The organism is Ruegeria sp. AM4 (genome assembly GCF_056540665.1).
On the sequence record NZ_JBQFXD010000001.1, the window covers coordinates 1,066,448 to 1,117,614 of the forward strand.

A 51,167-nucleotide genomic window follows, 5' to 3' on the forward strand; every position below is an offset into this window, starting at 1 on the left:
AGCGATGTCCTGAACGCCAGGTTCCTGAAACAGGACCCGGTTCAGGCAGGCATTTTGGACCTCAACCGCTACAAAGACCCCAAACCTGGGGATGACATCAACTGACATCTTTGTAACCCAGGTTACATACAATTGAATGCAAACTCTTGGCCGCGCGCCTTGCCGAAACGTGGGTGGCGCAATAAATTATACATTAGGTTTGCAGGTTAAACGGTATGGTGTCATTTGCAGAAATGCGCCCGGCCTATAGCCGGGCTGAACGTGTCAGCGACGGGGTTGTGCACATTCTGGGCATAAGCTTGGCCGTCGTCGCGGTTCCTGCACTTATCATCATGACAGCCTATAACCGGACCGAACCCGAGGCCCTTCTTGGGGCTTCGGTCTATGGGATCACACTGATCCTGATGCTTGTTCTGTCAGCCCTGTACAATATGATCGAAAGCGACCGTTGGGCCGGGCTGTTACGTCGACTGGATCACTCGGGCATTTATGTCAAAATAGCTGGCACTTACACACCGTTCCTGCTGTTGTCCGCCGGGCAGACACCGGGCTTGCTTTTGGGTCTGTGGTCCTCGGCCACGCTGGGGTCATTTCTGAAAATGGTGGACCCCAACCGGTTTCGTTGGTTCGGACTGGGCCTGTACGTAATGATGGGTTGGGCGGTAATCTGGGCCGGACAACCGATGCTGTCCGAGCTTTCGACGACGGTTGTCGTCCTGATGATCGCCGGGGGGCTTGTCTATACAACCGGTATTACCTTTTACCTGCTTGATTGGATGCCGTTCCACAACACGATCTGGCACGTCTTTGTCCTGACCGGAAGCGTTCTGTTCTTCATCGCCGTTGCGGTGCGTATTTCTATCGGCCCGGAGATACATATCTGACGGAAGCAGTGAGGCTAGTCGTCGCGGACAGTCATCCAAATGCGTCTAAATGCAGGAAATTGAACGCTTAGATTCCGCTGACCTTTCGGCGCTTCGTATCGGCACCTACTGCGCCTAACGGCCCATGAGCGTCAAGTTAGACTTTTTCGCAAATTTGTGAAACACTTACCACGTTATTTTTTAAGTGGAGAGTTGGCGAATGGTCTCGTCGCGCCTGATTGTTCTGGCATTCATTGTAACATCTATTGGTGCGGTGGCCCCTGTCGCTTTGGCGCAAAACACCGCAGACTCTACGGCTGCGTCAGCCGAGTCACCGCAGACGGCGGCCTCACTTCGGAAAATCCTGGCTTTGTTACAGGAAGAAATCGACCGGGCGCGGACGACCAAAGACGGTTTGGTCGCAGATATCACGCAAGCTGAAAGCGATCTTTCCGATCTGCGCGCGCAAATTACAGCAGTTGATTCCGAACGGCTGGAAAATGCATCCCGGATCGCTGAACTGGAAGAGGCGCGCAGCCAATTGGCCTCGGAAACGCAGGCCAACGAAGACGCGATGGAAAAGCGCCGGACCGAGCTTGTGGAACTGGAAACCAGCGCCCAGGAAGCCAGCGTGAAACTGGCCGATCTGAACGTTCAGATCGAAACGGCAGCGGCTGAGGTAGGCAATCTTGAGCAGTTGAAACTGGAAATGCGCGATCTTGAAAACAAGATGGATGCCGATCGACTGCTGGCAGACCAGCTCAAATCCGAGGTCGAGGCATTGACTCGCAGTCAGGTCGAAGCAAGCACGCAGTTGGACAGCCTGAACGAAACGCTGACCGGTACACAGGCGAGTCTGAGCGCGGCGACCTCCGATCTGGGTGCCAAACAGAACGAGCTTGATCAACTCACATCGTCGGTTGGCAGCAAACAGACCGAACTGGATCAAACCCAATCTGAACTTACCAAGCGACAAGAAGAGCTTGTCGGTGTCACCGAAGATCTGAAACGGCTGCAACGGGTCGTAAATATGCGACGGCAGGAAGAAACCCAACTGCGGCAGGAACTGGAAACGCTGGGCGCTGAAAAGACCAAGCTGTCCGAAGACACCAATGGGTCTGCCGAACAGATTTCTGCGGCAGAGCAGACGCTTCGGTCGCTATTGAATCAACAAAGAGCAGCCCAAGCCGATCTGACCGGAATGCAACAGGAATTGACCGCAACTCGGTCTGATCTGGAAAAGGTTCAGGCCGAATTGGATGAGACCCGCGAAGCAGCCTCGGTTGAAATCGCGTCCCTGTCGGCCACCCGCTCGAGCGCGGAATCCGCAGCCCGCGCAGCGCAGGAGAAACAGCAAGAAGCCGAGTCTGCCCTGTCCGAAGTGCAGGCTGGATTGGCCTCGGCACAAGAGCAGCAGGAAATCTCGGATCAGTTGCTGGCCGATAGAAACAGCATTGAAGGTGAAATTGAAGATGCGCGCGCGCGGCTGACGGAATTGCAAGCTGAAATCGCTGACGACGAAACGCAGCGCGCGCTGGCTGCGACAGAGATGCAGGACCTGATTTCGCAATCAGATGCGGCACGCGAGGAAATCGCACAGAGTGATGAACGTTTGGCCGAGGTAGTTTATGAATTGCAAGTTGGCGATCAAGTGCGACTGGATTTGGTAGCCGCATTGGACGCACTGCAGCAGGATCGCGATCAACTGACCGGTGACATTGCGGCGTTGCGTGAAGAACTGACGCAGACGCAAAACGCGGCAGAACAGGCCAGAACCGAAGACGAACAGGCGAGGTCCGCGATCAGTCAGGAATTGGCCGATCTTCGCGACGAACGCGACCAGGCAGCCGCTGCCTTGCAAGAACTATCGGCCGACACTGCGACGGCGCAGGACGAATTGAACACGGTTGCCGGTGATCTGGAAGCACGCCGCGCAGAACTTGCCCAGATGACCGAGAACATCCAAGCAGCCGAGGATCAGGCAGCGCAGGCAACAGCGGCCGGCCAAACTTTGCAAGACATCACGGCACGGATCGCGGATGCGGAAAACAATCTGCAAACGGTGCAGGATGACATCGGCAACGCCAGGCAGGAGCTTGATAGCGCAAAGGCCGACGCTGCCGAGGCCGCATCGCTGCGCGACGCTGCATTGTCGCGTTTGGCAGAATTGGAAGCAGCCAAGACCGAGGCGATACAAGAGGCCGAGTTGGCCAAGCAAAGGCAATTGGACAGTCAGGCGGCGCTATCGGAAACAGAAACCAGCACCGAAACTGCAAAGCAGGAACTGGCCGCTTTGCGCCTGCAAACGGCGACATATCGTGAGGAACTGGCTGGTCTGGCCGCCAATCTGGCAGAATTGGAACGCCGAACGCTTGATGCTGAATCGCGGCTTGCGGCTGTGACGAACGCCGCGCCCGAGGCCACCGTGACACCCGACCCGCAAACCGAAACGGCCGCTCCGGTGGCGGCTGCGGTACCTGTCGCCACAGGCCCAAGCAGACCGATTGAAACGGTTCGCATCATTCTGAGCGGTGCGCCCGGGCTAACCGAACTGCCGCTGGAGGTCGTCGAGGCGCTGGCCACCGAACTGGCCAGCGGCACATGCGCTGTTGACGCGCTACAATCGGCCACCGGCGAGATCAACCGCCATACGCTGCTGCATTTGGTACGGTCCGGAGAATTCTGTTAAATTTTGTTGTTTAAAGGGAGGTAAAGATGGATTTTTTCAAACTGGTGAAGGTCTTCGCCAGAACCGCTGTTCTAGCGGCTGCGAGCGTTGTGTTGCCAAATTCCGCGTCCGCATTCGAGCGCAATATTCTGACCGGCGGTCCGACGGGGACATATATCCAGATCGGTGGCGATCTGAGTGGTCTGGCTGCGAACTGCGGGATCAATTTGAATGTGCGCGAAAGCGCCGGTTCGCTTGAAAACTTTCTGGGCGTGCGCAAACGCCGCCACACTCAGTTAGGCATCGTGCAAAGCGACGTGCTGGAATATCTCAAAACCTATTCAAGCGAGGATCCCGAGATTGCGCGGGCGATCTTTGGGGTGCGGATCGCCTTCCCGCTTTATAACGAAGAGGTTCACATCCTGGCCAAAAAAGACGTCAAGTCGCTGTCGGACCTGAATGGCCGTCGCGTCGGTGTTGGCGTTGAGGACAGCGGTACGTTTTTGACCTCGTCGCTGGTGCTTGATCTGGCCGGAGTAACCCCGTCGGAACGTCTGACGATCAATGCGGACACCTCTTTGCAGATGTTGCTGGACGGCAGTATCGATGCGTTTTTCTATGTCGCAGGGGCCCCCACCAAAATTTTCCAGACCGATCAGATCGACCCGGAAAAACTGCATCTTCTACCAGTCACAGACCCGACGCTTGCGGCGGTTTACACCCCGTCCAAAATCGAGGCAGGGATATATCCGTTCCAACAAGAGACGATCGACGTGGTGGCCGTGAAGGCAGTACTCATGACCTATGAATACACGCCGGCGCGCAATGCATACCACCGCGAAAGCTGTAAGGCGGTATCTGACGTGGCGCATCTGATCGCCAAAGAGTTTCAGACCCTCAAGCAATCAGGCCATCCGAAATGGAACGACGTTGATCTGAACGACATCCCGCCGGGTTGGAATATTTCGGAATGCGTGAATCTTGGGCTTGGCGAGGGCTATGAACTAAGTTGCGGGCCGATCGCGACCCCGGAACAGTCAAGCATCGAAAGCGAGGCAAACGCAGCCTACCGCAACAGAATCTGCGCCGTTATCGGCTGCTGATCAATGCGGCCCGTGGCGCCACCGTCACGGGCCGATCGAAACCCAGGGCGAGGCCGCTGCGTCTTGCCCTTCTGCCGTCAGCGCAATCACACGCCACTGCCCTACCGCATCAGGTGCGACCGCGCGAATGGCCGAGATCGTCATTTCCGGGATGTGATGCACCGGATCGCCCGAAAGGGGCGAAAGCTCGATGCGGTACGCAGACGGGTCCTGGCCTTGCGCGCTGGTCCAGATCAGGTCCAACTCACCATCCGGGGTTCTGTTCGCGTATAGCGGCACCGGCGCGCCCGGTGCACCATCGGTGCTTGCAGGCTGTATCTCGTCCAACCGGGCCGACGCTCCGTCGATCTTTGAGCTTGCCAATCTGTACCAGGCCCGCGCCAGGGTAAGGTCCACCGGAACGCCTTCGCCCGTTTCGTAAATCTGTCCCAGGTAGTAGGCGGACCGCGCATGGCCGGCCAGCGCCGCCCTCGCATACGCGACGACTGCCGCGTCCGGTGCCGCCTCGGCCAGATCCAGCGCGGCTAGGTACTGACCGGTTGCGGTTGGTTCGGTCCCCGCCAGACTGTCCGCGATTCGTGCCACGCGCGCGCTTGTTTCGGCAAGCAGGTCCGGTTCAGGGACAGGCTCGGGAACAGGTGCCGGGGCTGAACTTTCTGACGTTTCCGTCGCAACGTCTTGCGGAGCGGGGATTTGCCCTTGCAAGGCAGCCAGACGGTCTGCAAAGAATGCCTGCGAGCCCGGCAATAGCATCAGGCCGCCAGCGCCCAGGACAACAAACGCTCCGGCGACAATCCACGTTTTTCTCGCAAGGCCCTGCCCTGCCTCCACAGTCTCGTCGGGATGGGCATCCTGAACCGGACTGTCCCCGGCACCAGCACCGTCCCGCGCGTGGACAACGTCGTCCACAGAGGAAGACTGATCGTCCAAGCGCCCCTGATCGTGGGCCTGTTGGCCAAGCTCGTGGATTCGGACGAGCGCGCCGATCTTGCGCATCTGCGCCTTGTCGATCTCCCGCGTATCAACTTTGGTCGCGAACCGCGTGAGGGTCGCGTTTTGCTTTAGCCCCTCGCACAGAAGGTTGAGCCGCGCGGGGATGCCGCTGGTCAGGGCAAACGCTTCGGATATGGCGTTTTTGCTAAGCGCCCGGTCTGTCAGGCCAATCTCGTCAAGCCGCTCGCGCATAAAGCCCGCCACGTCATCTTTGCTCAGGCAGTCCAGGGTGAAGGCCGGGCCGGTCAGGTCGGGCCTGACGCCGGACAGGATATCGGTCGTTCCCGGACGTCCGACCAGAAGCAGCTTCAACAGGGGGCGCCCGTCGACACTTTGGGCGCAAAGTTCACATAGTTCGCCCAGATAAAGGTTCGACATCTGATCAGCATCGTCCACGACCAGCACCGGAAACCGTTCGGCCGCGTGCAGTGACTGCAACACGCTGAACAGTTCATTGCGATCATGTTCGACATCCTCGGAATAGCCGCGCTTGGGATTGAAGGCCGAGAGCACATCCGAGAACACCTCTCCGGCAGCCCCATCAGGGTTGTTCATCAACCGTATGACACAGTCCGATGTGTTGGTCGCAATCAATTCGCGCACCAGACGAGTTCGCCCGGTACCTTCGCGACCCACAAACACGGTCATCGGCGCGCCGCTGGTGACAGCAAACGTCAGCCGTTCAAACGCAAGCTTGTGCGCTTCGCTCCAAAATATCGAACCGGATTGCTCTGATCCGAAATTCGCCCCCGAGGAAACCTCCGGTTGCGCCATGGTGCCTTCCATTTCCCCCAACGCTCGCCCTACATAACAACCTACTTGCTACCCCCCTGCCCCGGACCTTGGCTGTGAATGCGTCGACCTGAAATACAGTGTGTCGATGCAATTGGGCGCAAACCCCGCCCGATCCGTTCAGGTGCGCGAAAGCCAAATTGCCTCCCCGCGTCAGGTATCTTGCCGGAAAACCGGCCAAAAATCTAGGCTCATGTCTCTTTGCGGGTTGGCAGGTGCCGGGCACCTCTCATGATCGTTCAGCTGATCCGATCATCATTTCCCCGACAGATGGGCGGTCGACGCTGTCCAGGCCGGTCAGCTGCGCAAATCTGAGAGCGTTCCCGGTTCCCAGCGGGCAAATCGCGAGGTTCATCGCCGCGCCCGCCAATTGGACAGTTTGGAATACGGCCCCGACCTCTTTCAGCACCAGCGAATAGGCCAAATCCCCGTAGCCTGCACGCATTTTTGGCATATCCGCTGACAGCAGCAAAAGGACTTGCGAAAGCGATTTGCAATCGGCCGCAGCGGCAGCATCCGCCAGAAGCGCGTCAAGAGAGCGATCCTTGTTCGTCAACAAGCTCAGGCCGTGATGCCGAGCGTCATAGCGATACAGTCCGGATTCCAAACCGTCACAGCGGTTCACGACAAGAAACGCAGTCAGCGGATGCAGTCCGCCCCCGCTGGGATATGGACGGCGGCCATTTTCATCGTAAAAACACCTGAACAGCAACGCTCCGAGTTGCGCGCAAGATATCGGATCGTGCGCCTGTGACCGTCGGCTTTTGCGGCGATGCGCGACAAGCGCGTAAGGCGCGTCCTGAGCGATGAGATCTGCCAGTTCCGGCTTTTCCAAAAGAATTTGCGGTTCGGGCGACGCTTTGCTTGTTGGTGCCGCGAAACCGGTCTTGCCAATCGGCGCCCGAGAGAATCCCATGCGCGTGCGGCTGTGAAATAGCGCCTCATGCACCGGCACCCGGTTTGCATCAGAGGTTTCCAGCAACTGGCACCAATCAAACAGGCGCAACAACGCATCCAGAACCTGCGGGTTCAGGTCATAGTGTTCCGCGTTGATCCGATCCGCCTCGATACCGTCCACCAAATCGAACAGCAGTTGTCCCAAACGCGCATCAGTAAGCTCGATCTCAGCCCACGCGCCCGGACGCTGCGCGCGAAAGCCAGCGCCGAAGGGCTGCAACAGCGTTTGGGATGACAGCTTGAGGATCCGTGCCGACAAACCTTCTGGCAGACCACCAGCAGGAGCGCGTCGCGGATTGCAGGTCGCAATGATTTTTTCGCCGACGATCAAAGACCGGCTTAGAAATCCGCGCTGATCCAGTCGAAAAAGAAACGCTGCATAAACGTCTCGGGTCCGGGGGTTTGAGGCCATCACAGCCTCGGCCACGGCGCCCTGCGCCAGCATTTTGGCCAGCTCTGCGTGATCTGCACCGGGAAACCGCAAGCCGCCAGCGGGGCTGCGCAATTGCACCTGATCATCGACCACTTCGCAAGAAACATCCGGTGCCAGACGATAGGACCAGAGATCGGGTTGAACCATTAATTCGCTCCGCGCAATGTGGTCGGATGACGGTTATTCAGACAGATTTGCCACCCGGACCGACCGGAGCGCAGAACGCACGGCTCAATGCCGGGTTCTTCAAACGGGATCCGTTGGGTTTTCTGGGTCAACTCTGGCGCAGTTTCGGTGATGTGGCCAGCTTTGATCTGGGGTCCGGGCCCGTAGTTCTGATCAACGATGCAGCCCTTGTGCGCGACCTTTTCCGCTTTCATGAGGCACATTTGTGCAAGCCCGGCTTCCTGCGCGACTCGAATCGTGGGTATTGGGGCGATGGGCTGACCACGCTGAATGATCCCACGATCTGGCGCGCGCGTCGGCATCAGTTGCTGCCGCTTTTCCGGGCGGCGATGCGGCAGCCACGGCTGCACATCGCTGCCGAGCTTGCGCGGGCCATGGCAGAGGATTGGACAGGTCGCACCGTCATCGATCTGCGCCACGAGATGAGGGTGCTGACAACGCGCATAGCGTTGCGCACCGTGCTTGACGCCGACCTCGATGGCTTTTCGGACGGTCGCGGACGCAGCGGACTGGTGCCCTTTTCCGAAGGCTTTGGCGAAGATTTCACCACTCCGGCAGAAACAACTCCCGGCGGCGCGCTGCGAATGACGCGCCCGCGTGCGCCCAAGGTGATGGACTCCGTTCAGGCCATCATCGACACACGGATCCGCAATTTCTCTGATCGTGGTGACGTCCTCTCGGCATTGGTTCAGGCTCATTTGACAGACCCGATGTCGCTGACGCGAGAGGAGATTGTTGGCGAGGTCATTCAGATGCTCTTTGCGGGACACCTGACGGTCCCCTTTGCCCTTACAGCCTTTTGGCGCGATGTCGACCGCCACAATCTGGATCGCCTTGTCGCTGAAGACGCCGCAACACTCAGCGCATTCGCCGAGCCGGACGTCCAGACGCTTGGAGCAAGCCAAACGTTGGCGTTTCTGCGCGAGTCCATGCGCTTGTCGCCACCGGCCCCGATCCTGTACCGAGTGGTGGCGCAAGGCTTCCAACTTTCCGGGTATATGTTTTCCAAAGGGCTGGGCGTCTGGGTAAGTCCGGTACTTCTGCATCGGGATTCTCGTTACTTTTTGCAACCGGACACATACCTGCCGGACCGCTTTGCCGCAGGCCGTCTGCCGCCGGAGTCGTCAAAAGCCTACATGCCCTTCGGGGCCGGACCAAGAGTGTGCATCGCCGCCGCGCAATCGCAGTTGCAGATGGCCACGATCATCGCGACACTTTCACACCGATGGATGCTGACACGGGTTCCAGAGACGTCTGAGACCTTTGAATTGAGCCGCCGGGCGTAGCCAATCAAAGACAAGTATGGTGAACAAAACGATTTTGTGTCGCCACGCATGACCCGAAGGTCAACATGCCGCTTGATTGAAGCTTGGGGCTATGAAAAGGTTAACGCAATGCGCGTGGCCGGTAGATCGCAGACTTTGCGGCGCGAAGAAGCCACATGCAGACGGCAACAATATACACAAGAGGGAGTGATTTTCGATGAGCGCACCAACCAATGAAGACTGGGGCAAGATGCACGCCAAAGCGTGGAAAGACCCCGAGTACCGGACCTTGCTCGAACAGGACCCGACGTCCGCCGTCAAGGCGTATGGTGACGAGATCGGCAAGACGTTCACGAAGATCGTCAATGTTGGCGACAAGCCCAGCGATGTCTCGGATGACGACCTTCACACGCATGATGACGCTGTCGCCCCACCCGCCTGCTGCTAGGGGCGCTGGCGCCCATGTATGACAGTGCCATTGCGGCACCGCGTTTCAAATCCAGCATCGAGCCTGTCGTCGACCCGGACGAAGGTTTGTTCCTGTTCAGCGAACGGGGGCATGTATGCCTGACCGGCAGGATTTATTGCGATCTGGCCCCTTTGCTGGATGGAACGCATCAGATCGAGGACATTTTTGACACCTTGTGCCGGCATCATGCCAGCGCGGATGTTTTTGCCGCCCTCGATCTGCTCAAACGGCATGGCTTTCTGGCCCACGAAACCTCGGCCATGCCGCGCGATCAACAGGCATTTTGGGAACTGGCCGGGACCAGCCCGGCGCAGGCCGCCCAGCGCATTGCGACCACGCCAGTCAACGTGATCAGCCTTGGCCAGACCTCCGCCCAAGAATTGCACGTGCTGTTAGAACGCAACGGGCTGAACGTGACCACAAGCGGTGCAATGACGATCGTCATCGCAGACAGCTACCTTGATGCTGAGTTGGCATCGTGGAACCAAAAAGCCAACGCAGAAGCGAAACCCTGGGTCTTGGCGAAACCCGACGGGCTGCAAAGTTGGTTGGGACCCGCCTTTGTACCGGGTGAAACTGCCTGCTGGGACTGTCTGGCCCATCGTCTGCAATGGCACAAGCGGGTCGAGGTGCATCTTGGTCAACACGCTCAGTCCATCGCCCCGCTTTCAGGTACAGGCGCGTCAACAATTTCCGCTCTAGCAGAGCTTGCGACCGAAGTGACACGTTGGATCGGCACGGGCGGCGCATCTATTCTCGCGGACCGGGTGATCAGCACGGATCGTCTGACCATGGATCGGCAAAGCCACGTCCTGACCCGCAGACCCCAATGCCCGGTCTGTGGAGATGCCAGTGGCCCGGTCACTAGCTCGAAGCCTATACTGAGATCCCAACCAAAGCTGGCCGGTACCGACGGCGGTCATCGCACCAGCGATGCCAAAGACATATTGCAAAGGCTGGATCGCCATGTCAGCCCGATCACCGGGATCATTGGCACCGTCACCCCTGGCAGCCGCAGCGGAAGGGTCGAAGGCGAAGACTGGATCACCCCTACCTTCTCTGCCGATCACAACTTTTCCGACATGCACGACAGCCGCTTTTTTCTACGTGAAGGCTTGCGGCGGCGATCCGGTGGCAAGGGCCGCACCCCCGAACAGGCGCGCCTCAGCGCGGTGGCCGAGTCGCTGGAACGGTATTGCGGTGTTTTCGACGGGACCGAGACACGCCGGCTGGCCCGGTTCACCGACCTTGGCGAAGCCGCCATCGCGCCGAATGACTGCATGGGGTACAGCGCGCGTCAATTCTCCGAGCGCGACGCGCATAATCGCAAAGATCACAAGGCCCACTGGGTGCCGGAACCCTTTGATCCGATGGTCGAGGTCGAATGGACACCGCTTTGGTCGATCAACACCGGGCACTGCCGTTATCTGCCAACTTCAATGTGCTATTTCGGGTATCAGGGGCCGGGCGCGGTTTTTGGGCGCGCGGATTCCAATGGCTGCGCTGCGGGTGCGACGATGGAAGAGGCGATCCTGCAAGGCTTGCTGGAACTGATCGAACGGGATGCGGTCGCGATCTGGTGGTACAACCGCCTGATCCGGCGCGGTGTTGATTTCAAGCGCTTGGGCGATGCCTATGCGACCCAGCTTGCCGCGCAATACCACCGGATGAACCGGACGCTCGACGTCATCGACGTGACCAGCGACATCGGTATTTCGACCTTTGCGGCGATCTCGGGCAGAACTGACAAGGCCGAACAGGACATCATATATGGCTTTGGGTGCCACCTCGACCCCCAGGTCGCCCTGTCGCGTGCATTGACCGAGGTCAATCAATCGCTCGAAGCTGTTCCGAAGGCCGGCGGAACATCGGATCAGACAACCTATCTGGGCGGCGCGGACGCCGTTGATTGGTGGCGCACCACCCGATTTGAGGATGCGGCATATCTCGTTCCTGACCCAGAAACCGCGCGTCTGGACGCTTGGGACTCGCTGGCCGGGGCCGATATTCTGACCGATATCGAAACCTGCCTGACACTGCTGAAGGCCCACGGGATCGATGTGCTGGTTCTGGATCAGACCCGCCCCGACATTGATTTCCCTGTCGTGCGTGTCGTCGCCCCTGGACTGAGGCATTTCTGGGCGCGGTTTGGACCCGGGCGGCTTTTTGACGTGCCCGTCAGTCAGGGCTGGTTGCCGAACCCAACGCCCGAGGCCAACCTGAACCCTCATATCATCCAATTTTAACGCAAATCACAAAGGACCCATCGCATGACGACCTCTGCAACAACATTCGATTACGCCATTCCTTTCGACATCATGATCGGCATGTGGACAGGTCATTCCATCATGTATGACCACAAGGGCAACTATTTGTACACGGGTCCCAGCATCCTGACGATCGACTGGAAAGAACCCGGCAAGATCATGCACTACCGGCAAGAGGATCTGGGCAATTTTGATGAGCTTGTCGCGGAACATGAGCATGGCGAGACCTTGAAGGATCTGTTCGTTCTGCGTGAATTCGACCTCGAGGTTGACGGCAAGGCGTGTGAGTCCACCACCGGAGATATCAAGGTGCATGGCGTCGAAAGCTCACCCAGTATCTATCTGTTTCACCTCAATTTTCCGAATGGCGACTATTACAACAACCAGTATTTCCTCAACCCGAACCAACGCCGCATCATCGGACCATTTGTGCCGCGCGACGCAGATGGCCGGACCGACGGCTTTCGCTATGTCGTGTCGCAGACCTTCGAGCGGATTTCCTACGACGTGCCAAAAAACGCGTTCTGAAACCGATGACCCAGCCAACCGATCCACCGCAAGCTGATCCCCAACGGACAAACGCACACGCGCTTGTTATCGGAGGTGGGGTCGCCGGGTTGCTGTCGGCCCTGATGCTGAAGGAACGGTTTGCCCGGGTTACCGTGCTGGAGCGGTCGGAATTCGCTGAATTGTCGCATGATGCCCCTTCCACCCGACCCTCGGTACCTCAAAGCCATTGCCTGCATATGCTTATGGGGGCGGGTGCAAAGGCGTTTGATGCCTTGGCGCCGGGGTGGCGCAAAGCGCTGCTGGATCGCGGTGCGATTGCCTATGATGCCGGGGCCGATGTTGCCCTTCGGGTGACCTCGGGCTGGCTGCCGCGCGTCCAGACCGGGATCACCCTCTACGGCGCGTCGCGATGTCTGATCGAGGCTGCACTGCTCGACCTATTGCGGGATACCGGATCGGTCGAAATCCGCACCGGCGCTTGGGTGTCCGGATTGGCTCTGTCGTCGGACGGCACACGGGTTCAAGGGGTTCAGGCCAAGCAGGAAAGCGGTCGCGCGCTAGTTCTGGAAACGCCCGACGTTATCGTAGACGCCAGCGGCGCGGCCTCGCGCCTTCCGCGCTGGCTGGCGCAGCATTTTTTCGACACGCCCGCAATCGCCAGAACCGAAGTCGCAACGGGTCGCCAATATGCCTCGTGCTGGGTGCGGTTTGCGCCCGCTCAGACGCCTGGATGGAATGGGCTTGCCATCGCGCCCTCACACGTGTCGAACGGCTATGCGGGTATGACGATGCGGGCTGAGAACGACCTCTGGGGGGTCGTCTTGCAGACACCTGAAAGCGCAGAGCTACCTAACGAAACCGATAAATTCATGGCCCTGTCGGCCAACTTGGCCGACTCTGAACTGTACAATGCCCTGAGACACGCATTACCGGCGAGTCCCGTTCATGTTTATGGCCGCATCGCCAACCGGCGGCGTCATTACGAGGACTTTCCCTCATGGCCGAGAAACCTGTTTGCAGTCGGAGACAGCGTTTGCGCGCTGGACCCATATGCGGGTCTCGGCATGACGGCGGCAGCCCGCGGGATTCAACTGCTGGGGCATTATCTTGATGAAAACCCGTCGGTTGAAGCGAAGAACCGGTTTCAATCCCGGCTTGCACGGCATAACATCTGGCCGTGGCGCATTGCCACCGGCGACTGGAACGGCCCAACGTCACCGCCCGGGTTGGCCAAACGGATAGACAGTCTTGTGCAGGCTGCCCCGTTTGACCCATCCCTGGCGCGCGAGTTGCTGGACATTCTGCATATGTTGCGCGAACCGGAAACGCTGACACAGGAGGCCGTCGCATGAAAATAGCCGTTTTGGGGGGCGGCACCGCAGGCTTCATCGCCGCCGCGCATGTGACGCGCTACTTTCCCGATGCCGCATTGTGGCACATCTACGACTCGCGCATTCCGACGATTGGCGTCGGCGAAGGGACCACTCCTCGGTTTCCGCTGTGGCTGAACGAAGTCTCGGGTGTTGGCCCGGACGAGATCGGCGAGCGCTGCGGCGCAACGGTCAAGATGGGATCGGTCTACGAAGGATGGGGCGCCGAGAACGCCAATTTCGTCAACCGGTTCCAGCCGCCGCGCCTTTATGGCTATCACTTTGACGCCGGTCGCGTTACCGGATTGATCAGCGACCATGTCCGCGCCACGCGGCTGGATGCAAAGATCGTATCGCTCGACGCTGGATCAGATGGCGTTCAGATCGGGTTCGAAGACGGTAGTCAGCTGGATTGCGATTACGTATTGGACGCGCGCGGCTTCCCAAAGGGGGCCTGGGCCGATGCGCCGGACGATCCCGATATCATACATATGGACTGGATACCAACCGGACGCGCGATGGTGCGCCGCCTGCCGCCCAGCGCCGATACCCGCATGTCTCGGTCGATTGCCCGGCCGCATGGCTGGGCGTTTCAGATACCTCTGCGCGACTGGACATCCTGTGGCTACGTCTTCAACCCATTGATCAGCAGCGATGAAGAAGTCCTCAAGGACTTTGACGAGTTTCTTACAAGCGAGAACGCGGAACCGACCGAAATCCGCGTGCGGGTGACCTTTCCGAACTTCATGCGCAAGAACTGGTTTGACGGTCGTATCTTCACCATTGGCAACGCCGCCTCGTTTGTTGAACCGCTCGAAGCAACAGCCATCGGTGCCACGATCATGCAAGTCCGCGCGGCACAACGCTGGATAACGGAACACGGGACCCAGAGCCCGCCGGACAGCCCGGCCATAGATCATGCCAATCAGACGATGCGATCTTATGTCCTGCGGAATTCGTTGTTCATCGCATGGCATTATGCCTGCGGGTCGCAGTGGGACTCGCCTTTCTGGACGCAGGCCGCCAATTGCCTGGATCGCGCCGAAGAACACACGTACCTAGCCCGCCACATGAGGGCGATGAAGGACTTTCTGGATGTTGGGCGTGATCTGCCCGGTGCCCGGATCGGGGCCTGCACGGACCCGCAAAAATGGGAGAATGACGTTTTGCCGATGTTGACCAAATACATCCCGTTCGGCAACTTTTCCGAATTGAATTTCGCTCAGGTTGGCCACGGGATCGGCTACTATGGCGCAAACAATCGGTCTGCAGGTGACACCACCCATGGCTAATATAAACATGTCCTTCGTCCCCGGGTTTCGACTGTCAGAACGGCTTTACGAAAGCAGCAATTCGTTCCTGTTCCGCGCCACGCGTGAATCTGACGGCGCGCGCGTCGTAATCAAGATCCTCAAAAGCGACTTCCCAAGCGCCAAAAAACTGGCCCGCTATCGCAGTGAATTCGATATCACCAGCGGTCTGGACTTGTCTGGTGTGATCCACGCACTGGAATTGCGCCGTCACGACAAGTCGCTGATGATGGTTCTGGAAGATTTCGACGGGATCTCAATCGCGGATCTTCTGGCATCCCGTGCGATGTCGCCCGAAGAGTTTCTGGACACCGCCCTGCAAATGGCCCGCGCGGTCGACGGCATCCACAAGGCGCATGTCATCCACAAGGACATCTCGCCCCAGAACGTTCTGATCAATCCCGGCACGGGCGAGGTCAAGCTGATCGATTTCGGCATCGCGACTCGGTTCTCGACCGAACGCCCGGTACTGAAAAGCCCCGAGGTGCTGGAAGGCACCCTGCCCTATATTTCGCCCGAACAGACAGGGCGCATGAACCGAACGCTGGACCACCGCACCGACTTCTATTCGATGGGCGCGACCTTCTACGAAATGTTGACGGGCGTTCCGCCATTCGACGCCGAGGACAAGCTGGAACTCGTGCATTGTCACGTCGCGCGCGAACCGATGCCAGCCCATCGGCGCAACCCTGACATACCGCTGGCCCTGTCCAAGATCGTCGGACGCATGATGGCCAAAAAGGCCGAGGACCGCTATCAAAGCGCCGCCGGCATCGTCGCCGACCTCGAAACCGTACGCATGGGCGCAGGTCTGGACCGGTTCGAACCCGGGCGCCTGGACAGGACCGAACGGTTCAACGTCCCCGAACGACTTTACGGGCGCGAGCGCGAGTTGCGGACGCTGCTCGAGGCGTTTGAACGAGTGCGACAGGGCCCGGCTGAGATGATGCTGGTTTCTGGCTATTCCGGGGTGGGCAAAACCGCGCTGGTCAACGAGGTTCAGAAACCGATCACACGCGCGCGCGGCTATTTCATCAAGGGCAAGTTCGACCAGTTCAAGAAGAACGATCCCTATTTCGGCCTGACGGTCGCTCTGCAGGATCTGGTGCGGCAATTGCTGACGGAAAGCGAAACCCGGTTGGCCCGCTGGCGCGAGGAACTCAATCAGGCGCTGGCCCCGAACGCCTCGGTCATCCTGGACGTTCTGCCTGAGCTTGAGTTGATCATCGGCCCACAGCAGGCCGCGCCCGAACTTGATCCAGCCGAGTCAACGAACCGTTTCAACCAGACCGTCCGCAGGTTCCTGCGCGCCTTGTGTGCCCATGACCGGGTGCTGGTTCTGTTTCTGGATGACTTGCAATGGGCCGACAGCGCGACGCTTGGGCTGCTGAAGGTTGTCCTGACCGATGAACAGATCGGACGGCTGCTGCTGATTGGGGCCTATCGCAGCAACGAAGTGGACGCGATGCACCCGATGACGCGCGCCCTGGAATCGGTGCGCGAAGCCGGGGGGCGCGTGTCGAGCCTGGCGCTTGCACCGCTTGGCATGTCCGATATCGCGAACCTGATTGCCGACACGCTGCAATCCGACGCCTCGCAATTATTCGAGCTTGCGCAGCTTGTGGTGCAAAAGACCCAAGGCAATCCGTTCTTTGCCCGGCAGTTCCTGATGGATCTGCACCACGAAGGATTGATTTCCCAAACTACCAGCGGCCCCGATAATGCGCTGCGCTGGACATGGGACATTCAGGCCATCCGCGCGGCCAAAATTACAGACAATGTCGTCGATCTGTTGCTGGAAGGTCTGCGCCGACTCGAGCCTGACACCCAGTCAGCGCTTCAGCTTGCGGCTTGTATCGGCAACCGGTTCGACATCGACACGCTTGCGCTGATCCAAAAGATCGAACCGCAGGTCGCATTCGAGTGTCTTCTGCCTGCCATTCAGGACGATCTGATACGGCCCCTGTCCGATCTGATTGTGACCGAGGATGACAACGCCCTTTCCCCATTGGTCGTTCGCGATTTCGCGTTCCAGCACGACCGGGTGCAGCAGGCAGCCTATAGTCTGATCGATATCGAGGACCAGAACGGTGTACATCTGGCGATTGGCCGCCAACTTCGGTCGCGTCTGTCGGCTGACGAGCTGAACGAGCGGATTTTTGAGGTTGTCGATCAGCTAAACATCGGGCGCGAAGGGATCAGCGACAGGGCCGAGCAGATCGACCTTGCGCAGCTTGATCTAACCGCTGCGCGCAAAGCCTATGACTCGGCGGCATACAGCGCCGCGCTGTCTTTTGTGAATGTGGCGTTGGAGTTGCTGGGGCCAGACGGATGGAACGAAAATTACGACCTGATGTTCGAGGCACATCGCCAGTCAGCCGCGCTTGAGTATCTAACCGGCAATTTCGAACGGTGCACCGAAATCGTCTCGACCACGCTGGACCACGCGCGTACCGATCTGGAAAAGGCCGAGATCTACTTTACCCGGATTGCCCAGCACACGCTGCTGATGGAATTCGATCAGGCGATCGACGCAGGCATCAAGGCGCTGGGGCTTGTTGGCGTGCAGATGAGCCTGGAAAACCTTGAGGAAGCAGGCCAGAACGCCATTGGAATGGCAGCTGGCATGCTGGGTGAGGGAAATCCGGCAGACCTGTTCGACAATCCGGATGTGGACAGCCCTGAAATCGCACTGGCCCAGCGCAGTCTGCGTCACCTGACAATCGCTGCGTTCCTCAACAACCAGCAACTGTTCCCGCTGATCGTGGGAACGTCGGTGCAATTGTCCCTGAAACACGGCAATGCGCCGGAATCCGCGCTGTTCTTTGCCAATTTCGGCCTGATTCTCGGGGCCTTCATGGGCAAGTTCCGCGAGGGTCTGGCCTTTGGTGAACTGGCGCTGCGTCTGTGCGACAAGTTTGGCGCCAAGGCGCCGACAGCGACGGTCTGTCTGGTAACCGGTGTCGAGCTTATTCCCTGGGTCCACCATATCCGCAACGCCATTCCGGTGATCGAACGCGGCTATCGCGAGGGCATGAATTCAGGCGATATTCTGTGGGCCGGATATCTGGTCATGTACCGCGTCGTTGTTGACAGCTTTGCCGGCAAACCGATTGATGAAGTTCTGGACGCAATGCCCGATCAGCTTGACGCTTTGCTGAAGGCCCAAAACCACGGCGCGGTTGCGGGCATCCACGCGCATCAACTGGTGCTGTCGACCCTGGCCGGACGGTCGCATTCCAGCACCGATTTCTCGACCGAGTCGCTGGATGAGGCCACGTTCCTGGCGGCTTGTGAAGAAAACAAGATGTCGATGGCGATCTGTTTCTATCGCATCCTCAAAGCGCAGGCTCTTTATGTCTTTGGTCGCCCGCACGAGGCACTGACCGAGACCCGGCTGGTCGAGCCGATGCTGAGCTTCATCGTTAACCACCCCAACTTGGCCGATCACATTCTGTACCAGTCGCTTTCGATCGCTGCGCTGCTGTCCGAGGGCAACCCGGACACAGAATTGCGCACTCAGCTTGAGGCCAACCATCAAAAACTGAGCCAGTGGGCCGACTCCGGGCCCGACAACTTCCGCGCCAAACAGTTGATCGTTGCTGCGGCGATCGCACGTTTGGACGGCAAGGACGCCGAAGTGCTCGATCTGTTTGATGCGGCCATCGTGGCCGCCCAAAAAGGTCGTTTCGTGCAGGACGAAGCCATCGCTTGTGAGCTTGCCGCACGCTATGTCATGCAGCGCCGTCCCAATGCGCGGATCGGGACGATGTACCTGCGCGATGCACGATATGCCTATCAGCTATGGGGCGCTCAGCGCAAAGTCGAAGAACTGGAGTTGGAATTCCCTCAGCTTTTGACCGAACACCGCGAAGGTCGCACCACCGTTCAGACGTTGAGTGAAAGCACGCAGGGCACAACCGGCACTACGACGAACCAATATCTGAAGGGTGATCTGGACCTTAATACGTTGCTCAAGGCCGCGCAGACCATATCGGCCGAGGTTGTGCTGGGGCAGCTTCTTGACCGGTTGCTGGGCATCCTGATCGAGAACGCCGGAGCGCAGCGGGGCGTACTTCTTCTGACACGCGGTGACGAGATCACGATCGAAACCGAAGCCAGTGTAATCTCGGACGAATCCGCAGCGCAGATGCCGGTGCCCTTGAATTCCGGAGACGGGGCAAAAATCCTTCCCGCAAGCGTCATCAACTATACGGCGCGCACGCATGAGGTTGTCGTTGTCGACGACGCACAGATCGACGAGCGGTTCATGGTGGATCGCTATGTTCAGGACAACGGCACCCGGTCGGTGCTGTGCCAACCCATCCTGCATCAGGGTGAGTTGATCGGTCTTGTATATCTTGAAAACAATCTGGTCAGCTCGGCCTTCAAGCCGGAACGCGCGCGGCTGCTGTCGCTGCTGTCGGGGCAAATCGCTGTATCCATCCGCAATGCCGAACTGGTTGAGAACCTGGAAGACAAGGTGCGCGAGCGGACCGAGCAGCTGGAAATGCACGCCAGTTTCATCGAACAGACATTCGGCCGCTATCTGGCCAGTGAAGTTGTCGACCAGTTGCTGAAATCCGCCGACGGTCTTGATTTCAGTGGCAGGAAAACAACCGTGACGGTGATGATGTCGGATCTGCGCGGGTTCTCGACTCTGTCGGACACGCTGCCGCCCGAGAATATCGTGACGATGCTGAACAACTATCTCAGCGAAATGACGACGGTTATCCAAAAGTACAACGGGACCATTGATGCCTTTGTAGGCGACGCGATCCTGGTAGTCTTTGGCGCGCCCTTGCAACGACCCGACGACGCTGAACGCGCCCTCGCCTGTGCGCTTGAAATGCAGCAACGAATGGCGCGGGTCAACGACTGGAATACAAGCCACGGCCTGCCAGAAATCGAAATGGGCATCGGCGTAAACACCGGCGAAGTTGTTGTCGGCAACGTCGGCTCGGACAAGCGCGCGAAATACAGCGTTGTTGGCAGTACCACGAACTTGGCAGCCCGGATCGAAGGTTTCACAGTCGGCGGACAGATCCTGATCGCCGAGGAAACCCGAAACGCGGTCAAGGCTCCGTTGGACATACGCGACTTTCTGACAGTCGAACCCAAAGGGGCGGGCAAGCCGCTAAAACTGTTCGAACTGATCGGGCTTGGCGGCACGCATGCGATCAGCTTGTCTGCTCAAACTGTGGAAATGGCCGACCTTGACTCGCCGATCAGTCTCAGCTTCCGGTCCGTCGTGGAAAAACAGATTGTGGGTGACGCGATCGAAGGCCGGATCACGCGTCTTTCGACTACCGAAGCGCACATCAAAAGCAATGTCGCCCCGCAACCACTGACCGACCTGCAGCTGCAGGTAGATTGGCCAGATGGCACTGATCCTAGCATGAGCCTTTATGCCAAGGTATTGGACAAGATCAGGGATGATGACTGTTTTGTTGTGCGCTTCACCGCAATTCCACCGGATGCGCGCAAGAGTTTGGCCAAGTTGGTTCAGCAAAGCGCAGCGCAGGCGCCAACCTAGGCGCGGCCATTGCCGATGTGCCAATCGCGTTGCGAACCACCGGTGGCGGGCCGTTGAACCAAGTAAGCGCAAGCTTTGCGTAAAGGGATACGATGAAAGCGGAAGAAGCAAACAAGATTGTCGGCGCTCTTAAAAACAAGAAGGCGAAGGTGAAACCCGTCAGCGCCGAGGCGACTGGCACCAAGGCGACAAAACTGGACAAAAAACTGCGCGATGGGCTGGAAAACGCATTGGGTGCAGACCTGTCCAAAGTTCGCATCCACACTGGTGGAAACGCGGCAGACATTTGCAAAGATCTAAAGGCCAAGGCATTTACCAACGGGAACGACATCTTCTTCGCCAAGTCTACAGACGCGAAGAACAAAAAGCTCATCGCGCATGAGCTCACTCACGTAGTGCAACAGGCCAATGGCCGCATGCCCAAGCCGCGCAAGGGCAAAGTGCTGGTATCCAAATAACCGGCTCGAACCGAAATCCTCGGTAGTCCAAAGCGGTACATTTTGGGCGTCCCGTCAATCGCTTCGTTCATGACACGGGCTGCAAAATCTGAGCGCTACGCGCTAGGTTTGGCGCAAGTACATGCAATACTTGCTGCTTTGTGCGATCACAGTTGAGTGTGTTTCTGTTTGTCGCACCTTTGTTGGTGGGCGTCACCTTTGCCGTCGTCGCCAGATTGCCTAGAATCTGGTGCGCAGCGCCTGTACCAATCAGGATTGATCGTTAGCCCTGTCGCGTTCCTGCAACGCCCGAATACGCATCCGTTGAGCGGCTTGGATATGCCTGCGCATCTCTGCCTCGGCCGTCGCACCGTCGCGGGACTTTAGGGCGGCCATAACGTGCCGGTGTTCTGCGACCGCAGCCTCAGCCCGCGTGCTGTCCAGTAGTTGCGACGGCCCCAGGATCAGCAGCGCCTTTTGCAGAGACAACATGGATTTCGCCAGAAACCGGTTCTTCGCCGCGTCAAGAAGCGTGGCGTGAAAAATTCGGTTGATCCGCGCAGCGTCTGGCCCGGTGCCTGAATCGGCGAGGCGATCATTCAATGCCTCAAGCTCTTCCAGTTCCAGATCTGACGCCGCGCGCGCCGCCAATCGGGCAGCCGTGCCCTCAAGCACTGCGCGCATCTCATAAAGTTCCATGACCTCAGCATAATTCAGGCTGCGTATGGTCGCGCCTTGCCGTGGGACATGGGTGACCAGGCCGTCAGCTTCCAACTGCCGGATCGCCTCGCGCACCGGAGTTCGACTGACACCCAATCGTTCGGACAATTCAATCTCTCGCAGACGTTCACCGGGGGCCAAAGATCCTGCGCGGATTTCGTCCAGCAGGCGTTGATATGCGGAGTTGCCCTGTGGTCCGGGCTGTAGCGGGTCATCCTGGATGGTCATCGTGCGTTGGCTTGCCTTGTTGCGTTCATATGTATACACTTGGATACAATTTTCGTCAACTACGCCGGATTCCCTTACTTGCCTGCACCTGAGAACCAGCATTCGCGATTGACGAAAAGGTCAATGACATTTGGCCTTGCGATGTTTGGCACCTTGATTTTCTGGGCGCTGGACCTGCCGTTGCCGTTCCTGTTCGGCCCCATGACGGCCTGCCTGATCGCAGCACTGGCCCATGCGCCGATGGAAGGGTTTGGGCAGGTTTCGGTCGCCGCCCGGACAATACTCGGCGTCGCGGTTGGTGCGTCTATCACGCCTGCACTGTTTGCGGAATTGCCCAAGATGGCCGCATCGATCATGCTGGTCCCTTTTTTCATCGTCCTGATCGCGCTGGTCGGGGTGCCGTTCTTTCGCAAGGTTTGGGGGTTCGACACCACAACCGCCTTCTACGCGGCCATGCCGGGCGGATTGCAGGACATGATCATCTTTGGAACCGAGGCCGGTGCCAACCCGCGCACCTTGTCGCTTATCCACGGTACGCGCGTGCTGATCATCGTGACACTGGCCCCGCTGTTCCTGACGGTGTTTTACGACGCCGAACTGACCAATCCCATCGGGCAGCCTGCAAGTGAATTGCCGGTGCACGAACTGTTGCTGATGGTTTTGGCGGCTTGGGTGGGTTGGAAGGGCGGCGAGCGCATTGGATTGTTCGGCGCATCCATCCTCGGACCGATGATCCTGACCGCCGTGCTGTCGCTTGGGGATTTCATCCATACGCGCCCGCCGCGCGAGGCGGTGCTGGCCGCCCAGTTCTTCATCGGTTGCACCATCGGTGTGAAATTCATCGGCGTCACCTGGAACGAGCTGCGCAAAGTCGTCGCGGCGGGCTGCGCTTACGTGGTCGTGCTGGCTGTTTTGGCGGCTGCCTTCACCGCCGTTGTTACCACACTGGGGTTTGGCCAACCGATCGAGGCATTCCTGGCCTTTGCCCCTGGCGGACAGGCCGAAATGACTGTGCTGGCGATCGTTTCTGGTGCAGATCTCGGTTTCGTCATCACCCACCATCTGACGCGGATCGTGCTGGTGATCATTGGTGCGCCCATCGCCGCAAATCTGGTCCTGCGATGGTCGAGACCCCCGGATTGAGCTTATGTCCGGTACCTCGCGGGGAACCGCCCGAGACGATCCGAAACCTTGAATTGGCTCCGTCCCTACAGCCTATTCCGTGAGCGTCGGGAATACCCGACGACAGTCGTCGCCCACGCAGGTCATGTGCCCTTCTTCATCCAGATATATGCGCCTGAGCGGGGCAAAATAGTGGCGGATTCCCTGCGGAAGCTGCGCCTTGGGCACAGGGTCCTCGCCGGGACTCTTTTCCTGCGGCCAGAGGATATCCGCAATCGCCTCGCGCGCTGGGATTTGCCAATAATCGCCAGTCTTGTAATCGCCCTCGCCTTCAAACCAAACCTGAATGCCGTCTTCGAGTTCGATCCAGGTCTTTTCCTGCACAGGGATTGCATCACATTCCTGATCCCAGCGTCGCAAGATCGGATGCGTGTCTGCGTCTTCGGGAAGACCGGGCAAAGCTTCTCCTTCTGGCAAATGCAAGGTCACCTTGGTGTTGGCACGGTCAACCGACGCGATTGCCCTCAATGGGCGTGGCCGTGCGGTCAGTTCCGAGACATCATCGACAATTTCGACCCAATCGCCTTCCTCCAGGTCATGCTGGGCATCCGCTCCAAGGCTGTCCAACGTAACAGTCGCCCCTTGCAAACTGCGAATTTTGAATGCCACCGAACCGTTGTCTCGCGACCATTTAAATGTGGCCTTCCCTGCGGCAGCCCCGGCAGTTCCCGCATCATGGATTTCGATGCGATAGAGCCGGTTCTCAGAGCCGCGATACTGCCGAGTTGAAGAGTCCGAGCCGGTTTCCTTCACCAGCACCTCAGTTCTGGCCCGGGCCCGCAACCGGCGTGGCAGGTTCATTGGATCGCGGACCAGCACGTTCAGCAGTTCCTCGCATCCCAGATCTATCTCATCCGCCTTTTGAATGGGCGCGGCCTTAACCTGACAGATAATTTTGGCGCGTGTGGCTGTATCTGACCCACCCAAAGCAGGGTCGTGAATTGCGTCATCCTGAAGCCGGTTGATGTGCCTTTCCCAAACGTCCAGGTAAACCAGATAGCGTCCACCCGCGCGCAGTTCATCACAATCGCCCGCGATCACCGGAAAATCGGATTGCGTCGTGTAGCGGATCGGGACAGGTTCGTCCTGCCCCGTGTCATCAGACATTGGTGTCAGTTCGCAGGCAATGCCCTCGACATAATAACGCCCCCGGCCGATCTCGAAATCACACGGCAGGTCATCGGACGCGGTGATCTTGAACCCGTCACCCGGCCCTCCGTGCGGACCGATCAGGTCTGCCGCCAGCGTTCGGGTCATCTCGAACAGGATCGCGGCCTGCTCATTCCAGTCGGCATCCAGCAGCACGCGTCCCTGCTGCATCAGGACCCGCGTATATCGGTGCTGTCGGCGAGAACTGTCGCGGCTGAGGTCGGCTTTCATGTATCCACCCTCCTGTATGGCAAATGTTACCTGGCTGGGCTTTGCTGTTCGACGGCGGTTAATTCGTATTGCAGGCCAAAGCCCCGATCTTAGATCGATTGTGCCGCCAGAGGCGCTGCTCTTTAGGCCAGTACGCAACACAGAAACAGACATCTAAAGGGTACCAGATCACCGTTTTCTGACAAGCCCGCGTGAACAGGCCGAAACCCGCGCATGAAGGCCAAAAAACTGTTGAGAATCACGCGTGGTTGGGCAGTGATGGCGAAATCCACTGAGTAAGACGAGAAACCCGATGCGATATCCGATCCTTGTTGCAATGCTGTCTCTTGCTGCATGTGGTAGCGCACCGGACGAGCCTTTGACCCGGCTGTATCCCGGTGAAACGCCCGAGTTGCGTGTGATGATCAACGAAACTGCAGATGCGTATGACGTTCCCCGCAGCCTCGTGCATCGTGTGATCCAGCGCGAAAGCGATTACCGCCCTCATGCGCGAAACGGCCCCTACTATGGGCTGATGCAGATCCTGCCTGCAACGGCGCGACAGATGGGGTTCCGGGGCGAGGCCAATGACCTTCTGGACGCGCAGACCAACCTGACCTACGCGGTCAAATACCTGCGCGGGGCGTGGCTAGTCTCGGACGAAAATGAGCCAGAAGCGGTGATGTGGTACGCCCGCGGCTACTACTACGAAGCGCGGAATCGCTGCATGCTGGTTGAGACGGGTCTCAGGGACACCGAAGTACGTAAATACTGCGGCTGAGCGTGTTCCAAAGTGGCGTGGTCAATCCATGGCCTATGCCTTTGTTTCCTGCATGTCGTCGCTTCTGGGCGGTTCTGGACCGGACGCATTATCGTTCCGCTCTTGTTCTCGGGGCAACAGGAAGCCGATGCCTGCAACGAGCGTGCTGCCCCTGCCCTCGCTTTGCCCCGCCCGGTCCGAAATTTTGAGCATGGCACCAACTGTGCTAGACTGACGCCGTTTCAATCAGTCCATTTCCGGGGTTTCCCATGTTCAACTATTCCGACCCGTCCGGGTCTGACCATCTTTCCCGTTTTCGTGCGCTCAGCGAGTGGCGCGGCCTAGTCGAGGCGTCTTACAGAGACGCGGCCAAACAGCCAAACAGCGCGTTCACCTGGATCGATGCACTGCTGGATGTTGATGAAGCAAGACGCGAAGAAGCCACCATCCCCTGGCAGGCCTTTCCCATTCGCGTCGGTGGGACCGCCGCGCAGATAGACGCCGACCGCCGATTGCAAGAGGAATATGTGGAATGGGCCGTCTTCCGTAACCCGGGTGGCGGTATCAACCGCATTACCTTCACCACCGAGTTTCGCGAATATTTTGGTGTCCTTGCCGGGGTCTCGCCGACCGGGATCAAGACCGCCGTAGCATCGATGAACCCTGGCGCAAACCCCAGCAATCTGGAGCTATACGGGCGCAGCAACCTTACAGGAACAACCACGCGCCAGCGCGAGATCCTGTTTCTGAACCATTTGCGCGACAACCCCTGGAACAATGGCGAGAAGGGCATTCTGGCGCTCACTACTCCGGTGAATTCCATTCCCGCGCTCTTTGGCCTAGCAGCCTTTTGCGGCATCGAAAGGGCCGGTCTGCCAGCGTCCGAGGTTTGCGCAAATGTCGGTGGCGCATGCGTGCCGGGACGGCAATCCGACCCGCAGATTTGCACCGCCTGCCAACAACAGGTGCGCGCGTCCCGGTCTTTTTCGCTGATCGATCCCATCGGCATATTCATTCAGAGCCTGTCCGGAAACTGGACGGTCAACGGCAACCAGATTGATATTAACGATCAGACCGTTGCCAGCCCTCGCTGGTTGGTCAGCCGCAACGGTCGGCGCGGTACACTTCTGGTCGACGGAGCAGGAGAACTGCAGCTTGACGGCGATCCCGTAACGAGCGGCTCGCAGGTGGCCACCAAACTGTTTGTCGCGGCAACAGTTGCGATTGCAGCCGATGTGGACCTGCCCGAATGGGCGCGCACCGGCAAGGAAAACCTGCAGCGCCCAGACGCGCGCACCGGATAACGGAGGTCACGATGCAATTCAAACTGACCGCACTCGCGCTTGCTATCGCCGCGCCCCTGCACGCACAGCAACTGTTGCACCAGCCAACAAACACTGGACCGCTGTCGCCCATGCCTGCCGGATTGCTCGATCAGATCGACGATCCATTCTTCAACATCGCCATTCAGGCTAACCCGCAACCCAGGTCGCTGGACGCGCTCATCGGCGTTTTGCTCGACGGTGGGCGGTCGGATTTCCGCAGCTTTGTGGTTGGCGAGCAGATCGGGCGCAGCGCCTTGACGACCGAATGCGGCCCGTCGAACCGTCGCATGGTGATTTCCTTCATCGGCACTCACGCGCCCAGCGGTACCGTTCTGGACAACAACATCTTTTTCTCGGTTTTCATGACCCCAAACAGCCCGGTCGGGGCAATTGAGGTCGTTGCCTGGGATGCCACTCACGACACCTACAACTATTACAAGCTGGAAGGCGGCAGCTGGCGGTTCCGAAACACGTCCAGCGAGCTTGACACAGCGTCGCCCAGCGCCCTTTCTCAGGGGTGCCTGTCCTGCCATGTCAACGGCGGTCCGGTGATGAAAGAGCTGACCTTTCCCTGGAACCACTGGCACAGCCTGCCCAACACGTTCGAGGCGCTGTACCTCTTTCCCGGCGCGCAAAGCTGGCCGATCGCCAACACAGGATTTATGGGAGGTCGTCTGGCTGGTGCCCAGACTCTCGAAAGCTCGGTGCAATCCTCGTTGCAGCGTTTCATCGACGCGGATATTCGCAACCATGTCAGTACGGCTGCGGATGGCAGTGTCGAGGTTTCAAACCTGCCAAATCTGCTCGACAGTCTGTTTCAAACGACCGAGCTGAATCTGGGCAGTGCCAACAACACGTCGGGTTTGGACGAAGGTGGTATTACCGAACGCGCGACAAGGCGGCTCAATATTCCGGACAGCTTCTTCGTGAATATCTTTCAGATGCGCGATATAGACCTGCCAGTGTTCAACGGCCTTAGTCTGGTCACTTCTGTCTTCACGCCCGGCAATCTGGGCTTGTCGGTCGACGAATATGAGGCATTGCTGACCAACAGCGACATCGGCACCGCATGTATGCCCGGCCGGGATACGCTGTTCCCGTGGTTTGGACCAGAACCTTCTGAATTCGACCGCCGTATGGTCGAACGGCTTAACAGGCGGGGTGTGATAGACGACGACTTTGTGGCCGCGGTGTTGGCCATTGACGTCGAAACGCCCCTGTTCTCGGCGCCGCGCGCGTTGCTGCTGCGCCATGTTCCCCAAGATGTGAGTGCGGCGTCGCTGCCGCAATTGCCAGATGCGGTGCGTGCTGCAGTCATCGCCAGCCTTGAAGCCGAGGCCAGTCGTTCAGAAGCCGAAGAGGATTTTCTGGCACTTCTGAACAGCGCGGATCCGGTATCCCAACTTGACCAACGGGTCAGAGACTTCCTGTCGCGCACTCAGAATCAGCTTGCCAATACAGCGACCCGGCAATCTCATCTGGAGACGTTGTTTTCGCAATTGCTGGAAAACCGCGAGGCCTTTCAGGCAAATCCGGTCAGCGCGCCATTGAACGAATTTCCGGGCCTTCTGCCAAACCCGTCCAATTAGCGCCAGCCGCGTTGATCCCCAACGGATGTGCGTGACACCTAGCGTCGCACAGGCGCGGGTCACGGCAACATGTCTGGGACTGACCGGACGCGATTCAGATTTCACCAACATTCCGATCATAGGGTTTTTTTGATAACTTGACCGTGCCGGCGACGTTTCCTGCCTGAATAGAAAGGATTGTGCGAGCAACTATGCGAGTTTTTCTTGCGGTTTTAACATGCTTCCTCGGGCTCATAGCACCTCGTGCGTCGCTCGCATGTGCGGTTTGCATCGAACTGCCCAAAGCATCCATCGCAGATCACATATTGTCCGCGGACGTCATCGTTCTGGCAGGTCCGGCATCGGAAAACCCGTTCAGGTTCGCGGTGCGGGACGTTCTCAAAGGGGATGCTCAAAGGCTCGAATCCGCGCCCGAAATCCCATTCCTGATCGACAGCGTTACCCGCCGGGCGTTACGCGCTGATCCGGCGCGGATGGTGCTGTTCACCTACGGGCCAAAGTACAAGGATAGCGCCGGTCGTGGTTCTTCGCGAGGTTGGAAGCGAATTTTCACCATGACCCCGGAAAGACGCGCGTTTCTTGAAAACCTGCGCGCCTCGGGCCAGCCTTGGACCTACGGAGGAACGGACAGCCCTGATCGGGTCATGTTCTTTGCGAACTACTTGTGGCACACCGATCAATTGCTTCACGACCTGGCGCTGGTTGAAATTGGCCGGGCACCTTACGAATTTGTACGCCCGCTCGGTGACAGGTTTTCGACTGACCAGATTTTGCGGGAATTCGATATCCTGAACCGCTTTGCATACAGATCGGTCGCTATCCGATTGCTTGGGTTGCAAACTGACTCGCAAGCGCGTTCGATTGTGCGCTCGCGCTATGTACGTTCATTAGATTCAGGCGGCCTTCATTCTTTCGAATGGTCAGTTGCTGGGATTGAAGCGGATCGCGGAATGGCGATCCGGGCAATTGGTGAGGCGCTTCAAAATCCTCGGCGAACAGATACGGACAAAGAACCTCTGATCCGTGCTTTAGCCGAAGTCGGGTCGTCGCGCGAAAACCTGAGAACCGAGATCGTCCAGGTACTTTCCAATGTCTTGGAGAACGACCCCCAAATGGCCCTTCCCGTCGCGATTGCCACGCGAAGCTGGGGCAAATCAGCGTTGCACCAACAGTTTGGATCTTTGGCGGCGCTCGAAGAAACAGACGCTGCAACGCAATTCATACTCAACTTGGTTCTGAACGGGCCTGTCGCTTCTGATTGACCTGATCTTGCTGAAGCGCCTAGTGCTTCGTCTGTTTCGACAGGTCAGGACGTGTCAGTTCATCCGGTCCAATTGGCCAGATCAAACACGCAAAACACCTGAGGCGAGCGTTCGAACGATCCCCCGGGGCTTGGAACCGCTTGGCTCTTGTCCCATCATAAAAACCCGGACCCAAAAAATCGCTCACAGAAACCGGCGCAGCATGATATAAGAAAAATCGAATATAAAAGAGCAACAAAAGCTCTTCAATTCCATTGAGTATCGTCGATTTAGGGGAGATCACAATGTTCCGAAAAACCGTTTGCTTCGCGTCGCTATTGCTCGCGCCAACAAGCCTTCTTTCTGACGCCATACCAAGCGAAGAAGCGGCCGAAGGCTTGTTTCTAGAGCGGCCATATTCCCCCTACGCCCAACGTTCATTCCCCGAACGTCCGCTGTGGGGGGACTCGCACTTGCACACGGGTCTTTCGTTGGATGCGGGCGCTTTTGGGAACACTCTGTTACCTGACGAAGCGTGGCGTTTTGCCAAGGGTGAACAGGTCATTTCCTCCACCGGCCAGCCAGTAAGACTGGCGCGACCACTCGATTGGATGGTTCTGACGGACCACACCGATCTGATGGGGTTTGCACCGGACCTTCAGGCCGGCAAGCCCGGCGTTCTGGCTGATCCGAAGGGTTTGGAATGGTACGAAGGTTATAAAGCGGGCGGTGAAGAGGCCGGGAAAACCGCCTTTGATATCATTACCAATTTCTCGCAAATGACCCTGCCAGAGGTTTTACTTGAGTCCTACAGCCCCGGTGCCGACGCTTTTGCCTTTACGTGGGAACAGATTGTTCTGGCGGCCGAGCGGCATAACGACCCCGGCAATTTTACCGCTTTCATCGGGTTCGAGTGGACCTCGGTCCCCAAGGGCTTCAATCTGCACCGAAACGTCATGTTACGCGACGGGCCGATCCGCGCCTTGCAGATGGTACCACCGGTGACACAACCGCCCTTCGGCGATACGGATCCAAAGGCGCTCTATGCCTGGCTCGAAGAGTATCAGGAAACAACGGGTGGTCGCGCAGTTGCCTTTGCGCATAACGGCAATCTTTCGAATGGATGGATGTTCCCGACCGAGGACACGTATCACGGCGGCAAGGTCGATCCTGAATATGTGGCGGCCCGCGCCAAATGGGAACCTCACTATGAGGTCACACAGATCAAAGGCGACGGCGAAGCGCATCCGTTCCTGAGCCCGGATGACGAGTTTGCCGACTATGAAAACTGGGATGTCGGTAATCTCGACATAACCGAGCTGAAGACCGACGATATGCTGGCCGGTGAATACGCCCGTGAGGCCCTGAAACGCGGTCTGATGCTGGAGGAAAAGTTCGGCGTGAACCCCTATAAGTTCGGGATGGGTGGCGCCACAGACAGCCATACTTCTTTGGCCACTGCCGAAGAGGACAACTTTTTTGGAAAATCCGTGAGCGTTGAGCCTTCGGCCACGCGGATCAAGCACCCGTTCATTGCGAACGACCTGGGCGAAATACCTGGCGACCTGCTAGTCGCATCCGGTTACACGGCCGTTTGGGCAACCGAGAATACCCGTGCGGCGATTTTCGATGCATTCAAGCGACGCGAAACATATGCGACCACAGGGCCTCGGATCGGTCTGCGGTTCTTTGGTGGATGGGATTTCGATGAGGCGGATATGGAAACCCGATTTATTGCGGATGTCGGCTATACCAAAGGTGTTCCAATGGGTTCCGACCTGCGCCCGCGCGAAGGTGATGGTGCCCCCTCTTTCCTGATAGCAGCACTGCGTGACCCTGTCGGTGCCAATCTGGATCGTGTGCAAGTGGTCAAGGGGTGGCTGGGCTCCGACGGTGCCTTGCAGGAAAAGGTGTATGACGTCGCGTGGTCGGATAACCGCGCCGCTGATGACAATGGCAAGATCCCTGCGGTCGGAAATACCGTGGATGTCGAGACCGCCAGTTGGACCAACACGATCGGAACCGCCGAACTTGTGACAGTTTGGTCCGATCCTGACTTCGACCCGAATGCGCGCGCATTCTATTACGTCCGCGCCATCGAAATCCCGACCCCGCGCTGGATATTGTACGACAAGCTGAGGTTCGGTGCCGAATTGCCCGACGATGCAGTCCTTACCCATCAGGAACGCGCATATTCGTCACCGATCTGGTACACTCCCGCAGAGTGACCTGGTCGCAACCAAAGTTGACCCCGAGGGCGCGGTTGCTGCCTCGGGGCATCCACAATTCTTCGGTAACGCGATACGCGTTCATTTCCTTGCAAAATCAAATCCGCTGATGCCCGCATTGGCAGATAGAATCTGACCGCGTTTCACGCAGGAGCCTTCATGCGACTACTGAAAGAACCTCTGCTCCACTTTTTCTTGATCGGAGCAGCTATTTTCGTTTGGTTTCATATCGTTGCGCCAGACAATGAAACCACTGAAAACCCGGCGACAATAGCGATCAACGAAGATGATATTGCGCTCTTGTCCACGCGGTTCGAAGCCCGGTGGAAACGCCCCCCAAGCGGCACTGAGCTGCAAGCCCTCGTCAATGCATCAATCCGCGAAGAGGTTTTGGTCAGGGAAGCGCGGAAGCTTGGACTGGATCGGGGGGATACCGTGATCAGGTCTCGGCTGAGCCAAAAGATGGATTTTCTAACCGAAGCGATAGCCTCATCAGTCGTTCCGGAAGACGAAGATCTGGAAGTGTTTCTTCAACAAAATGCGGAACGCTACGCAACACCAGACAAGGTCGCCTTCACACAGGTCTTTCTGGGTGAAGAGCCCAGAAAAGCCGAAATTGAGGGCGCGCTTGCGGCGTTGCGCGCCGAGGATGAGCTTTCAGAGTTTGGCGGTTCGACACTGTTGCCAGCCTCGATGCCCCTGTCTGCGACGCGCGTAATCGACTCGGTGTTTGGAACAGGGTTTTCCAAGGACCTTACACAGCTTGAGCTAGGTTCTTGGACCGGTCCTGTCCGGTCGGGCTATGGGGTGCATTTGGTACAGATTCTGGAGACCGAGCCGAGCCAAGTGCCCCCGCTAGACGAAATTCGCGACGAAGTAATGCGGGATTGGCGTCGCACTGTGGGTGAGGATCTGGCGCAGGCGCAATATGAAACTCTGGCCGAAAACTACCAGATTTTGACACCCGATCTTACGGACCCGACCAGATGAGAGCTTTGATCGGCCTGCTGTTTCCCCTGCTGTTCACGTGGTCCGCAGGCAACGCCACTGCTCATGCCCTTGATCCCGGGTATCTGGAGATGCGACAAATCACGCCCGATACCTGGAGCGTTCATTGGCGCAAACCGGATGTGAACGGTCAGCCGATGGCAATCGACGCGGTATTGCCAGCAGGCTGCACCCCGACGCGCGGCCCTGAGCCAATTCGTGAAAACCGAGCCTGGGTGTCATCCTGGATTGCCGAGTGCGCGGACATTGCCGGGCAACCTGTCGCGATTGCGGGTCTGGAGGCGCAACAGAACGATGTCTTAGTGCGATTGCACCCCATTTCTGCCGCCCCTGCCACGCTTCGCTTCACCCCCGATGCGGCGGTCCAAAACATACCATCTGAGCAGACAACATGGGCGGTTTTCATCGCCTATTTCCAGCTGGGATTTGAACACATACTGGAAGGTTGGGACCACCTGCTGTTTGTGTTTGCATTGTTCATTCTGGTTCGCGATCCCCGGCGACTTGTCGGGGCGGTAACAGCTTTTACGCTAGCCCATTCGATCACTCTGGCTCTGGCAACATTTGGAGTTTTGAACGTTCCCGGTCCGCCTGTTGAAGCCGTTATCGCGCTGTCCATCGTTTTTCTTGCGATGGAGATTGTCAAAAGCGGTGAAGGTCGGTTCCGGCTGTCGAAACAGAAACCCTGGATCGTGTGTTTCGGATTTGGGCTTTTGCATGGGCTTGGCTTTGCAGGGGCTTTGGCCGACATTGGGTTGCCGGCGAACGATATTCCTGCGGCCTTGCTGGCCTTCAACCTCGGGGTCGAAGCCGGCCAGCTATGTTTTATCGGCGCATTGGCGCTTCTCATAGCGATCTGGCGGGTGATTGCCCTTCCGATAAGCCAAAGGGCGACAGTGTTTGCCGCCTACGGCATCGGTTCGGTGTCGATGTACTGGCTTATTGAGCGTATAAGCGGGTTTTAAAGGCACGGTCAGGCGCGTCCGAACAGTTTCAACCGAAATGCTGAGGTTGCAGTTTGGGCGGTGCCAAGTTGGCTCAATTTGGCTGAAAGAATAGCCGGGTGTTTCCCGACCGGGCCCATGTGGAAATCGCAGCGCCAGATTATTGCAGATCGAACTGGTTGGCAGCGCCCCGTGTTTCGTTGCGCCCGTCCGGGAATTGCAGGAAAAGCCCGCCATTATTCAGGAAGTTGAGGTCACCGGTGATGGAAATCGCCGGTGGATCGATCCAGACCGCAGCGTGGCGATGGTTTGAGGCACCGTCCATCCCGGCCACGCTTCGTGTTCGGAAGCCTTCGAACACGTTGTTTTCGATCAGGCTGTCCATATTTTCGGTCGACCGGTTGTGGCGCGCGCGTCCTGCACCAGGCCGCTCGGCGACGATCGAGGCGAAATGTTGCACGCCGTCATGCACATAAGCTGATACGTAGACCGGCTTTCTGAACTCGGCAAAAGCCTGGTCCAAGAAAGCCTCGTATTGGTCGTTGTTTGCGGTACGGCGCAGCTGGGTGGCGATGGTCCAATCGCCAATGTCAATTGGATGATAGACGACAGCGAGGACAAGCTCTCCGTTGACCGAGGCCACGGAAACCGAGATTGGAGCCATGTTCGAGGCCCGCATCTGAGCGGCAAGCGTGTCGTGCTGTGCCGCGGTCAGCGATGAGCGAACCACAGGTGCGCCGTCAACCTGGCGGAAAATGGCGGTATAGCGCGGGCCGTTGGGCGAGGCACAAATATCCAGGTAGTCAACGTCAAGACCGCTCGCTTGAAGCGCGGCACTCAGAAACCCCATTTCGTCCACGCCCACAACCGCTGACCACGGGCCTTGTGCAGCGGTCCAGACCATATTGAAAAACATCTCGCCATTGACGTGATAACAGTCGAGGATTTCGGGCATGAAACCGGAATCTGCCAGATGATCGAAAACGCGGCCAAAGTCGGATATCGGCATGGCGACGCGGTGTACCTCGCGCGACAAGGTTGTCGGCGGCCAGATCAGCGTGGTGGAATCTGCTGGCACCGGCCCTCCGTTCAATGGCACCCAATTGTCGATATCCGCCTCATGCAGGAAGTTACCCAAGCTCACGCGCAAACCAAACATGCCGCGTTCATAGCGCATCGGGACCGGAGCGGACGGAGTGCTGCCAAAGCCGGTTTCGACATGTACGTGCAGGTGGGGCCTCCTGGATGCCCCCGTATTCCCGATAAGACCCAGAACCTCGCCCTGACGTACCCGGGGGCGCCGGACCTCTTGTCCGTTGAAGATCGTGCCCGTTGCTGTGGCAGGCGGAACCCCTTCCGGCACGAAGGTGGCCGGGTCAACATCCGGATTGCTCACAAACGGAGAGGCAGGTGCCGACGCTGGTAGCAACGCGGCGTTTTTGCCGGGACACAGCTGCGCAGGGATGGTGTCGGGTATCGCATGGGCATAAAGGGCCACCGTGCCGTCGTCATGTCTGATCCATAGGTGATTGCCGCCTGGAATAATCACTTTCGGAGGCACATTGTTGCCCGGTTGCCCCAACACGCGCGGGTCAATAACCCCCGGTCGCGGGTTGTCTGGAGCAAGTCGCCAGCAGCCGATGACCTCGCCCGAGGCCATTGCGTAAAACGGTTTCCCGTAAATGCGCATATCGTCGTTTTCGGCATCCTGAAGATCGGCCGGTGGATCGCCTTCGAACTCATGCCAGATGTTGTCGCCGACATGCCCCATCACGAGCGGGTCGATCGCCAGGTCCTGAATGCCCAGATTGCCACCGGCATGTGGGCCGACGCTCACACGCTCACCCGGGACCAGGTCGTTGGCACGCATTGGGAACTCAAAGGTCTGGGCGGTAACGATCCCGCACAATGATGAAAAACAGAAGCAGTATAACGAAAACCCAATGACTCTCATGAGCGTAACTCCTCGAGGCAAAATTGGCAGGCGGCTGAACCGCAGAGGTGCTAAATCGCTTCTTAAATTGTAGCATATTTTCGCCAGCGCGCCCATACGCGCGAGGTTTCGGTTGAAGCGGTTGACTGCAAATCCGCTTGCGTACGCCGAGGCCCGCCGACACTCGTCATCCTGACCTGACGTGTCGTTTTGCCAGGCCTTTCAAGCTTGAAATTTCACACAAAAATTGGCGCGTTGGCGGCTGCCCGTTCAGCCTGCATCTACAATGCCAAACGGGCAGCCTGCGCAGCTCCGCGCTAGGCGATCAGGTTATGGTCGATCACCTCAAAGGCGAATTCGTCAACCGTGAACATAGTGTCACCGCTTGCAGACAGTTCCACCGTGTCAAAACTCGTGCGACCCAACGAGCCCTGGAAATCGCCATCATCGGCGTCTGCCACAAGCGTTCCTACAAGTTCACCGTCATCGTAGAAGGCAACCTCGACCTCGCCGTTGCCATGGCTTTCGCCAAAGCTGAAGATGAACTCCACCGCCTCGAAATCGGTGTCCTCAAGAGCAATCTTCAGGCTTTCGTCCCCGTCAACCATTCTGGCCGCCCGCCCAAACAGAGGATCGTCAAACGAATAGACGCCAATCGCGCCGTGTTTGATGGCGACAAGTTCGAAATTGTTGGGGTCTTTTGCATCGACCTTGATGCCTACGTCCGAGAATTTGAGGCTTTTGCGCACGGGGCCAAGCCGGTCGACATCCACAACCTCGCCATCGATGCTTTCAAACGCCTTGGTTCTGAACCACCGCCCCGCTTCGAACTCGACCGCCAAAGTCTGCGTGTCCGGCAGGAACAGGCTTGTCAGCATCGGGTCATGGTCCGAGGCCCGCGAACTGGTTGCGGCGAACTCAGAATTGACATGGACGATGTCCACCAACGCGCTCGAATACAAATCCTCAGACACCAGAATGTGGTCAAGCGACTGACTGTTTCCCTGAAACTCAAAGCTATAGCGCTCGTCTTCTGGAATATCGTTTGTCAGGTTGACGAGGCTGGTGTTGCCTTCAAGATCGGCTACGGGCGAGACAAATTCGAACTCGTTGAAGTCCCCCAACACAACTGCATTGGCGCCATCGCCCAGACCGTTGACGAAATCCTGTACGGCCTGGCTTTGGGCTTGCCGCTCATCCAGGCTGCCGTTCACCGTGACATCTTCCTGCCGGGCGGTGAAATCCTGTTCTGTTCCCAGAATGGGCGCAGACCCGCCTTTCGAGGAAAAGTGGTTGTTGACCACCGTCACGGTCTCGCCGTTGAAAACAAAATCAGCGACCAGCGGCAGGCGCGCGCCCTCGAACGCTTCACCCGGGCCTTGCCCGCTGATGGTTTGCACCGATCCCTCAACCAGCGTCACGCGGTCGGGGTTATACAGGAACGCCGTGCGGATGTTGCCGCCCGGTTGGCCGCCCGAGGTTCCATCGCCGATGAATGTGTTGTCGATTACCTCATAGGCCGGGCCACCTGCAGCAAGGATGGCTGCCGCCAGTTCCGCCAAAGTTTCAGATGCCGAAACGGTTCCATCATCGTCGGATCCTGAATTATCCTGCACCTCTTGCAGGCCAATGATGTCCGGGCTGCCCAGGTTGTTGGTGATATGCGCGGCTATGGCGTCGAACCGGCCATCGGCCACATCCTGATCGCCGTCGTCATCGTTTGGATCGAGGTTGAGAACGTTATAGGTGGCAATGGTCAACTCGTTGGCTGACCCGGCAAGATCGGTCGATTCCGGTTCCAACCCGGCGGACACGATGTTTGGCGTAAAATCCTCGGTCGGAAGGATTTCATAGTTGCCAAAGCTGTACCCTACAACGCCTGTAACGTCGCCAAGCTGATCACCGACATTCACCGTCGGGAAGTCAAAGTTGAAAATTCCGCTGTCTTCATCGATCTGGATTTTCTCGGGGTTGAAATCATCGGGTGAGATGTTCAGCGTGCCGCGCTCTGAAAGACCCGTTGCGCCGCTGCCCTGATCAGCGACCGCAAAGATCTCGCCAAACCGGCTCGTCCCGCTGACGGCCTGCAAATCGGTTGCGGTCACGCGCATCCCTTCGAGGCTCTCAAAGAAATCAATGCCGTCTTGTGTCGGATCGAATGAGGCAAAGGCATCGTCGTCGATGCTCTGGTTCGGAACCGCCCGTTCGCCTGGATCATTGCCGATCAGAACCGCGTCGGGCAGGTCGTTGCCCGATGACTGGACCTCAAGATCGAAGATGTTGGTCAGCTGAGTGGTGGGCAGGTTCCGACTGCCCGTTCCGCCTGGGAAGAATTCGGCGACCGTTCCACCGACTGTAATCGCATCCCCGACCGCAACAGTCGGGTTGGACCCGGTGAACACGAATATTGCGTCCGAGGTGGCATCATCACCGTCCCCGTCAGGGTCCTGCAGATAGAATCCGTTGGAATCCACCGCCGTTACGATGCCGCTGGTCGAAACCATAGCACCGAGGATGCTCGACGGGCCTGCGGGCAGGTCGTCAAAGAACTCTGCAACGGTTTGCCCCTCAGGCAACACGAATTCCGACATATGGCCCGCGCCCTGAATCTCGTAGATCGCGACGATTTCGATGTCGCTGGCCGAGATCGAGACCTCGACCACGGGGGCGAGGATGCCGTCATATGACGGGTCATCGGAGGTGACGGAATGTTCGACATCCACGACCTCTGCCCCCTCTGGCAGATCGTCATCTACGGCAGTCACCGCGACCTGCTGCGGCTGATCAAAGTTGGTTTCGTCAAACACCAGTTCGGCAGGCACGACGTCCAGATCGGGTCCTGCGGCGATGGTGATCGTAACCGGTTGTGTGGGTGCGATAGAAAGGGTGACCTCGTACGCATCCGCCATTCCGCCTTCGTCGGCAGCGAGATCCAAGTCATTTATGATGACCGAGGGTGACGGTGTGGCGTCGGTGACTGTGAAACCCGAAGGTTCGATATCGTCAATCCGCCCATTGTCGGTCTGCCAGTTGTCTGGATCGTTAATGGCCGCTTGCAGCTCGGCCTTGGTGCCACTGAGCGGGCCTGTATAGACGCCATTGTCCGCCTCGGGAACCGCGACCGCGCTTGTCCCCACGGTCAGACCAGCCGGAAGCGCCGAAGTGTTCGACGAGGTCGCGTCAGCCTCGTAACCCGTGCCGTTGAAATGAACAGACGCGACAAAAGTTGGCGCGGCCTCATCGCCCTGATAGGCATGTATCTGATCGCCACTGGCCGAGAAAGACGGCCCTGAGAATGCTGGATTGATCACTGTACCCGCCGCGATATTTGCAGGCGCTGTCCAGACAAAAATACCCTCGGTATTGCGGAACCCACCCGCTGCGAGCCAGCCGTTATCAGTGAATCTAATCTCGGTCCCGGCCTCGATATCGGTCAGGGCAACAAAGGTGAACTCGTCGGGATTGTCAGAATTGAATCCGGTAAACGCAATATCACCCGCAGCTAAAGTGGTCGGCATATCAGTCTCTCTTTTTGATCAGTGAATGGGCAGCAGGCCGAAATGCGACTCGCCGCGACACAACCCACGGTAGCTCAATCCGGCGAGCTTAGTTAAATGGTTGTACGTAACAGCGTTATTACGGCGGAGCTTTGCCGTCAGGCGTGCCGCATATTCTTCTGATCGACAGATAACTGCAGCAGAAATAGTAGATTTAAGGTTGCACCAATCAGTCGTTCCAAAGCCCATCGGCCCAGCGCAACTCGGTTGCGCAGAACCAAATCTATTCGACTACGCTAACGGCGCTGTACAGCCTTCGGAACCGCATCAACCGTTCGGATAGCACCTCCCTATCTTTTGGATCGAATCTATCCGTTGTTGGCGGCTGACAAGCGAGATCGTCTTCGTCCAATGCGCCCGCGCCACAGGCTGCCAAACGCGCCGCACCATAGGCGGGGCCGGAATCCGACCCATCCGATCGCACGATAGGTTTGCCGGTTACGGTTGCAATCAGACCCAAAAGAAGATCCGATTGACTGCCGCCTCCAATCGCAGCCAGTTCCGGCAAACTGTCTATGGTGTCGCCGAAACTCTGCGCCGCATCAGCAAAGCAAAAGGCGATTGCCTCGACCACGGAACGGCAAATATCAGCGCGCGTCGTCGAATCCTCGAGACCAAAGAAGCAGGCACGAATATGCGGGTCTCCTAGCGGGCTGCGCTCGCCCGTCAGATATGGCAAAAATATCGGAACGCGATCACCACTGACGGTTTCCGCAAGCCCAACGACTTCGGCGGCAGACAGTCCCAATTGACTTCCAATCCATGAAATCGGCCGCGCACCGTTCAGCATCGCTGCCATTTGATACCAACGATCGGGCAACGTGTGCGCAAACGCATGCACATAGCGTTCAGGGTTGGGCTTGTACCTACGATCCGCCACAAAAAGCTGACCGGACGTCCCCAATGAGATGAACCCGCGCCCCGGCTCAGTTGCACCCAAGGACACGGCTCCGGTTGCCGCGTCGCCTCCCCCGGCCACGACAGGGATGCCGGGACGCAACCCGGTCTCAGTCGCTGCCTGTTTCGTCACTGTCCCGACCACAGTGGTGCCAGCAAATACCGGTGGCAGCCAGTCGATCGCCACATCGGTTGCTTTGGCAATACCAGCGTGCCAATTGCGTGACACTTGGTCCAGCCAGAGCGTTCCTGCGGCGTCGGACGTGTCGGTTGCCAATTCCCCGTGCAGACACAGGCCGATATAGTCCTTGGGCAGCAGGATATGCGCAAGACTGCCATAGGAGGCCGGTTCATGTCGTTTCAGCCATGCAACCTTGGGCGCGGTAAAGCCCGGCAAGGGCAGGACGCCCGCGATCTGTCCAATTTGCGGCTCGGCGGCGCGCAGTTCATCGCACTCACGCGTCGCCCTGCTGTCGTTCCACAAGATCGCCGGGCGGATCGGGCGCAGATCGCGGCCCGACAAAACCGCCCCATGCATTTGGCCGGACAATCCGATTGCCCTGATGTCGGACAATTTGATTTGCGCAGCAAGCTGGATCAGCGCATCGCAAGTCGCCTTCCACCAAATGTCCGGGTGCTGCTCTGACCACCCGGGTTGTGGCGATGATGTCTGAATCTCGACAGAAGTCGTCGCTAGAATTTGGTCGTCATCCGCGCAGACAAGCTTGACCGCTGATGTTCCGATATCGATCCCGAGATACATTCAAACCCCTTGCCCAGCACAACGGACTGGAACTTGCCTGACTATTGATTTTTTAGCGCGCGCAAAGAATATGTAAAAACATGATAAGATCAAGACGACTAAGATCCGCAGGCAGATTGGCATGACTAAAATAAAGAATATGGAAGAGTTCGCGGCCCTCAGCGGTATTTCGCGCCCCACCGTATCCAAATACTTCCAAGATCCCGACAGCGTTCGGCCGACAACGCGCGCGCGTATCGAAGAAGCGCTTGAGCGGTTCGACTACCGCCCCAATATCTACGCGGTGAACCAGAACCGGAAACTGACCAAGAATGTCGGCATCGTAGTACCCTATTTGTCCGATCCGTTCTTTGCCGAAATCGCGCGCTATCTTGAGCAAAGTTGTATCACCGCCGGTTATCGACCCACCCTCTTCAGCGCTCATGGCGAACAAAAGCTGGAAAACGAAATTCTTGACGGCTTGCAAGCAATGAAGCCCGCCGGGGTTCTTTTGGCACCGTTGGGGCGTATTTCAGACCGATCCGCAATCGAAAAATTCTGCGCCAACGTACCCACGGTTTTGTTCGACAGCAACCTGGAAGGATTGGGGGCGGCCTTTGTTGGCTCGGACAATTTCAGCTTTGTGTCGCAGACCGTGGAATACATGACCCGGACGGGCCAGCCGCCGTCTTTCTTCGAGATGCGTACTCCTGCGAATCCGAACGCAAACAAACGCAGAATTGCCTATGTCGAAATGATGGAGCGTCTGGGGTTCGAGCCCGATATCATCAAGGTTGATGGCAAGGGGTGGGCATTTGAAGAAATTGGCCACAGGGGCGCGCTGAAAATTCTGGAAGAGCGCCGCCTAAAAACGGATTCAGTGCTGTGCAGCAATGACCGGCTTGCCATCGGCTTTCTTGCTGCCTGTTACGAACAGGGGATTCGGGTTGGTCGCAAGGATAGCTGCACGCTTCGCGTGGCCTCGAATGACGACCATCCGTTCGCAAAATTCACATGCCCATCCCTGACAACTGCGGCGCATGACTATGACAATGTAGCGGCACGCAGCGTCGAAACCCTGTTTGAACTCATTGAAAATGGGGGAAAATTCGACTCGCGGACCGAAACGCTTTTCCCTGCGCGGCTTGTTCTAAGGGACTCGGCATAACGTCTAAATTTTAACGCGCGTAAAGTTTTTATTGACGTCGCGATAACTTTTACCCTACGCTCCCTGCACGACATCCAAGCTCAGGGAGGACAGGGATGTATCTGAAACACGCACTACGTGCGGCGACAGCGTTGACTTTCGTCGCCACGGCAGCGGCCCACGCGCAAACGATTACAATCGCCACTGTGAACAACGGCGACATGATCCGGATGCAGGGCTATACCGACAAATTCACCGAAGCGACCGGCGTCGATGTCGAATGGGTAACGCTGGAAGAAAACGTGCTGCGTCAGCGCGTCACCACCGACATCACGACAAAGGGTGGCCAGTTCGACATTATGACCATCGGCATGTACGAAACGCCGATCTGGGGCGCGAATGGCTGGCTGGTGCCGCTTGAAGGCATGTCGGCCGAATATGACGTTGACGATATTCTGCCAGCAATGCGCAACGGTCTAAGCCACGAAGGAACGCTCTACGCGGCTCCGTTCTATGGTGAAAGCTCGATGGTCATGTACCGCACCGACCTGATGGAAAAGGCCGGGCTGGAAATGCCGGACGCGCCGACCTGGCAATTCATCCGCGACGCCGCCGCCGCGATGACCGACCGTGACAACGATATCAACGGCATCTGCCTGCGCGGTAAGGCAGGCTGGGGCGAAGGTGGTGCCTTCATCACCGTGACAGGAAACTCGTTTGGCGCACGCTGGTTTGATGAGGACTGGAAACCGCAATTCGATCAACCTGAATGGAACGAGGCGCTGACATTCTTCGTCGACATGATGAGTGAATCCGGCCCTGCAGGTTATGCTACAAACGGGTTCAACGAGAACTTGTCGCTGTTCCAGCAAGGCAAGTGCGGAATGTGGATCGATGCAACCGTTGCTGCATCTTTTGTAACCAATCCGGACGACTCGACGGTGGCTGACAAAGTTGGTTTCGCATTGGCCCCCAACTCGGAAGGTGTTGACAAGCGGTCCAACTGGCTCTGGGCCTGGGCGCTGGCAATTCCGGCAGGTACGGAACAGGCCGATGCCGCAAAACAGTTCATCGAATGGGCCACCTCGAAGGACTACATAGAACTGGTGGCGGAAAACGAAGGCTGGGCCAATGTCCCACCGGGTGCGCGTACATCACTTTACGAAAACCCCGAGTATCAAAAAGTTCCGTTTGCCAAGATGACGCTGGATTCGATCCTGTCGGCCGATCCGAATGATCCGACGGTCAAACCTGTGCCCTATGTCGGCATCCAATTCGCGGCGATCCCGGAATTTGCAGGCATTGCCACGCAGGTCAGCCAGGAATTCTCGGCCGTCTATGCGGGGCAACAAACCGTGGAAGAGGCGCTTGAGAAAGCACAGGCCTTTACTGCTGAAGAAATGGAAGCCGCAGGCTACTGAGGCATTCTCCCCGCGGGTGGGCAGAGGTCTGCCCCCCGCCCTACCCTTCCACAATTCACGTTTTTCTCGCAGGCTAAGGCACGCCTGAACAGAGAGGGTTTGCGTCATGGCAACTCAACATTCCCGATCCGTCGCGCGCCTGATGATGGCACCCGCAGTGGTCCTGCTACTTGGCTGGATGCTCGTGCCTCTGACGATGACGCTTTATTTTTCTTTCAAGAAATACCTGCCGCTGCGCGGAGGTGACCTGGGCTGGGTCGGGTTCGACAACTATGTCCGGTTCGTATCGTCCAGTTCTTTCTGGCCCGCCGTGCAAGCCACGCTTGTGATTGTGGGCGGTGTTCTGGTGATCACGGTTGTTCTGGGCATCCTGCTGGCGATGTTGTTGGATCAGCCGATGTGGGGCCAAGGCGTTGTCCGCATCCTTGTGATTGCACCATTCTTCGTCATGCCCACCGTATCCGCGCTGGTCTGGAAAAACATGTTCATGGACCCGGTGAACGGCTTGCTGGCGCATCTATGGCGTTTTTTCGGGGCCGAGCCGATCTCGTGGCTGTCCGAGGCGTCGATGACCTCGATCATCATGATCGTCTCGTGGCAATGGCTGCCCTTTGCGACGCTGATCCTGCTGACCGCAATCCAGTCGCTGGACAGCGAACAGTTGGAAGCGGCTGAAATGGATGGCGCGCCGGTGCTGAAGCGGTTCTACCACATCATCCTGCCGCATCTGAGCCGCGCGATCACCATCGTGATCCTGATCCAGACGATCTTTCTTTTGTCGATCTTCGCCGAGATCTTCGTGACCACCGGCGGTGCATTCGGCACCCGCACCCTCACCTACCTGATCTTCCAGCGCGTGTTGGAAAGCCAGAACGTTGGCCTTGGATCAGCCGGAGGTGTCTACGCCATCATCCTTGCCAATATCGTTGCGATCTTCCTGATGCGCATCGTCGGCAAGAACCTGGACGCGTGAGGAGGTAAGATCATGGCCCGTGCCGTTACACCCCGTCGCAAATCGCTGAACACCGCCCTGGCCTGGGCCATTGGATTGCTGATCTTTTTCCCGATCCTCTGGACCATCCTGACCAGCTTCAAGACCGAGGCACAGGCCATTGCAAGCCCGCCTTTGTTCCTGAATTTCGACTGGACGCTTGAGAACTACGCCATCGTGCAGGAGCGGTCCGACTATATGCGGTTCCTGTGGAATTCAGTCATCATCGCGGGCGGATCGACCTTGCTGGGAGTGATCATCGCTGTGCCTGCCGCATGGGCGATGGCCTTTGTGCCCTCCAAACGCACCAAGGACATCCTGCTGTGGATGTTGTCGACCAAGATGCTGCCCGCAGTAGGCGTGCTGTACCCGATCTACCTGCTGTTCATCCGTCTTGGGCTGTTGGACACACGCGGAGGGCTGGTTGTGGTGCTGATGCTGATCAACCTGCCGATCATCGTCTGGATGCTTTACACCTATTTCCGCGAAATCCCCGGTGAGATTCTGGAAGCCGCGCGGATGGATGGGGCAACTCTGAAAGAGGAAATCCTCTATGTTCTGACGCCGATGGCCATTCCCGGCATCGCCTCAACGGTCTTGCTGAACTTCATTCTGGCGTGGAACGAAGCGTTCTGGACCCTCAACCTTACGGCCGTTGATGCGGCCCCCCTGACGGCCTTTATCGCCAGCTACTCCAGCCCCGAGGGCCTGTTCTTCGCCAAGCTCAGCGCGGCCTCGACAATGGCGATCGCACCCATCCTGATCCTTGGCTGGTTCAGCCAGAAACAACTTGTCCGTGGCCTGACCTTCGGCGCCGTGAAATAAGGAAAACGACTTATGGGACGTATTCAACTCAAGTCAGTGACCAAAAGCTTCGGCGACGTTCAGGTCATTCCCCCGCTGGATCTGACCATTGAAGATGGCGAGTTTACCGTCTTCGTCGGCCCCTCGGGTTGTGGCAAGTCCACGCTGCTAAGGCTGATCGCCGGGCTGGAGGATATCTCTTCGGGCTCTATCGACATCGATGGAGCAGATGCCACCGACGTGCCGCCTGCCAAGCGAGGTCTGGCGATGGTCTTTCAGTCCTACGCTTTGTACCCACATATGACGGTGCGCAAGAACATCGCGTTCCCGCTGCGCATGGCCAAGCTGGATCAGGCTGAAATCGACAAGCGCGTCGAGGGTGCAGCAAGCGTGCTGAACCTCACCGACTATCTGGACCGCCGGCCGGGCCAGTTGTCCGGTGGCCAGCGTCAGCGCGTCGCCATCGGTCGCGCCATCGTTCGCGAACCCGCAGCGTTCCTATTCGATGAGCCCTTGTCCAACCTCGACGCCGCGCTACGCGTTGGTATGCGGTTGGAGATCAGCGAGCTGCACGAACGTCTGGCGACCACGATGATCTATGTCACCCACGATCAGGTCGAAGCCATGACCATGGCAGACAAGATCGTCGTGCTTCAGGCTGGTGTAATCGAACAGGTCGGCAGCCCGCTTGAGCTGTATCGGACACCGCGTAACCTGTTTGTCGCGGGCTTCATCGGATCGCCGAAGATGAATTTCATCGAAGGTGAAGAGGCCGCAAAACACGGGGCTCAAACCATCGGCATCCGTCCCGAACACATCACCGTGTCCGAGAGCGAAGGCGAATGGTCCGGGGTCGTCAGCGTCTCGGAGCACCTCGGCTCGGACACGTTTTTCCATGTTCACGACACCGGTTTGGCTGAAACGATTACTGTTCGCGCTGATGGCGAAGTTGGCTTTCGCCATGGGGACCGCATCCATCTGACGCCGCGAGCCGATGTGATTCACCGTTTTGACGCGAAAGGCTTGCGGATCGAATGACACGCCTGTCCGGCAAAACCGCCCTAATCACCGGGGCCGCACGGGGCATCGGGCTGGCCTTTGCCAAAGCCTATGTGGCCGAGGGCGCGCGCGTCGCGGTGGCCGACATTGATCGCGAAGGGGCGCAGAACGCTGCGCAGGAAATCGGAGAGGCCGCTTTGGCCATCGAAATGGACGTGACCAGCCAACAAAGCATCGATGGCGCAGTTGCGAGAACCGCCGCGCATTTCGGCCCGATCGACATTCTGATCAACAACGCAGCCATTTTCACCGCTGCTCCGATCGTGGATATCGAGCGCGCTGACTACAACCGCGTGTTTGATATCAATGTTGCTGGTGCGCTGTTCACGATGCAGGCGGTCGCGCGCCATATGATCGAACACGGGACCAGAGGCCGGATCATCAACATGGCGTCCCAAGCTGGACGACGGGGTGAGCCTTTGGTTGCGGTCTACTGCGCCAGCAAGGCCGCGATTATATCTCTGACTCAATCTGCGGGCCTGAACCTGATCTCTCATGGGATTAACGTTAACGCCATAGCTCCGGGCGTGGTCGATGGCGAACATTGGGACGGCGTTGACGCATTCTTTGCAAGGCACGAAGGCAAAGCCCCCGGCCAGAAGAAACGCGAAGTTGCGGCGGCTGTCCCCTATGGACGGATGGGCCGCGCCGAGGACCTGACCGGCATGGCGGTGTTTCTGGCCTCTGACGAAGCGAAATACATCGTCGCGCAAACCTACAATGTCGACGGTGGAAACTGGATGAGCTGATGAACCCTGTGGCGAACGCAAAACCTCCGGTACGGCTAGGGCGCGACAGCCTTTCTAGCCTGCCCGCCACGGTCAGGACCCCGGCCTATGCGCCCTCGGGCTTGACCCCAGGCATTGTGCATATCGGTTTGGGCAATTTCCATCGCGCGCATCAGGCCTGGTATATCCACCAGTTGATGCAACGGGGTCAGGCCCAAGATTGGGCGATTATCGGAGCCGGCGTACGCAGTTACGACGCCGACATGCGACAGCGTTTGCTGGCGCAGGACTGTCTGACAACTCTGATTGAACTGGACCCGAAGGGAACGTCCGCCGAGGTGATTGGTCCGATGATCGATTATCTGCCGATCGAGGCCAACAATGCGGCCCTTATCCGGACCATGTCAGACCCTTCCATTCGGATCGTTTCGCTGACAGTGACTGAAGGTGGCTACTATCTGGATGCCAACACAGGCGCGTTCAATCCCGATCATGCAGATATTCGTCACGATGCAGAGATCCCCGACCAGCCCCGCACAGCCTTCGGCGCGATGGTCGCAGCCCTCAGACACCGACGCGCTAACGGTCTGAAACCCTTTACGGCGCTAAGCTGCGACAACCTTCCGGGCAACGGTGCAATATTGAGAACCTGCATCGTTGGTCTGGCGCGCTTGTCCGACCCGGAACTGGCCGACTGGATTGACCAGACCGGCGCGTTTCCAAATTCAATGGTGGATTGCATCGTGCCAGCGACAACCGATCACGTGGTGTCGCAATGCCATGCGTTTGGCGTTGACGATCATGTCCCCGTCTCGCACGAGAACTTTCGTCAATGGGTGATTGAGGATGACTTTTGCGCGGGTCGACCACCTTTGGAGCAGGTCGGCGTCACGCTGACCCAGGACGTTCATAGCTATGAAACGATGAAGCTGCGCATTCTGAACGGCGGTCACCAGTTGCTTGCCAATGTCGGGGAAATTCTTAACGTCCCGACGATTGCGGACTGTATGCAAGACGCTGAAATCGTGTCTTTTTTCGAGAAAGTTCAGGCGAAAGAAATCCTGCCCTATGTGGACGCCGTCCCCGGAACGACCGCCAGAGAATACCTTGGGTTGGTTGAGCGACGATTCGCAAACACCAAAATTCACGATACGACGCGCAGGGTTGCGTTCGACGGATCAGCACGACATCCGGGCTTTCTGTTGCCGTCGCTGCGTGATGCGCTTGCGTCAGGTTCTTCCGCACAAGGGCTTGCGCTGGCCGAGGCACTCTGGTGCCGGATGTGTGCCGGTGTTCGCGAAGACGGCTCAGAAATCGCCCCCAATGATCCCCAATGGGAGAGCTTGCAAAAGACCGCTTTGGCATCCAAGGCCGACCCAGAACTTTGGCTCGCACAACGCCAATACTATGGCGATGTTAAACACGCCTCAAACTTTGCCAAAGCCTTTGCTACGTGGCTAACCGCGATCTGGCAGAGGGGCAGCAGGGCCGTTTTGAATGCATACATCGCGGGTAGTTCAGTACCACGATAAGCTTGTTTTGCGCAGGTCGCTTGTTTCGAACATGAAGCGCCACCGAACTTTCTGCATTCGAAAACAATGAGTGAAAGCCTGGCAGTCGCCTTTTGCTGATCATAAGCGAATTGCTCATAATGTACACGCGCAAGCCTGCGGAATTGCTGCGTAATACCGAGGCGCTGTCTATAAAAAAAGGGGGTCAAAATCGCGGGCGAAACCGTGCTCTGAACCAAAAATTTTGCACGGAATACGGTAAGCGTTGCATCTGACCCCCAAATTGGCGTCTTCCGGCATAGGCATCTAAAGCCTATATTGGCGCCACGCGCCAATACGGAAATTCATATTTGTGTCCTTACGGCCCAAACCTGCCGTTCATCGTTTCGCTCTGATGATGCAGAGCGCCCGCCAAACTGGTCGTTCGCTGCGGCGCAAAATAGTCCTAGTTTAGAAACGTTTCGCAACATTAGTCTATTCGTTGGACAATCAATTGCAGAACAATCAAACTCTGAAATTGCAGTGCAGGTGACGCTGACAATTACGATTGAAACCGCAGCGAGTGGATGGGACTTTTATCATTCTGACTCCCGCTCTTACAACGCCGCTAGTTTTCGATTAAGCTTCGCCTCAGTGGCAGTTCGGCATTAAATTCGATGCTCGATAGTGAACATCTATTTGCGTATTCTTCGCTCAATAATCTACGAGTTCGTTGAAGCGAGTCACTATATTTAATTCTGGGCGGGCGCTTGTTCGAGGATTATATCCGTGTACAAAAACATATCTCATTTTTTTGCGGTTTTTTGCCTGATAGTATTACCACAAGTAGTTATTTCTCAAACGCACAGTGTCGGGGAAACTGTGATCCTGCAAGGTGGGACCGCGCACGGGATTCCCCTGCATCGGCAACCTCGATCCAGTCGATTTGCGCATGCAGACCCAGGATCTGCGGCAGAAATTGTTGATACATACGACAACGGGCGTTGGCTGTTTTTGAAATTGGAAACGGCAAGAGCATGGGTCCTAGCCCAAAACACGACGGCAGTTGCAACTGTCCAGCCCCATGATTCAAATGAAGTGGACCGATCGAAATTACTCGATGTTGTTTGTGCGGGTGCGCAGAGGCAGACGCTTAAGAACGACCTGTTTGTTATTTGTCAGGATAGACATTGGCGCATACCGCTCTGGGTCGCCTATGTGATGCGCGGTGATGAACTCGACGGGCCAGGAGATAGGCACAGGTCCTCTTGGCAAATAGATTCCCGCGTCATTGCCGCCGGCCAAGCAAATAGCACTGTGTATCTAGGCTCAGGCTTTCACAAAGGCCACTTGGCTCCGGCACAAGCCTATGTCCGTACACAGAGCGCGGTGAACGGCACGCATATCTACACCAACGCCGTTCCGCAATTTGGAAGTATCAACTCCGGCGCTTGGGCCAAGCTCGAAGCCGCAGTGCGCCATATGGCGATGGCAGGCGCTGATCTTTGGATCATAACGGGCAGCCTTTTTGTTCCCATCGATCCAAGGTGCCAGGTGAACCGCCCACCAGAAAGGTGCCTAGTGGTCGATACGTCGCAGCGGCCTACGGATCCGGTAAACCGAATGCGCAGCGAAATAGCGGTTCCCTCCCATACATTTAAGGCAGTTTTGGCCGAACAGGATGGTGTTTGGTCCTCACGGGCTTTCATCATGCCGAATATTCCTCGAGGCGCCGGTAAATTTAGAAACTATAGATTTAGTGTCGATCAATTAGAGCGCATGCTTGGCTTGGATCTGTTCCAATCGCTGCCTGACCAAATAGAACAACGCATTGAAGTACGCGCAACACCTCTAACGGATTAATGCACAGGAGAGTGACATGCATCTCGATTTGGATAAGGAGTATGATTTAGAGCGTTACTGGAGAAAATTTTGGATTGGCATCGGTTCTGCGATAGCAGTGGTTTTGATAATGTTGCTTTTCAATGCGCCGGACGTCCGGCTTGGATTTGGGCTTGAGCCCCTGCTGTTCATTGTTGATCCCATCCGAGCATCCATCGACGTTTTAAGCATTTTGTTTGTCATTGCCCTCTTCGTTGAACGGGCGAACGAGGTCTTCATAGGCAGCGCCCGATTGGTGGCGCGTAAGCAAGCTGAACTCGAAATCGCAGCCATGAAAGAAAAAAAGTCTGCAGGTGGACGAGGAGTGCCAAGCGACGAAAAGATCGCCAAGGCAAAAAATACGCTTTTATGCTATAGAACTGGAACTAGGATACTGACAATTACATTCGCGGTTATTTTGTCGACCCTGCTATCTCTAGGTGGCGTCAGAGCGTTGAGTCCACTGCTAGAAGTTCAATTTGACGCTTTGGCACTCACACAGTGGTTTTTGTTGCAATTGGCCGATATTGTTGTAACCGTCGCGATCATCGCCGGGGGCAGCAACGGTATCCACCGAATGATCTCTGTCATTGTCGATAAGTTCCCAGAAAAAAAGAGCTCTACAAACACAGAGACTGAGCCCACATAATTAAAGCTTTTACCGGCTTGGAAATCCGCATTCGGCCGATTCCGTTGAAAAACAATGTTTTGCTGACGCAGAAAGTGGTCATCCGAACAGAGTGCGAGCGCCTTTTTATCAGACTTTTCGCGTTT

General features: G+C 57.6%; 36 protein-coding genes (1 of these 36 cut by a window edge). 29 read left to right on the forward strand and 7 right to left on the reverse strand.

Annotation, left to right across the window (positions count from 1 at the left end; all coding sequences use genetic code 11):
* From ACR0JA_RS05350 to ACR0JA_RS05365, 4 genes are all read left to right on the forward strand, one after another.
* Positions 1 to 105, forward strand: the end of a protein-coding gene (locus tag ACR0JA_RS05350; protein WP_480570986.1) for a fatty acid cis/trans isomerase. It extends 2,247 nt beyond the left edge of the window; 105 of the gene's 2,352 nt are visible here — the last part of the coding sequence; its start codon lies beyond the left edge, outside the window; it ends in the stop codon at positions 103 to 105.
* A 110-nt stretch (positions 106 to 215) separates the two neighbouring features.
* Complete coding sequence (trhA, locus tag ACR0JA_RS05355; RefSeq protein ID WP_480570989.1) at positions 216 to 884, forward strand: PAQR family membrane homeostasis protein TrhA; 669 nt, start codon at positions 216 to 218, stop codon at positions 882 to 884.
* Positions 885 to 1,083: 199 nt separating this feature from the next.
* Positions 1,084 to 3,552 carry a coiled-coil domain-containing protein gene (locus tag ACR0JA_RS05360; protein ID WP_480570992.1) on the forward strand — a complete coding sequence of 823 codons (2,469 nt, stop codon included), beginning with the start codon at positions 1,084 to 1,086 and terminating at the stop codon, positions 3,550 to 3,552.
* Between the two features lie 26 nt (positions 3,553 to 3,578).
* Positions 3,579 to 4,634 carry a TAXI family TRAP transporter solute-binding subunit gene (locus ACR0JA_RS05365; RefSeq protein WP_480570994.1) on the forward strand — a complete coding sequence of 352 codons (1,056 nt, stop codon included), beginning with the start codon at positions 3,579 to 3,581 and terminating at the stop codon, positions 4,632 to 4,634.
* A 24-nt stretch (positions 4,635 to 4,658) separates the two neighbouring features.
* Here the strand turns inward: ACR0JA_RS05365 and ACR0JA_RS05370 are convergent, their stop codons facing one another.
* Together ACR0JA_RS05370 and ACR0JA_RS05375 are read right to left on the reverse strand one after the other, a co-directional pair.
* Positions 4,659 to 6,401: an AAA family ATPase gene (locus ACR0JA_RS05370; RefSeq protein ID WP_480570997.1), complete on the reverse strand. Its 1,743-nt coding sequence runs from the start codon at positions 6,399 to 6,401 to the stop codon at positions 4,659 to 4,661.
* A 247-nt stretch (positions 6,402 to 6,648) separates the two neighbouring features.
* Positions 6,649 to 7,956 carry a SagB family peptide dehydrogenase gene (locus ACR0JA_RS05375; RefSeq protein ID WP_480571000.1) on the reverse strand — a complete coding sequence of 436 codons (1,308 nt, stop codon included), beginning with the start codon at positions 7,954 to 7,956 and terminating at the stop codon, positions 6,649 to 6,651.
* Between the two features lie 26 nt (positions 7,957 to 7,982).
* Between ACR0JA_RS05375 and ACR0JA_RS05380 the strand changes: the two genes are divergently transcribed.
* From ACR0JA_RS05380 to ACR0JA_RS05415, 8 genes are all read left to right on the forward strand, one after another.
* Positions 7,983 to 9,281 (forward strand): cytochrome P450, encoded by a 1,299-nt coding sequence (locus tag ACR0JA_RS05380; protein ID WP_480571002.1) that lies wholly within the window; start codon positions 7,983 to 7,985, stop codon positions 9,279 to 9,281.
* A 196-nt stretch (positions 9,282 to 9,477) separates the two neighbouring features.
* Complete coding sequence (locus tag ACR0JA_RS05385) at positions 9,478 to 9,708, forward strand: hypothetical protein (protein ID WP_480571005.1); 231 nt, start codon at positions 9,478 to 9,480, stop codon at positions 9,706 to 9,708.
* Positions 9,709 to 9,722: 14 nt separating this feature from the next.
* Positions 9,723 to 11,975 (forward strand): TOMM precursor leader peptide-binding protein, encoded by a 2,253-nt coding sequence (locus ACR0JA_RS05390; protein ID WP_480571008.1) that lies wholly within the window; start codon positions 9,723 to 9,725, stop codon positions 11,973 to 11,975.
* Between the two features lie 24 nt (positions 11,976 to 11,999).
* Positions 12,000 to 12,524, forward strand: coding sequence for a hypothetical protein (locus tag ACR0JA_RS05395; RefSeq protein WP_480571011.1), 525 nt, complete (start codon positions 12,000 to 12,002; stop codon positions 12,522 to 12,524).
* A gap of 5 nt (positions 12,525 to 12,529) precedes the next feature.
* Positions 12,530 to 13,858: an FAD-dependent oxidoreductase gene (locus ACR0JA_RS05400; protein WP_480571014.1), complete on the forward strand. Its 1,329-nt coding sequence runs from the start codon at positions 12,530 to 12,532 to the stop codon at positions 13,856 to 13,858.
* Complete coding sequence (locus ACR0JA_RS05405; RefSeq protein ID WP_480571017.1) at positions 13,855 to 15,168, forward strand: tryptophan 7-halogenase; 1,314 nt, start codon at positions 13,855 to 13,857, stop codon at positions 15,166 to 15,168. Before ACR0JA_RS05400 ends, ACR0JA_RS05405 begins: the two co-directional genes overlap by 4 nt.
* Positions 15,161 to 20,722: an AAA family ATPase gene (locus tag ACR0JA_RS05410; RefSeq protein ID WP_480571019.1), complete on the forward strand. Its 5,562-nt coding sequence runs from the start codon at positions 15,161 to 15,163 to the stop codon at positions 20,720 to 20,722. The genes ACR0JA_RS05405 and ACR0JA_RS05410 overlap by 8 nt, the downstream gene beginning before the upstream one ends.
* Positions 20,723 to 20,871: 149 nt before the next feature.
* Positions 20,872 to 21,180 (forward strand): eCIS core domain-containing protein, encoded by a 309-nt coding sequence (locus ACR0JA_RS05415; protein WP_480571022.1) that lies wholly within the window; start codon positions 20,872 to 20,874, stop codon positions 21,178 to 21,180.
* A gap of 249 nt (positions 21,181 to 21,429) precedes the next feature.
* On the opposite strand, the gene ACR0JA_RS05420 is transcribed toward ACR0JA_RS05415, so the two are convergent.
* Positions 21,430 to 22,107 carry a GntR family transcriptional regulator gene (locus tag ACR0JA_RS05420; protein ID WP_480571025.1) on the reverse strand — a complete coding sequence of 226 codons (678 nt, stop codon included), beginning with the start codon at positions 22,105 to 22,107 and terminating at the stop codon, positions 21,430 to 21,432.
* Positions 22,108 to 22,230: 123 nt separating this feature from the next.
* Here ACR0JA_RS05420 and ACR0JA_RS05425 point away from each other — a divergent pair, with 123 nt between their 5' ends.
* Positions 22,231 to 23,250 (forward strand): AbrB family transcriptional regulator, encoded by a 1,020-nt coding sequence (locus ACR0JA_RS05425; protein ID WP_480571028.1) that lies wholly within the window; start codon positions 22,231 to 22,233, stop codon positions 23,248 to 23,250.
* 72 nt (positions 23,251 to 23,322) lie between these two features.
* Here ACR0JA_RS05425 and ACR0JA_RS05430 read toward each other — a convergent pair whose 3' ends face one another.
* Positions 23,323 to 24,669 (reverse strand): DUF6519 domain-containing protein, encoded by a 1,347-nt coding sequence (locus tag ACR0JA_RS05430; RefSeq protein ID WP_480571031.1) that lies wholly within the window; start codon positions 24,667 to 24,669, stop codon positions 23,323 to 23,325.
* Positions 24,670 to 24,961: 292 nt separating this feature from the next.
* On the opposite strand from ACR0JA_RS05430, the gene ACR0JA_RS05435 reads away from it, so the two are divergent.
* The 7 genes from ACR0JA_RS05435 to ACR0JA_RS05465 all read left to right on the forward strand — a co-directional run bounded on the left by ACR0JA_RS05435 (position 24,962) and on the right by ACR0JA_RS05465 (position 33,764).
* A complete protein-coding gene (locus ACR0JA_RS05435; protein WP_480571034.1) occupies positions 24,962 to 25,429 on the forward strand; it encodes a transglycosylase SLT domain-containing protein in 468 nt (155 codons plus the stop codon).
* 248 nt (positions 25,430 to 25,677) lie between these two features.
* Positions 25,678 to 26,712 carry a hypothetical protein gene (locus ACR0JA_RS05440; protein ID WP_480571037.1) on the forward strand — a complete coding sequence of 345 codons (1,035 nt, stop codon included), beginning with the start codon at positions 25,678 to 25,680 and terminating at the stop codon, positions 26,710 to 26,712.
* 11 nt (positions 26,713 to 26,723) lie between these two features.
* Positions 26,724 to 28,322, forward strand: a complete 1,599-nt coding sequence (locus ACR0JA_RS05445) for a hypothetical protein (protein WP_480571040.1) — start codon at positions 26,724 to 26,726, stop codon at positions 28,320 to 28,322.
* Between the two features lie 305 nt (positions 28,323 to 28,627).
* Positions 28,628 to 29,584 carry a hypothetical protein gene (locus ACR0JA_RS05450; RefSeq protein ID WP_480571042.1) on the forward strand — a complete coding sequence of 319 codons (957 nt, stop codon included), beginning with the start codon at positions 28,628 to 28,630 and terminating at the stop codon, positions 29,582 to 29,584.
* Between the two features lie 284 nt (positions 29,585 to 29,868).
* Positions 29,869 to 31,791 (forward strand): DUF3604 domain-containing protein, encoded by a 1,923-nt coding sequence (locus ACR0JA_RS05455; protein ID WP_480571044.1) that lies wholly within the window; start codon positions 29,869 to 29,871, stop codon positions 31,789 to 31,791.
* Between the two features lie 159 nt (positions 31,792 to 31,950).
* Entirely contained in the window at positions 31,951 to 32,781 is an 831-nt protein-coding gene (locus ACR0JA_RS05460; RefSeq protein WP_480571046.1) for a peptidyl-prolyl cis-trans isomerase, read from the forward strand.
* Positions 32,778 to 33,764 (forward strand): HupE/UreJ family protein, encoded by a 987-nt coding sequence (locus ACR0JA_RS05465; protein WP_480571049.1) that lies wholly within the window; start codon positions 32,778 to 32,780, stop codon positions 33,762 to 33,764. The genes ACR0JA_RS05460 and ACR0JA_RS05465 overlap by 4 nt, the downstream gene beginning before the upstream one ends.
* Before the next feature lie 139 nt (positions 33,765 to 33,903).
* On the opposite strand, the gene ACR0JA_RS05470 is transcribed toward ACR0JA_RS05465, so the two are convergent.
* From ACR0JA_RS05470 to xylB, 3 genes are all read right to left on the reverse strand, one after another.
* Positions 33,904 to 35,613 (reverse strand): M23 family metallopeptidase, encoded by a 1,710-nt coding sequence (locus tag ACR0JA_RS05470; RefSeq protein ID WP_480571051.1) that lies wholly within the window; start codon positions 35,611 to 35,613, stop codon positions 33,904 to 33,906.
* Between the two features lie 380 nt (positions 35,614 to 35,993).
* Positions 35,994 to 39,194, reverse strand: a complete 3,201-nt coding sequence (locus tag ACR0JA_RS05475; protein ID WP_480571054.1) for an endonuclease/exonuclease/phosphatase family protein — start codon at positions 39,192 to 39,194, stop codon at positions 35,994 to 35,996.
* A gap of 262 nt (positions 39,195 to 39,456) precedes the next feature.
* Positions 39,457 to 40,893, reverse strand: a complete 1,437-nt coding sequence (gene xylB / locus ACR0JA_RS05480; protein WP_480571057.1) for a xylulokinase — start codon at positions 40,891 to 40,893, stop codon at positions 39,457 to 39,459.
* Positions 40,894 to 41,014: 121 nt separating this feature from the next.
* Here xylB and ACR0JA_RS05485 point away from each other — a divergent pair, with 121 nt between their 5' ends.
* The 9 genes from ACR0JA_RS05485 (at position 41,015) to ACR0JA_RS05525 (ending at position 51,042) form a co-directional block, all read left to right on the forward strand.
* Positions 41,015 to 42,040, forward strand: a complete 1,026-nt coding sequence (locus ACR0JA_RS05485) for a LacI family DNA-binding transcriptional regulator (protein WP_480571060.1) — start codon at positions 41,015 to 41,017, stop codon at positions 42,038 to 42,040.
* A gap of 95 nt (positions 42,041 to 42,135) precedes the next feature.
* The gene (locus ACR0JA_RS05490; RefSeq protein WP_480571063.1) at positions 42,136 to 43,440 is read left to right on the forward strand and encodes an ABC transporter substrate-binding protein; all 1,305 of its coding nucleotides are present in this window, start codon (positions 42,136 to 42,138) and stop codon (positions 43,438 to 43,440) included.
* A gap of 106 nt (positions 43,441 to 43,546) precedes the next feature.
* Positions 43,547 to 44,413, forward strand: coding sequence for a carbohydrate ABC transporter permease (locus ACR0JA_RS05495; protein ID WP_480431073.1), 867 nt, complete (start codon positions 43,547 to 43,549; stop codon positions 44,411 to 44,413).
* A 12-nt stretch (positions 44,414 to 44,425) separates the two neighbouring features.
* The gene (locus tag ACR0JA_RS05500; RefSeq protein WP_480571066.1) at positions 44,426 to 45,256 is read left to right on the forward strand and encodes a carbohydrate ABC transporter permease; all 831 of its coding nucleotides are present in this window, start codon (positions 44,426 to 44,428) and stop codon (positions 45,254 to 45,256) included.
* A 12-nt stretch (positions 45,257 to 45,268) separates the two neighbouring features.
* The gene (locus ACR0JA_RS05505; protein ID WP_480571069.1) at positions 45,269 to 46,273 is read left to right on the forward strand and encodes an ABC transporter ATP-binding protein; all 1,005 of its coding nucleotides are present in this window, start codon (positions 45,269 to 45,271) and stop codon (positions 46,271 to 46,273) included.
* Complete coding sequence (locus tag ACR0JA_RS05510) at positions 46,270 to 47,043, forward strand: L-iditol 2-dehydrogenase (protein WP_480571071.1); 774 nt, start codon at positions 46,270 to 46,272, stop codon at positions 47,041 to 47,043. The genes ACR0JA_RS05505 and ACR0JA_RS05510 overlap by 4 nt, the downstream gene beginning before the upstream one ends.
* A complete protein-coding gene (locus tag ACR0JA_RS05515; protein WP_480571074.1) occupies positions 47,043 to 48,554 on the forward strand; it encodes a mannitol dehydrogenase family protein in 1,512 nt (503 codons plus the stop codon). Before ACR0JA_RS05510 ends, ACR0JA_RS05515 begins: the two co-directional genes overlap by 1 nt.
* Positions 48,555 to 49,301: 747 nt before the next feature.
* Positions 49,302 to 50,375, forward strand: coding sequence for a DNA/RNA non-specific endonuclease (locus ACR0JA_RS05520; protein ID WP_480571077.1), 1,074 nt, complete (start codon positions 49,302 to 49,304; stop codon positions 50,373 to 50,375).
* A 16-nt stretch (positions 50,376 to 50,391) separates the two neighbouring features.
* A complete protein-coding gene (locus ACR0JA_RS05525; protein ID WP_480571080.1) occupies positions 50,392 to 51,042 on the forward strand; it encodes a hypothetical protein in 651 nt (216 codons plus the stop codon).
* The last annotated feature ends 125 nt before the right edge of the window (positions 51,043 to 51,167 follow it).

What these genes read in the sequence shown, in the direction of transcription:
- ACR0JA_RS05515 (WP_480571074.1), top strand. Translation starts at nt 47,043, where the DNA reads ATGAACCCTGTGGCGAACGCAAAACCTCCGGTACGGCTAGGGCGCGAC.
- xylB (WP_480571057.1), bottom strand. Translation starts at nt 40,893, where the DNA reads ATGTATCTCGGGATCGATATCGGAACATCAGCGGTCAAGCTTGTCTGC.
- ACR0JA_RS05440 (WP_480571037.1), top strand. Translation starts at nt 25,678, where the DNA reads ATGTTCAACTATTCCGACCCGTCCGGGTCTGACCATCTTTCCCGTTTT.
- ACR0JA_RS05490 (WP_480571063.1), top strand. Translation starts at nt 42,136, where the DNA reads ATGTATCTGAAACACGCACTACGTGCGGCGACAGCGTTGACTTTCGTC.
- ACR0JA_RS05420 (WP_480571025.1), bottom strand. Translation starts at nt 22,107, where the DNA reads ATGACCATCCAGGATGACCCGCTACAGCCCGGACCACAGGGCAACTCC.
- ACR0JA_RS05400 (WP_480571014.1), top strand. Translation starts at nt 12,530, where the DNA reads ATGACCCAGCCAACCGATCCACCGCAAGCTGATCCCCAACGGACAAAC.
- trhA (WP_480570989.1), top strand. Translation starts at nt 216, where the DNA reads ATGGTGTCATTTGCAGAAATGCGCCCGGCCTATAGCCGGGCTGAACGT.
- ACR0JA_RS05470 (WP_480571051.1), bottom strand. Translation starts at nt 35,613, where the DNA reads ATGCGTGCCAACGACCTGGTCCCGGGTGAGCGTGTGAGCGTCGGCCCA.
- ACR0JA_RS05505 (WP_480571069.1), top strand. Translation starts at nt 45,269, where the DNA reads ATGGGACGTATTCAACTCAAGTCAGTGACCAAAAGCTTCGGCGACGTT.
- ACR0JA_RS05485 (WP_480571060.1), top strand. Translation starts at nt 41,015, where the DNA reads ATGACTAAAATAAAGAATATGGAAGAGTTCGCGGCCCTCAGCGGTATT.
- ACR0JA_RS05385 (WP_480571005.1), top strand. Translation starts at nt 9,478, where the DNA reads ATGAGCGCACCAACCAATGAAGACTGGGGCAAGATGCACGCCAAAGCG.
- ACR0JA_RS05405 (WP_480571017.1), top strand. Translation starts at nt 13,855, where the DNA reads ATGAAAATAGCCGTTTTGGGGGGCGGCACCGCAGGCTTCATCGCCGCC.
- ACR0JA_RS05465 (WP_480571049.1), top strand. Translation starts at nt 32,778, where the DNA reads ATGAGAGCTTTGATCGGCCTGCTGTTTCCCCTGCTGTTCACGTGGTCC.
- ACR0JA_RS05375 (WP_480571000.1), bottom strand. Translation starts at nt 7,956, where the DNA reads ATGGTTCAACCCGATCTCTGGTCCTATCGTCTGGCACCGGATGTTTCT.
- ACR0JA_RS05445 (WP_480571040.1), top strand. Translation starts at nt 26,724, where the DNA reads ATGCAATTCAAACTGACCGCACTCGCGCTTGCTATCGCCGCGCCCCTG.
- ACR0JA_RS05380 (WP_480571002.1), top strand. Translation starts at nt 7,983, where the DNA reads ATGACGGTTATTCAGACAGATTTGCCACCCGGACCGACCGGAGCGCAG.
- ACR0JA_RS05430 (WP_480571031.1), bottom strand. Translation starts at nt 24,669, where the DNA reads ATGAAAGCCGACCTCAGCCGCGACAGTTCTCGCCGACAGCACCGATAT.
- ACR0JA_RS05370 (WP_480570997.1), bottom strand. Translation starts at nt 6,401, where the DNA reads ATGGCGCAACCGGAGGTTTCCTCGGGGGCGAATTTCGGATCAGAGCAA.
- ACR0JA_RS05455 (WP_480571044.1), top strand. Translation starts at nt 29,869, where the DNA reads ATGTTCCGAAAAACCGTTTGCTTCGCGTCGCTATTGCTCGCGCCAACA.
- ACR0JA_RS05500 (WP_480571066.1), top strand. Translation starts at nt 44,426, where the DNA reads ATGGCCCGTGCCGTTACACCCCGTCGCAAATCGCTGAACACCGCCCTG.
- ACR0JA_RS05525 (WP_480571080.1), top strand. Translation starts at nt 50,392, where the DNA reads ATGCATCTCGATTTGGATAAGGAGTATGATTTAGAGCGTTACTGGAGA.
- ACR0JA_RS05410 (WP_480571019.1), top strand. Translation starts at nt 15,161, where the DNA reads ATGGCTAATATAAACATGTCCTTCGTCCCCGGGTTTCGACTGTCAGAA.
- ACR0JA_RS05395 (WP_480571011.1), top strand. Translation starts at nt 12,000, where the DNA reads ATGACGACCTCTGCAACAACATTCGATTACGCCATTCCTTTCGACATC.
- ACR0JA_RS05510 (WP_480571071.1), top strand. Translation starts at nt 46,270, where the DNA reads ATGACACGCCTGTCCGGCAAAACCGCCCTAATCACCGGGGCCGCACGG.
- ACR0JA_RS05425 (WP_480571028.1), top strand. Translation starts at nt 22,231, where the DNA reads ATGACATTTGGCCTTGCGATGTTTGGCACCTTGATTTTCTGGGCGCTG.
- ACR0JA_RS05365 (WP_480570994.1), top strand. Translation starts at nt 3,579, where the DNA reads ATGGATTTTTTCAAACTGGTGAAGGTCTTCGCCAGAACCGCTGTTCTA.
- ACR0JA_RS05475 (WP_480571054.1), bottom strand. Translation starts at nt 39,194, where the DNA reads ATGCCGACCACTTTAGCTGCGGGTGATATTGCGTTTACCGGATTCAAT.
- ACR0JA_RS05390 (WP_480571008.1), top strand. Translation starts at nt 9,723, where the DNA reads ATGTATGACAGTGCCATTGCGGCACCGCGTTTCAAATCCAGCATCGAG.
- ACR0JA_RS05460 (WP_480571046.1), top strand. Translation starts at nt 31,951, where the DNA reads ATGCGACTACTGAAAGAACCTCTGCTCCACTTTTTCTTGATCGGAGCA.
- ACR0JA_RS05435 (WP_480571034.1), top strand. Translation starts at nt 24,962, where the DNA reads ATGCGATATCCGATCCTTGTTGCAATGCTGTCTCTTGCTGCATGTGGT.
- ACR0JA_RS05360 (WP_480570992.1), top strand. Translation starts at nt 1,084, where the DNA reads ATGGTCTCGTCGCGCCTGATTGTTCTGGCATTCATTGTAACATCTATT.
- ACR0JA_RS05495 (WP_480431073.1), top strand. Translation starts at nt 43,547, where the DNA reads ATGGCAACTCAACATTCCCGATCCGTCGCGCGCCTGATGATGGCACCC.